The sequence below is a fragment of the Dactylosporangium sp. NPDC000244 genome (assembly GCF_040300725.1).
In the GTDB taxonomy this organism is placed as follows: domain Bacteria; phylum Actinomycetota; class Actinomycetes; order Mycobacteriales; family Micromonosporaceae; genus Dactylosporangium.
In genome coordinates, this window is record NZ_JBEPEH010000002.1 from 457,301 (window position 1) to 512,715 (window position 55,415).

At 71.2% G+C, this 55,415-nt stretch carries 55 protein-coding genes, 1 tRNA gene and 3 pseudogenes (1 of these 59 cut by a window edge); 26 read left to right on the forward strand and 33 right to left on the reverse strand.

Translation table 11 applies throughout. From position 1 onward, the window contains the following. A protein-coding gene (resB, locus tag ABT369_RS04505) for a cytochrome c biogenesis protein ResB (RefSeq protein WP_502891701.1) crosses the window boundary here: on the forward strand, nt 1–357 show its 3' portion. The gene continues 1,278 nt to the left of window position 1, outside the view; only the last 357 of its 1,635 coding nucleotides appear in the window; its start codon lies beyond the left edge, outside the window; it ends in the stop codon at nt 355–357. Continuing rightward, nucleotides 357–1,310, forward strand: coding sequence for a c-type cytochrome biogenesis protein CcsB (gene ccsB / locus ABT369_RS04510; protein WP_350610268.1), 954 nt, complete (start codon nt 357–359; stop codon nt 1,308–1,310). The genes resB and ccsB overlap by 1 nt, the downstream gene beginning before the upstream one ends. A gap of 99 nt (nt 1,311–1,409) precedes the next feature. Here ccsB and ABT369_RS04515 read toward each other — a convergent pair. The 8 genes and pseudogenes from ABT369_RS04515 to ABT369_RS04550 all read right to left on the reverse strand — a co-directional run. Continuing rightward, nucleotides 1,410–2,033, reverse strand: a pseudogene (locus ABT369_RS04515) (oxygenase MpaB family protein); the annotation flags it as partial. A 15-nt stretch (nt 2,034–2,048) separates the two neighbouring features. Beyond that, nucleotides 2,049–2,690 carry a hypothetical protein gene (locus tag ABT369_RS04520; protein WP_350610269.1) on the reverse strand — a complete coding sequence of 214 codons (642 nt, stop codon included), beginning with the start codon at nt 2,688–2,690 and terminating at the stop codon, nt 2,049–2,051. A 109-nt stretch (nt 2,691–2,799) separates the two neighbouring features. After that, entirely contained in the window at nt 2,800–4,017 is a 1,218-nt protein-coding gene (locus ABT369_RS04525) for an ABC transporter permease (protein WP_350610270.1), read from the reverse strand. Continuing rightward, nucleotides 4,014–4,736, reverse strand: coding sequence for an ABC transporter ATP-binding protein (locus ABT369_RS04530; protein WP_350610271.1), 723 nt, complete (start codon nt 4,734–4,736; stop codon nt 4,014–4,016). The genes ABT369_RS04525 and ABT369_RS04530 overlap by 4 nt, the downstream gene beginning before the upstream one ends. A 1-nt stretch (nt 4,737) precedes the next feature. Then, complete coding sequence (locus tag ABT369_RS04535) at nt 4,738–5,973, reverse strand: efflux RND transporter periplasmic adaptor subunit (protein ID WP_350610272.1); 1,236 nt, start codon at nt 5,971–5,973, stop codon at nt 4,738–4,740. Nucleotides 5,974–6,009: 36 nt separating this feature from the next. Continuing rightward, nucleotides 6,010–7,629 (reverse strand): sensor histidine kinase, encoded by a 1,620-nt coding sequence (locus ABT369_RS04540; protein ID WP_350610273.1) that lies wholly within the window; start codon nt 7,627–7,629, stop codon nt 6,010–6,012. Beyond that, nucleotides 7,626–8,354, reverse strand: coding sequence for a response regulator transcription factor (locus tag ABT369_RS04545; RefSeq protein WP_350610274.1), 729 nt, complete (start codon nt 8,352–8,354; stop codon nt 7,626–7,628). The genes ABT369_RS04540 and ABT369_RS04545 overlap by 4 nt, the downstream gene beginning before the upstream one ends. Nucleotides 8,355–8,365: 11 nt before the next feature. After that, nucleotides 8,366–9,520 carry an efflux RND transporter periplasmic adaptor subunit gene (locus ABT369_RS04550; protein ID WP_350610275.1) on the reverse strand — a complete coding sequence of 385 codons (1,155 nt, stop codon included), beginning with the start codon at nt 9,518–9,520 and terminating at the stop codon, nt 8,366–8,368. Between the two features lie 170 nt (nt 9,521–9,690). On the opposite strand from ABT369_RS04550, the gene ABT369_RS04555 reads away from it, so the two are divergent. From ABT369_RS04555 to ABT369_RS04580, 6 genes are all read left to right on the forward strand, one after another. Further along, entirely contained in the window at nt 9,691–10,278 is a 588-nt protein-coding gene (locus ABT369_RS04555) for a hypothetical protein (protein ID WP_350610276.1), read from the forward strand. A 358-nt stretch (nt 10,279–10,636) separates the two neighbouring features. Further along, the gene (locus ABT369_RS04560) at nt 10,637–11,164 is read left to right on the forward strand and encodes a hypothetical protein (RefSeq protein ID WP_350610277.1); all 528 of its coding nucleotides are present in this window, start codon (nt 10,637–10,639) and stop codon (nt 11,162–11,164) included. A 757-nt stretch (nt 11,165–11,921) separates the two neighbouring features. Continuing rightward, on the forward strand, nt 11,922–12,605 hold the full coding sequence (locus ABT369_RS04565) for a response regulator transcription factor (RefSeq protein ID WP_350610278.1): 684 nt from the start codon (nt 11,922–11,924) through the stop codon (nt 12,603–12,605). After that, a complete protein-coding gene (locus ABT369_RS04570; RefSeq protein ID WP_350610279.1) occupies nt 12,598–13,959 on the forward strand; it encodes a sensor histidine kinase in 1,362 nt (453 codons plus the stop codon). Before ABT369_RS04565 ends, ABT369_RS04570 begins: the two co-directional genes overlap by 8 nt. Before the next feature lie 9 nt (nt 13,960–13,968). Then, the gene (locus ABT369_RS04575; RefSeq protein WP_350610280.1) at nt 13,969–14,598 is read left to right on the forward strand and encodes a hypothetical protein; all 630 of its coding nucleotides are present in this window, start codon (nt 13,969–13,971) and stop codon (nt 14,596–14,598) included. A gap of 36 nt (nt 14,599–14,634) precedes the next feature. After that, a complete protein-coding gene (locus ABT369_RS04580) occupies nt 14,635–15,081 on the forward strand; it encodes a subtilase-type protease inhibitor (protein ID WP_350610281.1) in 447 nt (148 codons plus the stop codon). A 38-nt stretch (nt 15,082–15,119) separates the two neighbouring features. On the opposite strand, the gene ddaH is transcribed toward ABT369_RS04580, so the two are convergent. Continuing rightward, nucleotides 15,120–15,923: a dimethylargininase gene (gene ddaH, locus ABT369_RS04585; RefSeq protein WP_350610282.1), complete on the reverse strand. Its 804-nt coding sequence runs from the start codon at nt 15,921–15,923 to the stop codon at nt 15,120–15,122. Nucleotides 15,924–15,997: 74 nt separating this feature from the next. Between ddaH and ABT369_RS04590 the strand changes: the two genes are divergently transcribed. Beyond that, the gene (locus tag ABT369_RS04590; protein ID WP_502891702.1) at nt 15,998–16,480 is read left to right on the forward strand and encodes an Lrp/AsnC family transcriptional regulator; all 483 of its coding nucleotides are present in this window, start codon (nt 15,998–16,000) and stop codon (nt 16,478–16,480) included. Between the two features lie 4 nt (nt 16,481–16,484). Further along, nucleotides 16,485–18,317: a beta-propeller domain-containing protein gene (locus ABT369_RS04595; protein WP_350610284.1), complete on the forward strand. Its 1,833-nt coding sequence runs from the start codon at nt 16,485–16,487 to the stop codon at nt 18,315–18,317. On the opposite strand, the gene ABT369_RS04600 is transcribed toward ABT369_RS04595, so the two are convergent. The 3 genes from ABT369_RS04600 to mobA all read right to left on the reverse strand — a co-directional run bounded on the left by ABT369_RS04600 (nt 18,314) and on the right by mobA (nt 20,479). After that, complete coding sequence (locus ABT369_RS04600; protein WP_350610285.1) at nt 18,314–19,396, reverse strand: T3SS (YopN, CesT) and YbjN peptide-binding chaperone 1; 1,083 nt, start codon at nt 19,394–19,396, stop codon at nt 18,314–18,316. The genes ABT369_RS04595 and ABT369_RS04600 overlap by 4 nt on opposite strands. 262 nt (nt 19,397–19,658) lie before the next feature. Next, complete coding sequence (locus ABT369_RS04605) at nt 19,659–19,895, reverse strand: DUF6457 domain-containing protein (RefSeq protein ID WP_350610286.1); 237 nt, start codon at nt 19,893–19,895, stop codon at nt 19,659–19,661. Then, nucleotides 19,892–20,479, reverse strand: a complete 588-nt coding sequence (gene mobA / locus ABT369_RS04610) for a molybdenum cofactor guanylyltransferase (protein WP_350610287.1) — start codon at nt 20,477–20,479, stop codon at nt 19,892–19,894. The genes ABT369_RS04605 and mobA overlap by 4 nt, the downstream gene beginning before the upstream one ends. A 68-nt stretch (nt 20,480–20,547) precedes the next feature. Here mobA and fdhD point away from each other — a divergent pair, with 68 nt between their 5' ends. Next, the gene (gene fdhD, locus ABT369_RS04615; RefSeq protein ID WP_502891697.1) at nt 20,548–21,684 is read left to right on the forward strand and encodes a formate dehydrogenase accessory sulfurtransferase FdhD; all 1,137 of its coding nucleotides are present in this window, start codon (nt 20,548–20,550) and stop codon (nt 21,682–21,684) included. Here fdhD and ABT369_RS04620 read toward each other — a convergent pair. The 4 genes from ABT369_RS04620 to ABT369_RS04635 form a co-directional block, all read right to left on the reverse strand. Continuing rightward, on the reverse strand, nt 21,623–22,798 hold the full coding sequence (locus ABT369_RS04620; protein ID WP_350610288.1) for a DUF4192 domain-containing protein: 1,176 nt from the start codon (nt 22,796–22,798) through the stop codon (nt 21,623–21,625). The two genes, fdhD and ABT369_RS04620, sit on opposite strands and share 62 nt — an antisense overlap. A gap of 179 nt (nt 22,799–22,977) precedes the next feature. Then, entirely contained in the window at nt 22,978–23,511 is a 534-nt protein-coding gene (locus tag ABT369_RS04625) for a GNAT family N-acetyltransferase (protein ID WP_350610289.1), read from the reverse strand. A gap of 243 nt (nt 23,512–23,754) precedes the next feature. Further along, a complete protein-coding gene (locus tag ABT369_RS04630) occupies nt 23,755–23,955 on the reverse strand; it encodes a DUF397 domain-containing protein (RefSeq protein ID WP_350610290.1) in 201 nt (66 codons plus the stop codon). Between the two features lie 28 nt (nt 23,956–23,983). Then, a complete protein-coding gene (locus ABT369_RS04635) occupies nt 23,984–24,784 on the reverse strand; it encodes a helix-turn-helix domain-containing protein (RefSeq protein ID WP_350610291.1) in 801 nt (266 codons plus the stop codon). Between the two features lie 224 nt (nt 24,785–25,008). Here ABT369_RS04635 and ABT369_RS04640 point away from each other — a divergent pair, with 224 nt between their 5' ends. From ABT369_RS04640 to ABT369_RS04675, 8 genes are all read left to right on the forward strand, one after another. Beyond that, nucleotides 25,009–25,266 (forward strand): hypothetical protein, encoded by a 258-nt coding sequence (locus ABT369_RS04640; RefSeq protein WP_350610292.1) that lies wholly within the window; start codon nt 25,009–25,011, stop codon nt 25,264–25,266. Between the two features lie 8 nt (nt 25,267–25,274). Further along, entirely contained in the window at nt 25,275–25,454 is a 180-nt protein-coding gene (locus ABT369_RS04645; protein ID WP_350610293.1) for a hypothetical protein, read from the forward strand. 864 nt (nt 25,455–26,318) lie between these two features. Next, on the forward strand, nt 26,319–27,452 hold the full coding sequence (gene pdhA, locus ABT369_RS04650) for a pyruvate dehydrogenase (acetyl-transferring) E1 component subunit alpha (protein ID WP_350610294.1): 1,134 nt from the start codon (nt 26,319–26,321) through the stop codon (nt 27,450–27,452). Further along, entirely contained in the window at nt 27,452–28,435 is a 984-nt protein-coding gene (locus ABT369_RS04655) for an alpha-ketoacid dehydrogenase subunit beta (protein WP_350610295.1), read from the forward strand. Before pdhA ends, ABT369_RS04655 begins: the two co-directional genes overlap by 1 nt. A 14-nt stretch (nt 28,436–28,449) precedes the next feature. Then, nucleotides 28,450–29,868, forward strand: a complete 1,419-nt coding sequence (locus tag ABT369_RS04660) for a dihydrolipoamide acetyltransferase family protein (protein WP_350610296.1) — start codon at nt 28,450–28,452, stop codon at nt 29,866–29,868. A 388-nt stretch (nt 29,869–30,256) separates the two neighbouring features. Beyond that, nucleotides 30,257–30,391, forward strand: a complete 135-nt coding sequence (locus ABT369_RS04665; RefSeq protein ID WP_350610297.1) for a hypothetical protein — start codon at nt 30,257–30,259, stop codon at nt 30,389–30,391. Nucleotides 30,392–30,569: 178 nt separating this feature from the next. Further along, nucleotides 30,570–32,294, forward strand: a complete 1,725-nt coding sequence (locus tag ABT369_RS04670; RefSeq protein WP_350610298.1) for an LppU/SCO3897 family protein — start codon at nt 30,570–30,572, stop codon at nt 32,292–32,294. A 5-nt stretch (nt 32,295–32,299) separates the two neighbouring features. After that, nucleotides 32,300–34,120 carry an NHL domain-containing thioredoxin family protein gene (locus ABT369_RS04675; RefSeq protein ID WP_350610299.1) on the forward strand — a complete coding sequence of 607 codons (1,821 nt, stop codon included), beginning with the start codon at nt 32,300–32,302 and terminating at the stop codon, nt 34,118–34,120. Here ABT369_RS04675 and ABT369_RS04680 read toward each other — a convergent pair. Genes ABT369_RS04680 through ABT369_RS04690 form a run of 3 tightly spaced genes read right to left on the reverse strand, consistent with a single transcriptional unit; the run spans nt 34,117 to nt 36,294 of the window. Further along, entirely contained in the window at nt 34,117–34,848 is a 732-nt protein-coding gene (locus ABT369_RS04680; protein ID WP_350610300.1) for a LamB/YcsF family protein, read from the reverse strand. The genes ABT369_RS04675 and ABT369_RS04680 overlap by 4 nt on opposite strands. Beyond that, nucleotides 34,832–35,689 (reverse strand): 5-oxoprolinase subunit C family protein, encoded by an 858-nt coding sequence (locus tag ABT369_RS04685; protein WP_350610301.1) that lies wholly within the window; start codon nt 35,687–35,689, stop codon nt 34,832–34,834. Before ABT369_RS04685 ends, ABT369_RS04680 begins: the two co-directional genes overlap by 17 nt. Next, nucleotides 35,686–36,294 carry a 5-oxoprolinase subunit B family protein gene (locus ABT369_RS04690; RefSeq protein ID WP_350610302.1) on the reverse strand — a complete coding sequence of 203 codons (609 nt, stop codon included), beginning with the start codon at nt 36,292–36,294 and terminating at the stop codon, nt 35,686–35,688. The genes ABT369_RS04685 and ABT369_RS04690 overlap by 4 nt, the downstream gene beginning before the upstream one ends. Nucleotides 36,295–36,415: 121 nt before the next feature. On the opposite strand from ABT369_RS04690, the gene trhA reads away from it, so the two are divergent. Beyond that, nucleotides 36,416–37,045, forward strand: coding sequence for a PAQR family membrane homeostasis protein TrhA (gene trhA, locus ABT369_RS04695; protein ID WP_502891703.1), 630 nt, complete (start codon nt 36,416–36,418; stop codon nt 37,043–37,045). 43 nt (nt 37,046–37,088) lie between these two features. Here the strand turns inward: trhA and ABT369_RS04700 are convergent, their stop codons facing one another. Then, on the reverse strand, nt 37,089–37,361 hold the full coding sequence (locus ABT369_RS04700; RefSeq protein ID WP_350610304.1) for a DUF6458 family protein: 273 nt from the start codon (nt 37,359–37,361) through the stop codon (nt 37,089–37,091). Nucleotides 37,362–37,447: 86 nt separating this feature from the next. On the opposite strand from ABT369_RS04700, the gene ABT369_RS04705 reads away from it, so the two are divergent. Then, nucleotides 37,448–37,924, forward strand: a complete 477-nt coding sequence (locus ABT369_RS04705) for a SixA phosphatase family protein (RefSeq protein ID WP_350610305.1) — start codon at nt 37,448–37,450, stop codon at nt 37,922–37,924. 33 nt (nt 37,925–37,957) lie between these two features. On the opposite strand, the gene ABT369_RS04710 is transcribed toward ABT369_RS04705, so the two are convergent. From ABT369_RS04710 to ABT369_RS04730, 6 genes and pseudogenes are all read right to left on the reverse strand, one after another. Continuing rightward, nucleotides 37,958–39,811 (reverse strand): acyl-CoA dehydrogenase, encoded by a 1,854-nt coding sequence (locus ABT369_RS04710; RefSeq protein ID WP_350610306.1) that lies wholly within the window; start codon nt 39,809–39,811, stop codon nt 37,958–37,960. A gap of 445 nt (nt 39,812–40,256) precedes the next feature. Continuing rightward, on the reverse strand, nt 40,257–40,982 hold the full coding sequence (locus ABT369_RS04715; RefSeq protein WP_350610307.1) for a DUF899 family protein: 726 nt from the start codon (nt 40,980–40,982) through the stop codon (nt 40,257–40,259). A gap of 2 nt (nt 40,983–40,984) precedes the next feature. Further along, nucleotides 40,985–41,782: pseudogene (locus ABT369_RS04720) on the reverse strand (PP2C family protein-serine/threonine phosphatase); the annotation flags it as partial. A gap of 119 nt (nt 41,783–41,901) precedes the next feature. Beyond that, nucleotides 41,902–42,109 (reverse strand): annotated as a pseudogene (locus ABT369_RS57915) (serine/threonine-protein phosphatase); the annotation flags it as partial. 47 nt (nt 42,110–42,156) lie between these two features. Next, complete coding sequence (locus ABT369_RS04725) at nt 42,157–42,774, reverse strand: septal ring lytic transglycosylase RlpA family protein (RefSeq protein ID WP_350610309.1); 618 nt, start codon at nt 42,772–42,774, stop codon at nt 42,157–42,159. Between the two features lie 170 nt (nt 42,775–42,944). Beyond that, nucleotides 42,945–44,714 (reverse strand): proline--tRNA ligase, encoded by a 1,770-nt coding sequence (locus tag ABT369_RS04730; RefSeq protein WP_350610310.1) that lies wholly within the window; start codon nt 44,712–44,714, stop codon nt 42,945–42,947. Nucleotides 44,715–44,862: 148 nt separating this feature from the next. On the opposite strand from ABT369_RS04730, the gene ABT369_RS04735 reads away from it, so the two are divergent. Together ABT369_RS04735 and ABT369_RS04740 are read left to right on the forward strand one after the other, a co-directional pair. Further along, the gene (locus tag ABT369_RS04735) at nt 44,863–45,636 is read left to right on the forward strand and encodes an endo alpha-1,4 polygalactosaminidase (protein ID WP_350610311.1); all 774 of its coding nucleotides are present in this window, start codon (nt 44,863–44,865) and stop codon (nt 45,634–45,636) included. A 49-nt stretch (nt 45,637–45,685) separates the two neighbouring features. Then, nucleotides 45,686–47,608, forward strand: a complete 1,923-nt coding sequence (locus ABT369_RS04740) for a DUF6311 domain-containing protein (RefSeq protein ID WP_350610312.1) — start codon at nt 45,686–45,688, stop codon at nt 47,606–47,608. Here the strand turns inward: ABT369_RS04740 and ABT369_RS04745 are convergent. Then, the gene (locus ABT369_RS04745) at nt 47,595–48,380 is read right to left on the reverse strand and encodes an alpha/beta fold hydrolase (protein ID WP_350610313.1); all 786 of its coding nucleotides are present in this window, start codon (nt 48,378–48,380) and stop codon (nt 47,595–47,597) included. The two genes, ABT369_RS04740 and ABT369_RS04745, sit on opposite strands and share 14 nt — an antisense overlap. A 196-nt stretch (nt 48,381–48,576) precedes the next feature. On the opposite strand from ABT369_RS04745, the gene ABT369_RS04750 reads away from it, so the two are divergent. Next, complete coding sequence (locus tag ABT369_RS04750; protein ID WP_350610314.1) at nt 48,577–50,112, forward strand: hypothetical protein; 1,536 nt, start codon at nt 48,577–48,579, stop codon at nt 50,110–50,112. Between the two features lie 92 nt (nt 50,113–50,204). Here ABT369_RS04750 and ABT369_RS04755 read toward each other — a convergent pair whose 3' ends face one another. The 6 genes from ABT369_RS04755 to ABT369_RS04780 form a co-directional block, all read right to left on the reverse strand. Further along, complete coding sequence (locus ABT369_RS04755) at nt 50,205–52,517, reverse strand: PKD domain-containing protein (protein ID WP_350610315.1); 2,313 nt, start codon at nt 52,515–52,517, stop codon at nt 50,205–50,207. A gap of 242 nt (nt 52,518–52,759) precedes the next feature. Continuing rightward, a complete protein-coding gene (gene yidD / locus ABT369_RS04760; RefSeq protein WP_350610340.1) occupies nt 52,760–53,125 on the reverse strand; it encodes a membrane protein insertion efficiency factor YidD in 366 nt (121 codons plus the stop codon). A gap of 432 nt (nt 53,126–53,557) precedes the next feature. Then, nucleotides 53,558–53,902: a type II toxin-antitoxin system PemK/MazF family toxin gene (locus ABT369_RS04765; RefSeq protein WP_350610316.1), complete on the reverse strand. Its 345-nt coding sequence runs from the start codon at nt 53,900–53,902 to the stop codon at nt 53,558–53,560. After that, on the reverse strand, nt 53,899–54,030 hold the full coding sequence (locus ABT369_RS04770; protein ID WP_350610317.1) for a hypothetical protein: 132 nt from the start codon (nt 54,028–54,030) through the stop codon (nt 53,899–53,901). Before ABT369_RS04770 ends, ABT369_RS04765 begins: the two co-directional genes overlap by 4 nt. 96 nt (nt 54,031–54,126) lie before the next feature. Further along, nucleotides 54,127–54,200: transfer RNA gene (locus tag ABT369_RS04775), tRNA-Gly, on the reverse strand. 9 nt (nt 54,201–54,209) lie between these two features. Then, the gene (locus tag ABT369_RS04780) at nt 54,210–54,716 is read right to left on the reverse strand and encodes a pyridoxamine 5'-phosphate oxidase family protein (RefSeq protein WP_350610318.1); all 507 of its coding nucleotides are present in this window, start codon (nt 54,714–54,716) and stop codon (nt 54,210–54,212) included. Between the two features lie 66 nt (nt 54,717–54,782). Between ABT369_RS04780 and ABT369_RS04785 the strand changes: the two genes are divergently transcribed. Both ABT369_RS04785 and ABT369_RS04790 read left to right on the forward strand, forming a co-directional pair. Then, nucleotides 54,783–55,268, forward strand: a complete 486-nt coding sequence (locus ABT369_RS04785) for a MarR family winged helix-turn-helix transcriptional regulator (RefSeq protein WP_350610319.1) — start codon at nt 54,783–54,785, stop codon at nt 55,266–55,268. Continuing rightward, nucleotides 55,249–55,415 (forward strand): dCTP deaminase (locus ABT369_RS04790; protein ID WP_502891704.1); only part of this gene is annotated, 167 nt, incomplete at its 3' end. The genes ABT369_RS04785 and ABT369_RS04790, both read left to right, overlap by 20 nt.

Below are 55,415 nucleotides of genomic sequence, written 5' to 3' on the forward strand. Positions count from 1 at the left end.
TTCGGCGACCCGCTGATGCTCAAGCCCGGCCAGAGCGCGACCCTGCCCGACGGCACCACCGTGCAGTTCGTCGGCACCCGCCAGTGGATCAGCATCTCGGTGCGCCACGACCCCGGCCAGCCGATCGTGCTGGGCGGCGCCATCGCGCTGCTCGCCGGCCTGCTCGGCTCGCTGTCGGGCAAGCGCCGCCGGGTCTTCTTCCGCATCGCACCCACCGGCATCACGGCCGGCGGCCTGCCGCGCAGCGACCACCCCGGCTTCGCCGAGGAGTTCGCCGAGATCGTGCGCGCGGCCGCCCCCGCCGCTTCGGTGCCGGAGCAGGTGGCGCAGACTGAGTCCGTCGAGGAGGTTGTGTGATGGGCGGGTTGTCGAACCAGCTGTTGGTGGTCACGATTTTCAGCTACGTGCTGGCGATGATGGCCTACGCGGTTGAGTATGCCTTCGGCGGCCGCGGCGTGGTCGCCCGCTTGGCCGTGCGGGAGCTGGCAACCGTGGGCGGCGGTGGCGTCTCGTCGGAGGTCGCGGCCGAAGAGGTCGTCTCGGCTCCCTCCCCCGGCGCTCGCCGGGCCGGCATCACCGCGGTCGTCCTCATGGTGCTGGGCTACCTGGCCCACGTGGGCGCCCTGGTCACGCGGGGCATCGCCGCGGACCGCGCCCCCTGGGGCAACATGTACGAGTTCGTCATGATGGCCACCGCGGTGGGCATGACGGCCTGGCTGTTCACGATGGTCCGCCTGCCCAACCTGCGCCACCTGGGCCTGTTCGTCACCCTGGTCGCCGCGGTCCTGCTGTCGGTCGCCGGCATGAGCCTCTACGTGCCGGTCGGCCCCCTGGTGCCGGCCCTGCACTCCTACTGGCTGGTCATCCACGTGGGCGCCGCGTCGACGTCGTCGGGCATCTTCCTGGTCGGCTTCGTGGCCGCCGCGATGCACCTGATCCGCATGGGCTACGACGCCGGCAAGACCCGCTTCCCGTACTCCCTGGGCGAGCGCCTCCCGGCCGCCGCGACCCTGGAGCGCGTGACCTTCCGGGTCCACGCGTTCGGCTTCCCGATCTGGACCTTCGGCGTGATCTCGGGCGCGATCTGGGCCGAGGCGGCCTGGGGCCGGTACTGGAACTGGGACCCGAAGGAGATCTGGTCCTTCATCGCCTGGGTCGTGTACGCCGGCTACCTGCACGCGCGGTCAACCCCGAGCGTGAGCCGCCGGGTGACGTCCTGGATCGCCGTGATCGGCTGGGGCACCATGCTGGTCAACCTGTTCGGCGTCAACCTGGTGGCGAACGGCCTGCACTCCTACGCCGGCGTCTGACCCCCGCGTCCGGCGTTTCTGGCGCCGCGTGCGGGGCGTCGTCGGCTTCGTCCGCCGGGGGAGCCACCGCACCACCGTGCGGCGGATACGCAGCGCCGTGACCACCGCGGCCCGCACCGGTCGCGGAGGGTCCGGCAGGCCCACGGCGGCCCGCACCTGCGGCAGGAGCAGCGCGGCCACCACCGGGCGGACCAGGAAGCGCAGCCAGGGGCGGACCCGAGTCCGGGCCATCGCCAGCGTCTGCTCGCTGCACACGCGCCCGGCCTCGGAGAAGGCGAACTCCGCCTCGCGAGCGGCGAGGTAGGCGAACGGGTCGCTCGGGAAGTCGCGCACGCCCATGCGGTGCGCCAGCGCGGCGTAGAAGCCGATCAGCGCGTCCCGCTCCGGCGGCGTCAACGGGCGCCAGCCGTAGGCGTCCAGCCACCGGATCAGCGTCACGGCGAGGGCGGCCAGGGCGAAGCGGTTGTGCGCGGCCGTCACCGGGGTGCCCCGGTGGCTGCGGTTCACGAAGCGCAGGATCTCCCGGCCGCGCGGGGAGTCCAGGCCGTGCTCGACCAGGTCGCCGAAGGTCAGCGACGTGATCTCGGCCCGCGTGAGCAGGTCGGAGGTCGAGCCCACCGCGGCCGCCGTCGGTGGCCAGGCGTACAGGTGCCAGATCATCAGGCGGCCGGCCATGCGCACGTCCCACGGGAAGTCATAGAACATGATCCGCTGAACCGGCATGCCGCCCGAGGGTAGCTACTTCGTCTTCGTAATCGAGGTTGCTGTCACGGAACCGTCAGCCTGCTGGCCCTGGATCGTCACCGTCGAGCCCGCGGTCAGGTCCTTCAGGGCGCCGGGGGCCGAGACCGTGGTCTTGTCGCTGGTCTTCACGATCACCGTCTGGCCGTCCGCGGTCTCCACGTACACCGTGGTGCCGTCGACCAGCTTGACCGTGCCGGTCACGCCGCTGCGGGTGCCCGTGTTGCCCTGGCCGCCACCCTGCGCGCCGCCGCCCGGGAACTGGCCTCCGTTGCGGCCCGCGAAGGCGCTCGCGAGCGCGGCCGGGTTGGCGCCGCCCGGGCCCGACGCGGCGGGGGCGGTGCCGTAGGACTTCTGCACCTGGGCGCCGCCGACGAAGCCGACCACCAGCAGGGCCAGGCCGGCCAGGACGTAGGTGGCGCGGTTGGCCAGGCGCCGGGGTGCGGCCTTCGCGATCCGCTCGTTCAGGTCGTCGTCCAGCGGAGGCTCGGCCAGGAGGTCGGGCTCGGGCTCGTCCAGGAGGTCGGGCTCGGGCCCGTCCAGGACGGCGGGGAGAAACTCCGTGTCGTCGTCGGAGGCGTCCGGGCGCTCGTACGGCGACGCGTCCGGACGGCGGAAAGGCGAAGCGGCGTGGGTCACGGGAACTCCTTTTGGAACACCGGTCGTGCGGGTGGGACCAGGTTGCGATGCCCGCGGGGGGTTTTGGCACCGCAACCGGGACCTACCCGCGCGGAGAACGACAGGGCATTTACTCGTACCGAAGGGCCTCGATCGGGCGCAGGCCGGCCGCCCGGGAGGCGGGGTAGCTGCCGAAGAACAGGCCGATCGCGACCGAGAAGCCCAGCGCCAGGGCGACCGAGCTGGGCACGATGACCGGCTTGATGCTCACGATCGTGAACTGGCTGCCGATGATGGCCGCGGCCACGCCGAGCAGGCCGCCGATCAGCGACAACACCGTCGCCTCGACCAGGAACTGGGTGAGGATGGTGCGCTTCGGGGCGCCGAGCGCCTTGCGGATGCCGATCTCGCGGGTCCGCTCGGTGACGGTCACCATCATGATGTTCGTGATACCGATGCCGCCGACCAGGAGGCTGATGCCGGCCACGGCGCCGAGCAGCAGCGTGAACGTCTCGGCGGTGTTGGCCCGGGTCTCCAGCAGCTGCGACTGGTTGAGGATGCGGTACGCCGACGTCGTCGAGGACCCGCTGATGTTCAGCTTCTCGTTGAGGATCGCGGTGATCTCGGACTGCGCCTCGCTGACCGCGTCCGGCGAGGTCGCCTGCACGAGGAGCTGGTTGAGCGAGCCGTACCCGGTCAGCGACTCCTGCACCGCGGAGACCGGCGCCATGGCCACGTCGTTCGGGTCGTTGAAGCCGCTGCCGCCCTTCTCCGCGAGCACCCCGATGACCGTGAAGAGCTTGCCGGAGACGGTGACCTGCTTGGACAGCGGGTCGACGTTGCCGAAGAGCTCCTCGGCGACGGTCGAGCCGATCACCACGACCTTGCGCGAGTCCTTCACGTCGTCGTCGGTGAACAGCGTGCCCTTCGAGATCTTGAAGTTGGACGCCGCGACATAGCCCGGATACGTACCGACGAACTGCGCGATGGTGTGATCCGTACCCTCATAGGTCGCCGCCTGCGAGCCGGTCACCACCGGCGAGACGCTCTTGACGTGCGGGGCCTCGTCCTTGTTCTCCAAGGCCGGCACGAGATCCATGTTCAGCGCGGTGTTCTGGGTCGAGGCCGCCCCACGCGCCCCGCCGCCGGCCCCCGCCGTGACAGTCAGGGTGTTGGTGCCCAGCGACTCGATCTGGTTCTGCACCGCCTGAGCCGAGCCGTTGCCGACCGCGACGAGCAGGATGACCGCGGCGACGCCGATCAGGATGCCCAGCACCGTGAGGCTGGAGCGCAGCTTGTTCGCCGTGATCGCGCGCAGCGCGAAGCGGATGGTCTCGAAGATGTTCACTTCAGCCGCTCATCCTGGACGATGCGTCCGTCGACCAGCCGGATCAGCCGCTTGGCGTGCTCGGCGACGTCCGGCTCGTGAGTGATCAGCACGATGGTTCGGCCCGACCGGTTGAGCTGGTCGAACACCGCGAGCACATCGTTGGTGGACTGGGTGTCGAGGTTGCCCGTGGGCTCGTCGGCCAGCAGCAGGGCCGGCGCGGTGACCAGCGCCCGGGCGACCGCGACGCGCTGCTGCTGGCCGCCGGAGAGCTGGTTGGGCTCGTGGTCCTCGCGCTGGGCCAGGCCGACCATGTTCAGGGCGGCCCGGGCGCGGCGGCGGCGCTCTGCGGCCTTGACCCCGGCGTAGGCGAGCGGCAGCTCCACGTTGGCCAGCGCGGTGGTGCGGGCGATGAGGTTGAACGACTGGAACACGAAGCCGATCCGGCGGTTGCGCACGAGCGCGAGCTGGCGGTCGTTGAGCCGGCTGACGTCGACGCCGTCCAGGAGGTACTGCCCGGACGTCGGAATGTCGAGGCAGCCCAGGATGTTCATGAGCGTCGACTTGCCCGAGCCCGACGAGCCCATGATCGCGACGTAGTCGCCGCGCTCGACGGTGAGCGTCACGCCCCGCAGCGCGTGCACCTCGGTCTCGCCCTGGCCGTAGATCTTCGCCACGTTCTGGATGTCGAGCACCGGCTTGGTGGTCGACTCGACCACGGTCATCGTCTGCGTGGTCATGTCAGTTGCCCCCACGACCGCCGCCGCCGAAGTTGCCGCCGCCCCCGCCGAAGTTGCCGGCACCACCGCCGGGGAAGTTGCCCCCGCCGGGGAACTGGTTGGTCGTGCCGGTGGTCGAGTTCGTCGTCGTCGTGGTGATCACGACCTGCTCGCCGGCCTGCAGCCCGGACTTGACCTCCACGAAGCCGCCACCGGTGATGCCGACCTCGACCTGGCGCTCCTCGGTCTGCCCGTTGACCGTCACCTGCACTGTGCGCTGGCCGCCGGCGGTGCGCAGGGCGGTGCTCGGGATGCGCAGCACGTTCTGCGCCTCGGCGACCGTCACGACCGCGGTGGTGCTCTGACCCAGCCGTACCCCCTCCGGAAGCGAGTCCAGCGAGATCGTCACGGCGTAGGAGTTCACGTTGTTGCTGGTCGTGGCCGTCGGAGAAATGGTGGCCACCTTGCCCGTCGCCCGCGTGCCGGACAGCGCGCTCCAGGTGATGTTGGCGGCCTGGCCCGCCTTGAGCTTGGTCGCGTCCGACTCGGCGAAGCTCGCGTTGATCTGCAGCTTCGACAGGTCCGCGATCTGCACGAAGCCGCTGCCGGAGCTCGAGGAGCTCGACGTCGTCGAGCCGGTGGTGCCGTTTCCGCCGCCCCCGCCGCTGGACGCGCTCGAGCCGCCCGACGAGGAGCCGACCGCGCCGCTGACCGCGGTGACCGTGCCGGCGATCGGGGCCGTCAGCACCGTGCCGTTGACGTTGGCCTGCGCCGAGGTCACGTTCGCCTGCGCGGTCGCGACCTGGGCCTGGGCCGAGGCGATCGTGGCGTCGTCGGCGGAGTTGTTCTGGTCGCGGGTCAGCGCCGCCTTGGCCGCGGTCAGGTTCGCCTTCGCGGTGTCCAGCGCGGCCTGGGCCGAGGTCGGGTCCACCTTGGCGAGCGTCTGGCCCTTCGTGACCACGTCGCCGACCTTCACGTCGACCTCGGTGACCGTGCCCGAGGTGGCGAAGTTGGCGTTCGCGGTCGAGGCGCTGGCCACCGAGCCGGTCGCCGAGACCGTCTGGGAGACCGTGCCCTCGGTGACCGCCACGTTCCGGGTGCGCGTGGTGCTCGTCCCGGTGTCGGCGTTCGCGGCCGGTCCGCTGACGATCTGGTACGCCCAGAACGCCCCGCCGACCGCGGCGAGCACGAGCACGGTGTTCACGAGGGTCACGGAGTTGAGCCGTGGCTTGCCCGAAGAAGGCAGCGACAAACGCATGAGGGGAATGGTGGTGGAAATCGCTCGGAGCAAACCTCAGCGAACCTCGGAGTTGCCTCGGAATCCCGTTGCCCGCATTTCCACCGATTCGTCGGGGCGTTCGGGCCCCGGTTCGACGCCCTCATCGAGGTCGATGTCGACGAACTCGTCGACAAGGTCGTCGGCTAGGTCGTCGGCAAGGTCGTCGGGAAGATCCAGAGCCGGCAGCAGTACCCGGAACGTCGTGCCCTGCCCCGGAGCCGTCCACAGCTCCACGCGCCCGCCGTGCGCCTGCACGATCGAGGCGACGATCGACAGCCCCAGGCCGGCGCCGCCGTAGCGGCGGGAGCGGGAGCCCTCGGCGCGGTACAGCCGCTCGAAGACCCGCACGGCGTCCTCCGGCTTCATGCCCGGGCCGGTGTCGCTGACCTCGACGCAGCCCAGCGGCGCGCCCTCGGGCAGCGTGGCCCCGACGGCCGCGATCGGCAGCATCTTCGGCGGCCCGGCGCGCCCGACCTTGACCACGATCCGGGTGTCCTCCGGCGTGTGCTGCAGCGCGTTGCTGACCAGGTTGGCCACTACCTGCCGCAGCCGCGCCTCGTCGCCCTCGACCGTGATCGGCTCGAAGGTCACCGAGCGCTCCTCCAGCGCCGCGAGCTGTACGAACCGCGTCGGCACCCGCACGTGCGCGTCCCGCACGGTGTCGGCGGCGACAGCGAGCAGGTCGACGGGGTGCTGCTGCAGCGGGCGCTCCTCGTCCAGGCGGGCCAGCGTCAGCAGGTCGTTGACGAGCAGGCGCATCCGGCTGACCTCGGCCTCGATGCACTCCATCGCCTCGTCCAGGGCCGGGCCGGGCGGGGCGCCGCCGCGCCGGTACAGCTCGGCGAAGCCCTGCACGCTGGTGAGCGGGGTGCGCAGCTCGTGCGCGGCGTCGGCGAGGAACTGCCGGAGCCGCCGCTCCGAGGCCGCGCTGTCGTCGACCGCGCCCTCGATGCGGGTCATCATCGTGTTGAGCGCGATGCCGAGGCGGCCCGACTCGGTGTGCGAGTCGGCGTCGTCGATGCGGCGGGAGAGGTTGCCGCCGGCGATGTCGGCCGCGGCCTCCTCCATGCGCGTGAGCGGCGCCAGCCCGACCCGCACCAGCGCGGCGGTGGCGATGCCGACCAGCGCGAGGAGGAAGAGGCTGATGCCGGAGGTGTACTGCACCATCTGGTCCCGCGTCGCCGCGACGTCCTTCAGGGAGATCGCGAATGCCCCGTAGCCCGGGGTGCCGGCCCAGGTCGCCGGGAACACGCGCACCCGCCACTGCGCGCCGGGCCCGTCGACGGTGAACGGCTGCCCGTCCTCGGCCCGCGCCTTGAGGTCGCCGAAGAGCTTCGGGTCGACCAGCGGCGTCTCGGTCGTGTTGTCGAGCCGGCCGTCGGCGTCGAAGTGGTAGATCTGGAACTCGGGGCCGGGCGAGAACTGGCCCTCGGGGCGCTTGTTCTGCGTGGCGCTGCTCGGCGGACGACCCCGGAACGGTCCGGCGAGCTGCTGGTCGACGCGCTGCATGAGGTACCAGTTGAGGAACAGCACCCCGATCACGTTCGCGGTGATCAAGGCGACCGCGGCGATCGACACGACCGAGACGACGATCCGGGTCCGGACCGTCCAGTGTCGCCAGAGCCGCAGGTTCACCCCTCGGTTCTCGGCAGTCTCAGCGCGTAGCCGACGCCGCGGACCGTGTGGATCAGCGGCGGGTCCCACTTGTCGATCTTGCGGCGCAGGTAGTAGACGTAGCTCTCCACGATCCGCCCGTCGCCGCCGAAGTCGTAGTTCCAGACCCGGTCGAGGATCTGCGCCTTGCTCACCACGCGGCCGGCGTTTGTCAGGAGGTACCGCAGCAGATTGAACTCGGTCGGGGACAGGTCGACGCGAATGCCGCCGCGACGCACCTCGTGCGCGTCCTCGTCCATCTCCAGGTCGGCGTAGCGCAGCACCCCGCCGTCGACGAGTTGCTGCTGCTCGCCCAGGCTGCGGCGCAGGATCGCGCGGATCCGCAGCACGACCTCCTCGAGGCTGAACGGCTTGGCCACGTAGTCGTCGGCGCCGACGGTCAGCCCGGAGATGCGGTCCTCGACGGAGTCGCGCGCGGTCAGGAACAGCACCGGCACCGGCCGGCCGCTCGTGCGCAGCCGCTGGGCGACCTCGAAGCCGTCCAGGTCGGGCATCATGACGTCGAGCACGACGAGATCGGGGCAGTACTCGGCGGCCGCGGCCAGTGCCTCGTTGCCCCCGGTGGCGACCCGGACCTCGAAGCCGGTCAGCCGCAGCGTGGCCGAGAGCAGGGCGCGGATGCTCGCCTCGTCGTCGACGACGAGCACCTTCGGCTGGCGTTCGGTCGCCTGAGTCGCGATCGGCATCGGCTCCATCGTCACTGACCCGCCGCCAGGATCTCGTCGCCCTGGGCAAGTCCGCTCTTGATCTCGGTGTTGACGTCGCCGCGCAGCCCGGTCTCGACGGCCCGCCGCTCGTCCTTGCCGTTGACGCGCACGGTGACGAAACCGTCGTGCACGGCGGTCGAGGGGACGAACAGCACGTCGTCCGCGGACGCGGTGACTACTGCGACAGTAGCGCTCTGACCGTAGAGCAGCGTGTCGGGCACCTTGTCGAAGGAGATCAGGGCCGCGTAGCGCACCAGGCGATTCGACACCGTGCCGGCCGGATCGATCTGCAGGACCTTTCCGGCGTACTTCTCCGAAGCGTTGTCCGGCAGGCTGACCTGCGCCGTCTGGCCGACCTTGAGCGCGGCCACCTCGGCCTCGGTGAACTGGGCCTTGACGACCGCGTCGCCGGTGCCGGCGAGCGTGATCACGTTGGAACCGGCCTGGCTGCCGACCGAGCCGGTGACCGAGAGGATCTTGCCGCCGACGGGGGCCGTGATGACGGTGCCGGCGAGCTTGGCGTTGGCCTGCGTGAGGCTCAGCTTGGCGTTGTTGAGCCGCTGCTGGGCGTTCATGAGGTTGTCGCTGGTCTGCTGCACCTGGTTGGCGCGGGTCTGTGCGGCATTTTGACCGGTTTGAGTATTTTGTCCGCCCTGGCCGGTCTGGCCGCCGGTCTGACCACCCGTCTGCCCGCCGGTCTGGCCGCCGGTCTGGCCGCCGGCCGATCTCGACGGGTTCGCCGCGGCCGTCGTCGGGTTGCTCGTGGGCAGGGCCAGCGCGGTGTCGTGCGCGGTCACCGCCTTGGTCAGCGCGTCCTGCGCGTTGGAGACGCTCTCGGAGGCCTGCTCGACCGCGTCCTGGGCCGACGCGTCGTCGATCTTCGCCAGCACCGCGCCCTCGGCGACGACGTCGCCGGCCTTGACGCTGAGCTCGGTGAGCGTGCCGCTGGTGGTGAACCCGAGGTTGCGGGTGGCCTGGGCCTGCACCGTGCCGGACGCGGACACCGTGCTGCTGACCTGCCCCCGGCCCACCTTCGCGGTGCTGACCTGCACCGGAGCCTTCGCGTCGGAATTCGTCAGCACAACCGCCGTCACAGCTGCGGCCGCGAGCACGGCGACCCCTCCGGCAAGCCACCAGACCTTCATGGGAACGTAGTTCAGCGGGTTCTCCTCCCGGCCAGCTAGGCCCGACCTCAAAGTTCCCTGGGAGCCGCCCTCCGGCCGAATCGCGGCATTTACGCGCCTTGCGGTTATGAGGAAACTTTGAGCTTCGGCCGACTCGCCATCGAGCTTGGCGACGTTCCATCACACGGGTGATGAACAAGCGGATCGGCGGCGCCGCCCTGGCGCTCGCCGCGGTGGCGCTCTTCGCCGCCGCCTGCGGCTCCTCCGACGACAACACCCCGACCGCCGCGGGTGCGTCGGGCGGCACGGACTACGTGTCCTGCCTGCGGAACAACGGCGTCGATCTCGGACAGTTCAACAATGCCTCCGGCCGGCCCACCGCCCGCCCGTCGGGCTTCCCGGACAGCCGCCCGTCCGGCCAGCCCCGGCCTTCCGGCGAGCCGCGCCCGTCCGGCAGCGGCGGCTTCCGCGGCGGCGGCCCTGGTGGCGGCCCTGGTGGCTTCTTCGGCAGCGAGGCCCCGAACGGCGTCGACCAGCAGGTGTGGGAGAAGGCCCAGAAGGCGTGCGCGTCGCTGCGCCCGAGCGGCTTCCCCGGCGGCGGCTTCGGCAACGGCGGCGGCAACCGCGGCAACGGCCAGGACGCCGCCTACCGCAACTGCCTCACCGAGCACGGCGTCACCATCACCGGCTCCACCGAGCAGCTCGACACCTCGGACGCGAAGGTCGCGGCCGCGGTGCAGGCGTGCGCCCCGCTGAAGCCCAGCCCGCGCGCGTCCTGACCCAGCGACCACCCGCCCGGCTGGTCGCTGGACTCGGCGGTGCACACCGCCGGGTCACTGCGCCCAGCGCCCAGCCGGGCGGGTCGACTCTTTCGGGTACCCCGGACTGGTGACCGGTTGCCCGGCGGGTCACCGGGCAACCGGTCACCGCGAACCATTCGGGCATGTCCGATACGCCGGACTCGCCCGAACGCGTGAAGTCTTCACTCCAGGGTGCGTCGGCGTCGCACCCACTGTGCGCCGATCTCGCGGCTGCGAATCGGCAAATCCGGACATCGTGGGAGTGTCCGGGTGCCGAGGCCGCGAGATCGGCGCTCCAAACGCGTGTCGGTGCGCGAGCCCCGTCGTTGCGCACGGTATGGAAGCGCTGGACACCTTCTCACGGACGTTCCTGCCGGCCACCGCGCTGGCGAAGCTGCCGGGCGGCACCGTCGCGCGCCATGTCCAGGTGCTGCGCCGCTGCGCCGGGGACCGCGACTCGGTCGCCGTGATCGCGCGGTGCACGACGAGCCACGGCCGGCGCAACGTGCTCATGCTGACGCGCAACCGCCTCGTGGTGACGAGCGAGTCCGCGGTACTGCGCCGAGTCAGCCTCCACCTCAACGCCGACCTCCACCAGCTGGCCGACGTGGCTTGGACGCCGGAGCCGGCACGCAACGGGATTCAGCTGGGCGTGACGGCCATCGACGGGGTGCGCGAGAACCTTTGGATCCGCCTCGGCTCGACGGCCGAGATGTGGCGGTTGGACGAGGCTCTGAAGCAGGCGTTCCGGACGCCTTGGGGCGTCATCGAGCCGGCTCGGGCCGCGACTTCCTCGGCTTCTTCGGCTTCCGCGGCCCGCGCCACGGCACCGGCCAAGTCCCGCCCCGAACTGCGCCTCGCCTGACCCTCACTGCCCCGCGGCTGGCCTCGCCTGACCCTCGCTGGGCCTCGCTCGACCCCCGCCGGCCTTGCCACCCCTCGCTCGACCCCCGCTGGCCTCGCCTGGCCTTGCTGACCCTTGCCGGCTGTCCGCTCGTCGCGCGATCGACCGCCGCGGGCTCGCTCGTCGCGCCACTGCCCGATGCACGGCCGCGCGCCGCACGCTCGCTTCGCCCCACCGCACGCCGCACGCTCGCTCCTCACCTCACCGCACGCCGCACGCTCGCTTCGCCCCACCGCACGCCGCACGCTCGCTTCGCCCCACCGCACGCCGCTCGCCCGCTCCTCACCTCACCGCACGCCGCTCGCCCGCTCCTCACCTCACCGCACGCCGCACGCTCGCTTCGCCCCACCGCACGCCGCTCGCCCGCTCCTCACCTCACCGCACGCCGCTCGCCCGCTCCTCACGCCAGCGCCCGCCCCACGCCCGTCTGACGTCGCTGCTTGCCGCGTTGTTGCCCACCGCGATCCGATTCCTCCGGAATCGGATTTAAGCCCCGTCAGGCGATAAATCCGATAAGTCGCGGCGCGAAGCGCCCGACTTATCGAGCAGCAGACCGCGCGGCCGAGAACCCCGAGCCAATACATGTGATCGGCCCGCCTCGACTGCGGGCGCTGGCTGCCGCTGCGAGGGGGCCGATCGCCATATTGGTTTCCGCGTGAGGGCGTTCCCAAACATCTCCCGAACATGCCCCACGCGCGAAAACCGTCAGAATGAGACGGTGGATCAGGGCAAAGGCCTCGTGGTCGTCGTCGAGGACGAGAAGCCGATCGCCGACCTCCTGCGGATGTACCTCGCCCGCGAAGGCTTCGGCGTGCACGTCGAGCACGACGGCCCCGGCGGACTCGCGGCCGCGCGCAAGCTCCGGCCCGTCGCATGCGTCCTCGACATCGCGCTACCCGGCCTGGACGGCACCGAGATCTGCCGGCGGCTGCGGGAAGCGGGCGACTGGACGCCGGTGCTGTTCCTGACCGCCCGCGACGACGAGGTCGACCGCATCCTCGGGCTCGAGCTCGGCGGGGACGACTACATCACCAAGCCCTTCAGCCCGCGCGAGCTGGTGTCGCGCGTGAAGGCGGTGCTGCGCCGCACCCAGGGACCGCCGGACGTGGGGCAGGTGCGCACGGTCGGGCCGATCACGATCGACCCCGCGCGCCGGGAGTGCCGGGTCGGCGACGCCCCGGTGAGCCTCACGTCCACCGAGTTCTCCCTGCTGGCGCACCTCATGGGCCGGCCCGGGCGGGTCTTCACGCGGGAGGAGCTGCTGGGGTCGGTCTGGGGGTACGCGGCGCACAGCGGCACCCGCACCGTCGACGTCCACGTGGCCCAGGTGCGCGGCAAGCTGGGCGAGGCCGCTTCGGTGATCCGTACCGTGCGCGGCGTCGGATACACCGCCGATGCTTAAGTCCCTGGCCGCCCGCACGGCGCTCGTCACCTGCGTCGTCGCCGTGATGTCGGTGCTCGTCACGGCGGCGGTCGGCATCCCGCTCACCGCGACCCAGGCCAACAAGGCCGCCCGCCAGCGGCTCGCCGACGACACCAAGCTCACCGCCGAGCTGCTGCGCCCGCGCTTCGTGAACACGCCCCGCAACCCCACCGACGAGGAGAACGTCGCCAAGCGCCTGGCGGAGCAGAACATCGAGGTGTACCTCATCCGCTCCGGCAAGGCCGATCGCGAGGGACTGCCCGCGAACGTGGTCAAGGCGATCGCCGCCGGCCAGAACGTCGAGGTGCGCCTGGCCAAGGTGGGCGGGCGGATCCGGCTGGTGGCCGGGCGCCCGATCGGCAAGGACGGCAACGGCGTCGTGCTGGCCGAGGCGCCGCCGGGCGGGGCGCTCGAGCGCTTCTCCAGCCAGCTGTGGATCGCGCTGCTGGCCGGGCTCGCCGCCGGGCTCATCGCCGGGCCGCTGCTCGCCCGGCGCATCGCGCGGCCGATCCGCAACGTGGCGACGGCGGCGAAGCGGCTCAGCGCGGGCGACCGCACGGTGACGCTCTCCCCCGACGGGCCGACCGAGGTCGCCGAGCTCGCGCACGCGGTCAACGCGCTCACCGCCGCCCTCGCCACGAGCGAGGGGCGGGAGCGGGAGTTCCTGCTGTCGGTCTCGCACGAGCTGCGCACGCCGCTGACGACGATCCGCGGCTACGCCGAGGCGCTCGCGGACGGGGTGGTCGGCGAGGAGGGCGCGCAGCGGGCCGGGCAGACGGTGCTCGACGAGGCCGAGCGCCTCGACCGGCTCATCGCCGACCTGCTCGTGCTGGCCCGGCTCGAGGCCGCGGACCTGCCGATCGAGGTCGTGGACGTCGACCTCACGCAGCTGCTCGCCACGACCGCCGAGGCGTGGGGCGGGCGGGTCGCGAGCGCCGGGCTGGTCCTGCGCACGGAGCTGCCGCCGTTCCCCGTTCCGGTGTCGACCGACCCGGGGCGCATCCGGCAGATCCTGGACGGGTTGCTGGAGAACGCCCTGCGTGTGGTACCTGCACAGGCCCCCCTGGTGCTGGCGCTCTACACGAGCCCGTCGGCGGCCTGGATCGAGGTGCGCGACGGCGGGCCCGGGTTCACGGACGAGGACCTGGCGGTGGCGTTCGAGCGGGGGGCACTGTCGCGGCGGTACCAGGGCGTGCGGAAGGTCGGCAGCGGGCTCGGGCTGGCGCTGGCGGCGCGGTTGTCGCGGCGGCTCGGGGCCCGCATCGACGCCGGGCACGCGCCCGAGGGCGGGGCCAGATTCACGGTCACCTTCCCGTTGCGCACCGTGTCATGATGACTGTCTATGCATACCTGGTGGGTCGTCCTGGGGCTCGGCGGCGCCGGCGCGTCGCTGGGGATCCTGCTCGTCCAGGTGCTGTTCTGGCAGCGGCTACGCCGCGTGGGCGCCGACCCGGTCGGGATCTTCACGCAGGGCGTCGCGCTGGGCTGGGTCGGCGTGCCGCTCACGGTGCTGCACGTGATCCTGTTTCTGCTGCTGACCCGGCTCGACCAGCCCGGCTGGTGGATCGGCGGCGTGGTCACGGTCCTGTCGATGCCGGTGCGCCGGCTGCTGAACCTGCGCGCGATCGCCGTGATCGTGCGCGGGATCGGATACGAGCACGGTCCCGTCGTCGACCGTGACGGCGTCCGCGTCGACGGGCAGCCCTACTGGCGGCTCGTCCTCAGTTGGTACCGCCACGAGTACACCGGCCGCGCGGTCGGCGACGTGGTCGCCATCAAGATCCTGGGCCTGCTCGTCCACCTGCTCTTCTGGCCGCTGGCCGCGCTCGGCGCGCAGGCCTCGCACGTGCTCATGTGCCAGGACCCGGCCGACGCGCTCGGCCACTCCACCGACGGTCACGAGCGCCCGGGCGACGCGTTCCGCGCGCTGGGCACCCCCTACGTCAAGTTTGCGGCGCGGGATCCGAGGTAGGGCACACCCTCGCCCTCTTTGCGAGGAGGTACCCCGATGAAACGACTTGGCCTGCTCTGCGGCGCGGCGGTCCTCACCCTCGCCGGCGCGCTGCCGCCCGTCGCCGCGGCCGCGCAGCCGACGCCGGAGCCCAGCGCGCCCTCGACCGCCGGACACGGTGACATGCTCAAGGACGTGCTGCACGGCGAGGGGCTCGTGCAGACGAAGCACGGCCCCGTGCGCGTCGCCATCCAGAACGGCGACGCGACGAAGGTGACCGACACCGCGCTGACCGTCCGCTCGTCCGACGGCTTCACGCGCACCTGGCAGCTGCCGAAGGACCTGAAGGTGTACGCCAAGCGGCACACCATCCAGCCCAGCGGCATCATGCCCGGCACCGAACTGACGGTCGCCGGCACCGCACCGGCCGGGACGTCGGCCACGTGGACCGCGAAGCGGGTGGTCGTGCGGAGTGCCTCCGAGCCGGCCGAGCCCAACAGCTAGCCGGCCGACCCCAGCAGTCAGCCGGCCGACCCCAGCGGTTAGCCGCGCAGTTCGGCGACGCAGCACTTCACGCTGCCGCCGCCCTTCTTGAGTTCGCTCAGCTCGACCGGGACCGGCACGTAGCCGGCCTCGCGCAGCCGCGCCGCCAGCCCGGTCGCCTCGCTGCTGAGCACCACGTTGCGCCCGTCGGAGACGAGGTTGAGACCGAACGCGAGCGCGTCGGACTCCGTCGCGATCACGGCGTCCGGGAAGAGCTGGGCGAGCACCCGCCGCGAAGACTCGGAGAACGCCTCCGGGTAGTACGCGATGTTCGCGTCGTCCAGCGGGGCCAGCGCCACGTCGAGGTGGTAGAAGCGCGGGTCGACGAGCCGGAGCGAGACCACCGGCCGGCCCAGCGTCTCCTGCGCCTCGGCGTGCGCGGCGACCTCGGTGCGGAAGCCGTGCCCGGCCAGCACCAGGCCCCCGAGCGCCGCGGGCAGGTAGGTGAAGTCGCCCTCGCCCTCGTTGGTCTCCGACGCCAGGTGGTAGCGCCAGCCGAGCGTGTCGTAGAACCGCCGGTGCGCGGCCGCCTCGGCGGTGCGCTGCGGGTATTTGAACTTCGCGCCGTAGACGACCCCGTCGACCGAGAAGGCGCCGTTGGCCGCGTAGACCATGTCCGGCAGGCCGATCTCCGGCAGCAGCACGTGGACCTCGTGGCCCAGGCGGACCAGCGTCTCGCGCAGGCCCTCCCACTGCTTCACGGCCAGCTCGGTGTCCACCGGGGCGGTGGTGTCCATCCAGGGATTGATCGCATATTCCACCACGAAGTGCTCGGGTGGCGACATCAGGTACGACCGCGTCACGAGATCAAACGGTAGATTTCCCGTGTTTCATAAAACAGCGAGAAAAGTTGCTTTCGAGGAGGGATTCGTTGCGGCTGGACCCGATTGACCAGCGAATCATTGCGCTGCTGCAGGAAGACGCCCGCTCATCGTATGCGGACATCGGCGAGCGGGTGGCGCTGTCCGCCCCGGCCGTGAAGCGACGCGTCGACCGGCTCCGATCCAGCGGTGTGATCCGCGGCTATACGGCCCTGATCGACCCCGGCGCGGTGGGCTGGACCACGGAGGCGTTCGTCGAACTCTTCTGCACCGGGCGCACCTCCCCGGCCCAGCTGAAGGCGGCGGCCAAGCGGCATCCGGCGGTCGTGGGGGCGTACACCATCTCCGGCGAGGCCGACGCGCTCGTCCATCTGCGGGCGATGGACATGGCCGGGCTCGAGGAGGCCCTCGAGCGGCTGCGCGCCGAGCCGTTCGTGACCTCGACCCGCAGCATGATCGTGCTGTCGCGGCTGGTGGAGACGCTGGCCCCGCGAATCGCGGCCGACACGGGAACCGCGGGAGGCCCGGCGCCGTCCTAGAGCCATGAAACGCGCCGCCGCCACGCTGAGTGCCCTGTGCCTGGTGCTTTCCGGGTGTACCGCGACAGCATCGGACCTGTCCGAAGTAGCCCAGAGCGGCCCGGCCCCCGCGCTCCGCCTCGTCGCCTTCGACGACTGCGAGGAGCTGGCCAAGGGGCTGCGCAAGGCCACCATGGACGCGGTCGGCCCGTGGGGCTTCAACACCCTGCCCGGGGGCATGCGGACCACCCTGAACAGCGGTGCCATGCCCGAGGCGCAGGCGAAGGCCGCCGGCGGCGATCAGAGCTTCTCCGGTACCAACACCCATGAAGCGGGCGTCGACGAGCCCGACGTGGTGAAGACCGACGGCAAGCGGATTGTGACCCTCGCGCGCGGCCGCCTCGTGGTGGTCGACGCCGCCTCGCGGAAGGTCACCGGCACGCTGTCGCTGGACGGCGCGAGCGACACCGGCAAGCCCGCCGCCGGCGCCGACCGGCTGCTGCTGGCCGGCGACCGGGCGCTGGTGCTCGGCTTCGACTACTCCGACCCGGAGCGGGGCGGCCCGCTGCTCACACTCGTCGACCTGGCCGGCGCGCCGAAGATCGTGAGCACGTACCGCACCGACGGCGCCCTGCTCGACGCGCGCCAGGTCGGCAGCGTCGCCCGGGTCGTGATCCGTTCGGCGCCGCGGCTGGCGTTCCCGGACTACTCGAAGCTCCAGGACGACGATGCCCGGCTGGCCGCCAACCGCTCGGCCGTCGCCGCCGCGCCGGTCGAGGACTGGCTGCCCCGGTGGACCTCGACGGACGCCGCGGGGAAGAAGACCGACGGGCAGGTCGGGTGTGGGGCGGTACAGCTGCCGGAAACGTATTCGGGGACGTCGCTGCTCACCGTGGCCACGTTCGACCTCGGCGCGGCCGGCCTCGGCTCCGGCGAGCCCGTCTCGGTCGCGGCCGACGGCGGCATCGTCTACGCCAACGGACCGAGCCTCTACGTCGCCAACGACCAGCGCTGGCGCGCGAGCGGGCCGATGGTCAAGCGGGCCGGCCCGGCGCCGGACCCGAAGACGCAGCTGTTCAAGTTCACGATCGCGGGGGCGGCCAGGCCGAAGTACGTGGCGGCGGGCGAGGTGCCCGGGTGGCTGCTCAACCAGTACTCGATGTCGGAGTGGGACGGCCGGCTGCGGGTGGCGACGACCGCGAACGACGCCTCGACCGTCTACGTGCTCGAGCAGCGCGCCGGCACGCTCGCCGAGACCGGCAAGGTCGGCGGCCTCGGCCGGGGCGAGAAGATCTACTCGGTGCGGTTCATCGGCACGACGGCCTATGTGGTCACGTTCCGCCAGACCGACCCGCTCTACACCCTGGACCTGAGCGACCCGTCCGCGCCCCGCACGCTGGGCGAACTCAAGATCACCGGGTACTCCGCGTACCTGCACCCGGCCGGCGACGGGCTCCTGCTCGGCGTCGGGCAGGAGGCCAACGAGAAGGGCCGCGTCCAGGGCCTGCAGGTGTCGCTGTTCGACGTGCACGACCTGACCAAGCCGGCGCGGCTGGCCCAGTTCCAGGTGCCGGGGTCCGGCTCCGAGGCCGAGTTCGACCCGCACGCGTTCCTGTTCTGGCCCGCGACGGGTGCGGTGGTACTGCCGGTGCGCGGCCAGCAGCCCAGCGCCCTGGTCCTGTCGGTGCACGACAACCAGGTCACGAAGGCGGGGTCGATCACGCACCCGGCGGCGCGCTACGCCCAGATGCAGCGCTCGCTCGTGATCGGCGGAACGCTGTGGACGCTGTCCGACCAGGGCCTGCAGGCGAACGATCTCGTGACGCTCGCCCAGCAGGCCTGGCTGCCGCTCGTCTAGAGGTACATGCCCGTTCGCTCGCTGTCGCTGGTGATCGCCTGCTTCGGCTTGTCGCCCTCGCCGAAGAAGCGCTTCCCGCCGAACTCGCCATGCAGGCGGTCGTCGAGCTCGTCCGCGAGCCCGGTCATCACCTGCACGGCGAGCATGAGGTGCGTGGCCTGGAAGTCGCGGCCGAACACGGGGACGCTGGCCCAGACCGTGTCGTTGGTGCAGTACAGCCGGCCGATCGGCATCCGGTTGGTGAGCTCCGAAAGCTTGACGTACAGCTTCTCGGTCGGCTCGATCTCGGTCAGGATCGGCGAGAAGACGTCGACCAGGGGCGGGTTGTCCCGCACCCGCACGAACACCATCGCCGAGCCGGAGCGGATGCCGATGTCCCCGTCGGGGTCGATCGGCAGCTCCTCGGGCGTGGTCTTCATGAGCTTCGCGACGACCGTGGTCACCTTGTCGTACAGCGGCAGGTCCTCGGTCTGCTCGTTGAGCTCCGCGAGGCTGCCCGCGCCGGTGCGGACCACTTCCGCGGCGTCCACGAGCGACGCCAGCGACCGCGCCACCCCGAGCGCCGGCACCGGGGCGATGTGCCCCTCGGCGTCGTGCGCCAGATAGGTCAGGAACGCCGGGTGTGGGGTGCCGTAGATGTCGCGCAGCGTGCGCGTGATCAACCGGCTCAGCTGCTGCGCCTCGCCCTTGCCGACCCGCAGCCCGAACGACTCGCCGGAGCCGGCCACGACTCCCGGCGGCGACCAGCCCAGCGCCACGATCTCCGCGATGACGGTGCGGTCCAGCCGGTACGCGGTGGGCAGATCGGCATTGCTCACGGCCGTCGCCGCGAGCTGGTCGCCCTCCTCGCCGGTGACCTGGACCGAGTAGATCGCATCCCCGGTCCCGGAGGCCGTGGGGTCGAGCGTCAGGTCGAGCGTGGTCCCGGGCGCGAGGTCACGCAGCCCGTCCACGAGGTGCCGCGCAAAGTCCCGCCAGGCCTCGGCCACCTTCTCCTTGAGGTTGCCGCCCGCGGGATCCTCGTCGTCGAACAGCGCACTCTCGAACACCGCGCCGCCGTCGCCGGGCTCACCAGCCATGATCGCCTCCCTATCCCCGCGCCCTCACCCTATCCAGAGTCGATCGCTCACTCGGCGCGGGTGGCCAGGCGGGTGAACTCAACGCCCGCGGCCTGCACATCCGCCTCATGGATCACCGCCAGCCGCACGGGAACCGGACCAGCCGGTCGCTCACCCGCCACCTTCAGCGCTCACGGCTCGCACACGATCGTCGGCCCCGCGGATCACTCACTCGCCGCCTTCTGCGCTCACGGCTCGGGCACCAACGTCGGCAGCCGGTCGCTCACTCCCCGCCGACGGCCAACCGGCTCAACTCAGCGCTCGCCGCGTGCACATCCGCCCCACGTCCGACCGCGAGCCCCAGCAGAAACGCCGTGAGCGGCGCCCCCGGCCGGGCCACGTTGTGCGCCACGTCCCGAGCGAGGTCGAGCACCGCCTTGCGCGTCTCACCGTCGGGGGCGTCGACGCCGAGCGCCGCCGCCGCGGTGTCCAGCCACTCCCCGAGCACGTTCTCGCTCACAGCCCCACCCTTCGGAGATCTTCCTCGGTATCGCAGTCAACGTACGGCGCCTTCTCCCCGTCCCACCGCACCTCGACAACATCCAGGTCCCGGACGAGCCGCCGAAGCGACCCACCGCCGGTGTCCCCGAACGCGTCGATCGCCCCCCGCAGCGCCGTGCGGTTCCAGACCCCGCAGAGCAGCTGCCGCCGCCCGTGCTCGTCCACAAACAGCGCCCCGTCGGCGTTTCCAAGAGCATCCATCAGCACGAGGAGCGCGGGGGCGGACATATAGGGCAAATCGGAGGCAAGCAGCGCAACGACACCGACTGGTTCGATCGCGGCCATCCCGGCAGCGGCCGCGGCGACCGGCCCTCCCCCGGCGGGCTCCTCCCGGACGACGCGAACCCCGGCCGGCGTCTCGTCCCGGTCGGGTCCGACCACGACGACGGGCGCGGCCCCGGCCTCCACCGCGGCCCCGACGACCCGCGTCAGCATGGGCACCCCACCGACGGCGATCATCGGCTTGTCCCGTCCGTGGAGCCGCGAGGCTCTGCCGCCGGCGAGAATGACCGCCGCGAGCGTTCCCAGTTGGCCGTCGAGCACAACGAGAACTTACCGTCGGACGAGAACAGGGAAACGCCGACGAACGCCGCCGTCAGGAGGGCCGCACCATGGGCCGCGTCACGCAACGCCGCACCATCGTCCGGATACACCTGACCGCCACCGACCAACCCGACCTTCTGCCCCAAACCTCCCCACACCCACCGGCGACCACACTCGAGCCGACACCGGCCGCCCCGTCGGCATCAGCAGCGCCCGCCAACTCCGCACCACCCGCACCCGCTCCCGGCGCCCCTCAACTCACCGCCGCCGGATCGATCAACGCCACCGCCACGATCGCGCGGCCGACGAACGGGCAGCCCGCAGCCACGGAGCCCAGCACCGCCGCGGCGACATCGACGAGCGCGGGCGATCCGACCAGCGCGCACCCGACCAGCGCGGCGCGGGTCGAGGCGCGGGTCGGGCCGGACACGCTCGCCGCCGAAGAGCCGCTCGAGATCCGCGTCGGCGGCCAGGCCCTCGCCGTCACCATGCGCACGCCCGGCGACGACCTCGACCTCGCGATCGGCTTTCTGCTGACCGAGGGCGTCATCGGGCGCGCCGCGGACGTGGTCACCGCGAAGTTGTGCGCCGGCGACGAGGAGCCGAACTCCTACAACGTCGTGGACATCCGGCTGAGCGCCGACGTCCCCGCGCCGGTCGCTCAGCAGGCCGCCCGCAACTTCTACACCACCTCCTCGTGCGGCGTGTGCGGCAAGGCGAGCATCGACGCCGTGCGCACCCGGTCGGCGTTCGACGTGAGCCGCGACCCCCTCACCGTCGCGCCCGCGGTCCTGGCCGGGCTCCCCGCCGCGCTCCGGCGCCGCCAGCGCGCGTTCGACGCGACCGGCGGCCTGCACGCGGCGGGGCTGTTCACGGCCGGCGGCGAGCTCGTCTGCCTCCGCGAGGACATCGGGCGGCACAACGCGGTCGACAAGGTCGTCGGATGGGCCGTACGCCAGGAACGCCTCCCCCTCGCCGAGCACATCCTCATGGTCAGCGGGCGGGCCGGCTTCGAGCTGTGCCAGAAGGCGTGGATGGCCGGCATCCCGATGCTCGCCGCCGTGTCCGCGCCGAGCACCCTCGCCGTCGACATCGCGGCCGAGGCGGGGCTCACGCTCGTCGGCTTCCTGCGAGGGTCGACGTTCAACGTGTACGCCTCCCCTCATCGAGTCCAGGGCGCTCCGGCCCTCCCTCGCCCCCGCTGACCCCCGGCCCGCCGTCCCCGAAGACCCGAACAGCGCCCGGGCAGAGCTTCGAACGCGGCCCGGACCGCGCGAAGGAAGGCGCCCGCACGGCCACCCGGCGAGTGGTCCGGCGGCGCGAGCGCCCGATCGGCGGCACCTGCCGCGGCGACAGCCCGCGCGCGAGGATCTCGGCCATGAGGGCGGCCGCGGAGTACCCGGGATCGGCGTCCAACGCCCGATCCAGCGCCAGCGAGGCGTGCAGGCCGTTGCCGGTGCGCCAGGACAGGTACGACAGCAGGGTCGCCGACGGCGCGACCGAGGACGGTTCGCAGCGGCGCACCAGGTCGGTCCACAGCTCGCGGTGCGCCTCGGCCAGGCCGTTCGCCCGGCGCACGTCGCGGTCGAGGCGCTCCCAGGCCCGGTCGCGGAAGTCGACCACGAGCAGGAGCACCTGCAGCCACGCGACCTCGTCGTCGGTGAGCCGGTGCCCGGTCGCGTAGCAGGCCAGGGCCGCGTCGAGGGCGGCCCGGCCCGCGACCACGGCGGCGGTGCGCACGCCGATCGGGTCGCGGCCGGCCACGAGGCGCAGTACGCGCAGATTGGCCCGGTTCCCCGCCTCCTCGATCGCCTCGAGGGCCGGTCCGCTCGGCCCGGCGAACGTAGCGGCGACGGCGGCCCGATCGGGCAGCGCGACCAGCCCGGCGAGGGTGGCCTCGGCCGCCGCGATCGACGTCGCCGGGTCGAAGGCGCGGCCCTCGGGCGGGCAGCAGCCGGGTACCTCGCACAGGAGCGACCAGTACCGGCCCTCGTGGGTGCGCAGGAGGTCCAGCACCGCGATGCCCCGCTCCGTCATCGCCGCGCCCACCGCGCGCAGGAACGGCTCGGTCCGCTCGGGCGGGCCGTAGCCGATGAGCATGGCGCCGTCCATCGCGTTGCGCCGGAACAGGCGTCCGTAGTGCTCGGCCAGCACCGCGGCGGCGTCGTGGTCGTCGGGCAGGTCGCCGCGCAGTTGCAGGTGCAGGCCGGAGCCGCGCAGACCGAGCGCGACGAGGCTGTCGGTGGGGTGGAACCCCATGAGGTAGGGCATGGCCGAGAGGAGCTCGGCGGGTCCGCGCAGACGCAGTCGGGAAGCCATGCCGACGAGCCTGGACCGCCCCGGGCCGGCCCGGAAGCCCGAACCGTGGCCTGTGGATAACCGTCCACAGGGGCCTACGCCGCCGCGCGACATGTGCTAACGCGCGTCCCGAAACGGACTAAAGCCAGATTATTACGAAATAAGCGATAAGTCGTGGCACGGAGTGCCCGACTTATCACTCAATACCGAAACCGAAGGTCATACAGGTCGATGCCATCGTCGAACGACGCGCTAGAAGGCCGCAGATCGATCGCCAGCGTCACCCGAGCCAGCGCGTCGTACCCGGCCGCGTGCAGGCACCGAATGGCGTCCAGGTTCCGCGCCGACGGCGAGATGCTCAGCTGTCCCAGACCGCGCCGCCGGGCCTGGTCGGCCACGTGGGCCAGCAGGGTGCGGCCGATGCCCTCGCCGCGCCGGGAAGCGGAGACGACCAGCGGCTCGACCTCGCCGCCCCGGCCGTCCAGCAGCAACCCGACCATGCCGAGGACCCCGCCGCTCACGTCGGCGGCGACCCACATGCCGGAGAGGTCGAGCCGGGTGAGGTACTCCTCGAAGGCCGCCCCGGAGTCGTCGTCGGACGGGCCTCCGTAGAGCCCGGCATCCGCCGCGGTCATCTCGGCCCACAGTTGCCGGCACTCGCGATGGTCGGTCGGACGGTACGACCGGATCGTGAGCGCGGACACCTGCGTCGCCGGCGATACCTGAGTGCTCATAACTCATAGTTACCCCGCCGGGCCGGATCGCGACACCCACATCGCAGGATTGCTACCAGGCCCGATTCGCCGCTTTTTGCTGCATCCCGCGACTGAAGACCAGGCGGTATCCGGGCCCGGAGGTGAGGGATAGCATCGAAAACGGCTCGCAGCTACGACGAAGGGACGACCCGGTCGGGGGTCGTCCCTTCGCTGTTCACCGATCCATTCGCACCGCCCCGACAGATGGGGCGGGAGTTCACGTTACGGAAGGCGGAATTCGCCGTCCAGGTCGACCGCGGCGATGAAGGTGTCCCATTCCGCGCGGGTGAAGCGAACCAGGCCCGCGTCGGGGGAGTTGGAGTTGCGGACCTCGACGACGCCGTCGACGAACCGCGCTTCGACGCACTGTCCGTTGTTACCGCTTCGCGTGGGCTTGTGCCACTGCTCGTTCAGCGCAGCCATCTGCGCACTCCTTCGGGTTGGGCCGGACTCAGTTCGCAGAATCCTCGATCAGCTTGATCGACTCCAACGGGCTGAGCGCGGCAGCTCGCAGATTCTCGAACACGTCGGCGTACCGCAGGACATCATCGGCGTCCGGGTAGATATCGCCGGTCATGGCCTCGGCGTACACGACGCTTGGTGCATCTTGGAACTTGAGAATCGCGAACGATCCGGCCATGCCGGCATATGCCCCTCCGGAGAAGGGCAGGACCTGGATCGTCACGTTTCTCGCCCGGCCCATGTCGGCCAGGTGCTTGAGCTGCGACCGCATGACGTCCGGTCCCCCGATGCTGCGCCGGATGACGCTCTCATCGAGGACCGCGATGAGCTGCAGTGGCTGTTCGGCGCGGCTGAGGAGGTTCTGCCGCTCACGACGCGCCTTGACGTGCGCCTCGACGGCATCCTCGGACTCGCTGGGAGAGGCCGCGAGCAGCGCCCGCGTGTACTCCTCCGTCTGGAGCATCCCGGGCACCACGAGCGCCTCGTAGTCACGCATCTCGATTGCGTTGGACTCCAACCCGATGTATCGGGAGTAGCTCGCGGGCAGGTCGCCGTAGCGGGCGAACCAGCCTCGCGTCTTGCCCTGCCGGGCGAGGACGACCAGCGTGTCGATCTGCGCCTGGTCGGTGACCTCGTAGATCTCCAGCAGGCGTTCCAGCGTGCTGCGCCGGATGCCGACCTTGCCGCCTTCCATCCGGCTGATCGTGCTCGGTGAGCAGTCCAGTTGCAGGCCGACGTCCTCCGTGGTGAGCCGAGCCCTCTCGCGCAACTCGCGCAGCTGCTTGCCCAACTGGAAACGGGGGAACGTGGGGCTGTGGGCGCTGGACACCGCTCACCTCCATTACTCAGGACGAGTGTGTCCGTTACCGGGGTGGCGCGCAAGCGCGGGTTGGGTAAGCGATTGCCTTGCTCTACTCAAGTTCGAAAGCCCGTATTGCCGTGCGTAACTTGCACGTGCATTCTGGATGCGTCAGATCGCACCTCGGCCGGGAGGGAGATCAGTGGTGTCCAGTGGTGTTTGAAGACGACACGCTCCTGCTCGAAGGCGCACCACGGCTCTTCGGCATTGTCGCTGATCCACTCGACGACGACCACCCGCAAGTCGTCGCCTGGGGGCATGAGCTGCCCGACCAGGCGGTGCTCAGCTGGCGCCTGGGCAACGGCAAGACGGAGGTCGCCGTGTTCCGGTCCGCCGAGGCCGCGCTGGCCACGGCGCAGCAGCTCTACAACGCGCGCCTGCTGTGGACCGCGCCCGCGGTCCAGGGGGTCTGAGGAGCATCATGCCCGTCATCTACGACCACGCGGTCACGGACGCGCGGCGCCGGGTCGAACGCCACCAGCCCATCACCGGCCGGCCCGGCGGCGGCTGCACGGCGGGGTGCGCGCAATGGCCGTGCAAGCCCTTCACCACGGCATGGGCGGTCGTGACGCGCAACTCGAACACGCGCGCCGGACGGTGACGCCCCAAAAGCCGAATCGGCCGACCGGAAGTGTCCGATCGACCGACCCTGCTGGATACCGAATGACGACTCTTTGATGCTGCTGTCCCAGCCGGGCCACGCCCGATCCTGTATGGGTGTCTCGTCCGTCTTCGGGGGCGACGCCTCCATCGAGGGGTTGAGGCGATGGGGCGTTCGGCCCGATGTACCGCCGCCACCTCCCGATCCCCCGGAGCCCTGCGTGGACCGTGGAGTCGTGCGCGGGCGCAGCGGCGGCTGAGGCGCGGTCGGCACGGCGGCGATCGAGTGGCCACCCGCCGGCCCCGAGGCGTGCGGGCCGGACGTCGGGCCCGAGCCCACCACGACCGGGCCCGGCTGCGGGTCGGCCACGACGGGCGTGCGGGTCGGCGGGGCACTGTCCAGCGTCGCGCTGCCGGCCACCACGACGATCATCGTCGGCACCGAGGTGAGCAGAACCAGCAGCGCGGAGATCAGCAGCGGCCGCCGGTTGGGCGAGAACAGCCGATGATGGCGCACGTCCGAGGACAACGGGGCTCCAAACCTAGCGGGGTCATTCGGACTAACGCGACGTAACGCGGAGAAGATCTGCCCGACGTGGGGGGATTTTTCGGTATTAGCCTGTCGGTGAGGGCCGACTCCAGGGTGTCGATCCACACGCCTTCTGCGATGCTGGACACACACCGGCAACGGGGCCGTAGCCTCCGCATACCCTGCGAGGCAGAGCCCGGGGTCGGCTCCCGGGCACGAACCCTCGTGCCCACCCGCGACGCGCCGATCCCACCGGGTCGCCGCGTGGCAGACACCCCCCGCCGCGTGGCAGGGTCAACCCCCGCTGCCGACGCGAGAGACGACAGGGAGATACGGATGGCGAAGGGCGAAGTCAAGGCCCGGGCGTCAGGAACACGGGCCGCGCCGGAACCCGCGTTCGTGCAGCTGCTCACCCCCGAGGGCGACCGGGTCGAACACCCCGACTACACGGTCGACTTCACCGACGATGAGTACCGCGCGCTCTACCACGACCTCGTCGTGGTCCGGAAGCTCGACGCGGAGGCCACCGCGCTGCAGCGCCAGGGCGAGCTCGGCATCTGGGCGAGCCTGCTGGGCCAGGAGGCGGCCCAGGTCGGATCCGGCCGGGCCCTGCGCGCGCAGGACATGGCGTTCCCGACCTACCGCGAGCACGGCGTGCTCTACACCCGCGGCATCGACCCGATCATGCCGTTGAGCCTGTTCCGCGGGGTCGACCAGGGCGCCTGGGACCCCAACGAGTTCAAGTTCAACATGTACACGATCGTCATCGGCGCGCAGACGCTGCACGCGACCGGCTACGCCATGGGCATCACCAAGGACGGCAAGGTCGGCTCGGACGACGGCGAGGCGGTCATCGCCTACTTCGGCGACGGCGCCACGAGCCAGGGCGACGTGAACGAGGCCTTCATCTGGGCGTCGGTCTTCAACGCGCCGCTGGTGTTCTTCTGCCAGAACAACCAGTACGCGATCTCCGAGCCGCTCGAGCGCCAGACGCGCGTCCCGCTGTACCACCGCGCCAGTGGCTTCGGCTTCCCCGGCCTGCGCGTGGACGGCAACGACGTGCTCGCCTGCTACGCGGTCACCCGCAAGGCGCTGGACGACGCGCGGCACGGCCAGGGCCCGTCGCTCATCGAGGCGTACACCTACCGCATGGGCGCCCACACCACCTCCGACGACCCGACCCGCTACCGCATCGCGAGCGAGGTCGAGGCCTGGCAGGCGAAGGATCCCATCAAGCGGCTCCGCGCGTTCCTGACCAAGCAGGGCATGGCGAAGGACGACTACTTCGACGCCATCGACGAGGAGGCCCGGGTGGCCGCCGTCAACCTGCGCGAGCGCGTGCTCTCGATGCCGGACCCCGACCCGATGACGCTGTTCGACCACGTGTACCCGCACGGCTCCCCCGAGCTCGCACAGCAGAAGGAACAGTTCGCCAAGTACCTCGCGTCCTTCGAGGGGAGTGGGCACTGATGGCCGCCGCGGAGAACCTCACGATCGGCAAGGCGCTCAACACCGGCCTGCGCCGCGCCATGGAGCGCGACGACAAGGTGCTCATCATGGGCGAGGACGTCGGCAAGCTCGGCGGCGTCTTCCGCATCACCGACGGGCTGCAGAAGGACTTCGGCGACGAGCGGGTCATCGACACCCCGCTGGCCGAGTCGGGCATCGTCGGCACCGCGGTCGGCCTCGCGATCCGCGGCTACCGCCCGGTGTGCGAGATCCAGTTCGACGGGTTCGTCTACCCGGCGTACGACCAGATCGTCTCCCAGGTAGCCAAGATCCACTACCGCTCCGGGGGCAAGCTCAGCCTGCCGATCGTCATCCGCATCCCGTTCGGCGGCGGTATCGGCGCGGTCGAGCACCACTCGGAGTCCCCGGAGGCGTACTTCGCCCACACCGCCGGCCTCAAGGTCGTCTCGCCCGCCACTCCCGACGACGCGTACTGGATGATCCAGCAGTCGATCGAGTCCGACGACCCGATCGTCTTCATGGAGCCCAAGCGCCGCTACTGGGAGAAGGGCGAGGTCAACGTCGACTCGGCCAGCCTGCCGCTGCACGCCTCGCGCGTCGCCCGGGCCGGCACCGACGCCACCGTGATCGCCTACGGCCCGATGGTCCGCACCGCGCTGGACGCCGCCACCGCCGCGGCCGAGGACGGGCGCTCCATCGAGGTCATCGACCTGCGCACGCTCTCGCCGCTGGACATGGCGCCGGTGTACGAGTCGGTGCGCCGCACGGGCCGGGCGGTCGTCGTGCACGAGGCGCCCGGGAACCTGGGCCTCGGTTCGGAGGTCGCGGCCCGGGTCACCGAGGAGTGCTTCTACTCCCTCGAGGCCCCGGTCCTGCGCGTCACCGGCTTCGACACTCCGTACCCGGCCGCGCGCCTGGAGGAGGAGTACCTGCCGGACCTCGACCGGGTGCTCGACGCCGTCGACCGCTCGTTCGGGTTCTAGGGGGCCGCGCGCACATGACCAGGGTCAAGGAGTTCAACCTGCCCGACCTGGGCGAGGGCCTCACCGAGGGCGAGATCCTCAAGTGGCTGGTGGCCGAGGGCGACACGATCATCCTCAACCAGCCGATCGTCGAGGTCGAGACCGCCAAGGCCGCGGTCGAGATCCCGGCGAAGTGGGCCGGCAAGGTGATCCGGATCTTCCACCCCGAGGGCACCATGGTCGAGGTCGGCCACCCGATCATCTCGATCGACACCGACCCGGCCGCGGGCGACCTGCCCGCCGGCGCGCCGACCCCGTCGGCCGCCTCGCTCGCCGCCGTCGAGGTGGCCGGCGACGGCCCGGTGGAGCCCGGCCTGATCGGCGGCCCCGCGCCCGGCGGCCGCACCGCGGTGCTGGTGGGCTACGGCCCCCGCACGACCGCCGCGAAGCGCCGGCCTCGGGTGTCCAGTTCGGAGCCCGCGCCCGCCGCCACGGCCCCGCCTGCCCCCGCCCCGGCTCCACCGGCTCCGGCTCCGGCTCCGGCGGCTCCCGCTGCTCCGGCTCCGGCCGCCCGGAACGGCGCGGTGCTCGCCAAGCCCCCGGTGCGCAAGCTGGCCCGGGATCTCGGCGTCGACCTGAGCACGATCGCCGGCACGGGCCCGTCGGGCTCGATCACGCGCGACGACGTGCTCGGCGCCCAGTCCGCTCCCGCTCCCGCTCTCGCCGAGGCAGCGGCCCCGGCGCGGGCACCCGGGCGGCGTGAGGAGCGCATCCCGGTCAAGGGCGTGCGCAAGCTGACCGCCGAGAACATGGTGGCCAGCGCGTTCACGGCCCCGCACGTGACCGAGTTCCTCACGGTCGACGTGACCCGGTCGATGAAGGCGCTCGAGCGGCTCAAGGCGCACCGCGACTGGCGGGACGCGCGGGTCTCGCCGCTGCTCATCGTGGCCAAGGCGTGCCTGCTGGCCCTGCGCCGCTACCCGATGGTCAACTCGACCTGGGCCGGCGACGAGATCGTGGTCAAGCACTACGTCAACCTGGGCATCGCCGCCGCCACCCAGCGGGGGCTCATCGTGCCGAACATCAAGGACGCCCAGGACCTGACCACCCGCGAGCTCGCCGACGCGATGACCGCCCTGGTCGGCATCGCGCGCGACGGCAAGACCCCGCCGGCCGACATGACGGGCGGCACCTTCACGATCACGAGCGTCGGTGTCTTCGGCGTCGACTCCGGCACGCCGATCCTGCCCCCGGGCGAGTCGGCGATCCTCGTGTTCGGCGCCGTACGCGAGCAGCCCTGGGTCCACAAGGGCAAAATCAAGATCCGCCAGGTGACCACGCTCGGCCTGTCGTTCGACCATCGGATCATCGACGGCGAACTGGGCTCGAAGTTCCTCCGCGACGTGGGCGCGTTCCTGGAAGACCCCGAGGGCGCCCTGCTCGCCTGGAGCTGACCCGGCACCCGCAACGCCAACGGTGGCCTCGCGCACTCGCGCGGGGCCACCGTTCTCTTTCGGTTCGATAAGTCGGGCGCTCCGCGCCACGACTTATCGCCTTTATCGCCCGACAGGTTATAAGTCCGACTTCCGCGCTTGATGCTCCAAGATCGCCACCGGGAGTGGATCGCGCCGAAAAAGGGGCCGTGAGCAGGCCAATTCGCGTGCGGTGGACTGCCCCCCGGCTGTCACATGGCCGACGAACAGGGCGTTTGCGCAGGACAACCGCCTACGAATCGTCGGCGGGTGGGCCGCGTCACCTCGTAATCGCTGGCTCTGGATCATCGTTTCGGCGTGTAATGGATGTGAAGCAAGTACATCCCTTACACCTCCCCGAGGAGCCGTCGTGAGCACCCTGTTCGAGCGCATCAAGGCCCGCCGCAGCGCCGCCCGTCGCATGGACGCCATCGAGCGCGCCATCGCCAAGAACCCGTCCAGCGCCCTGCGCGACGAGCTCTACGCCATGATCAACCGCAGCTAGGCCGAAGACCTTGCGCACCCCCGAACCGCCCCGGTCCGACCTCCCCGGACCGGGGCGGTTGTGCGTCTGTTGTCCGGTCCTGGTTTGCTGAGCATCCGAACCGACGAACGTCGGTACCGGCTCTGGGATGTCACACTCCGGTCGACTACGGTCGGGGTCTGACCTACAGGAGGCACGCATGACGTCCGACCAGCAGCACCCGTCCGAGCAGCCGGACGAGGCTGCGTCGAGCACGCCCCCGCCCGGCCGCCCCCCGGCCGTGCGCGCGAAGGCGTCGGTCCCCGTCCCGTCCTCGCCCGCCCCGGGTCAGCAGCAGCCCGGCCAAGACCCCGCCGACGCGGACGCCGCCGCCCGCCCCGGCCCGTTCCCGCCGGCCGGCCCGACCGCACCACCGGCCGCCATCCCGCCACAGGCCCCGCCATACCCGCCGGCCGCCGCCGCGCCATACCCGCCGGCCGCCGCGCCCCCTCCGCCGCCGTATCCCCCGGCCGCCGCGCCCCCGCCGTCTTACCCGCCGGCCGCCGCTCCGCCGCCATACCCGCCGGCCACGGGCGCCGCCGCACCGGTGCCGCCGCCGTACGCGCCGGCCGCCGGCTCCGCCCAGCCCTACCCCCCGGCCGCCCCGGTTCCGCCGTCGTCGGCCCCGCCGTACTCCGCGGCCGCCTCGGTGCCGCCCACGAGCGCACCCCCCGCGGCCCAGTTCCCGATGCCGGCCCAGGCGCTGCCGAACATGCCGCCGAACGCCGACGCAGGCCCGCCCGCCTCCGGCTCCGCCCGAGTCCCGGGCGCCAGCGGCTCCGCCAGCGTCCAGGGCGCCTCCGGTTCCGCGAGCGTCCCGACCTCGGGCGCCGGCACCACCTACGGCTCGGCGAGCGTCCCGACCACCTACGGCCAGCCCACGACGTACGGCCAGAGCCCCGCCCCGGCCGCCGTCCCGGGCCCGCCCGGAAGCTTCCCGGGATTCACGCCCGCAAATCAGAACCCGCCGAAGGACGAGCCGAGCCCCGCCCCCGCAGACCCGAGCCCGAACCCCTGGGCCCCGACCTCCGGCGCGGGCGCATCGGGATCGGCGAAGGTCCCGACGGGCAGCGCCAAGGTCCCGCCCCCGCCCGCCAACGCCGAGGTCCCCGCCCCGGTCAACCTGGGCCAGATCCCACCGGAGCCGGGCCCGCGCACCTACGGCGCAAGAGCCCAGGTCACCCCGACGTCGGCCCCACCGGCCGACTACCAGGCAGCCACCCCGGCGAGCGCCCCGCCGTTCCCGGCGCAGCCGTTCGGCACCCAGCCGTCGAGCGCCCCACCGTTCCAGGCGCAGCCATTCGCAGGCGCCCCGTCGAGCGCACCGCCGTTCCAGGCGCAGCCGTTCAGCGGCGCCCCCGCCGGAGCCGCCCCGGTCAGCGGCGCGGGCACCGGCATCTACCAGGCCTCCGCTCCCCCGGCGGCCGGCGGCACCTACCAGACCTCGGCCCCGCCCGCGACCGGCCAGTTCCCGGCGTCCGGCGCCCCCCGGTACGGCGACCTCGTCACCATGCCCGGCGAGAACCCGTACGACGCCGGGCCCATCGACGGCGAGCCGACCCCCGAGCCCCCGGTCAAGAGCCGCCGCGGCCTGCTCGTCGGCCTGCTCATCGTGGCCGCGGTGTTCCTGGTCGCGGTCGCCGGCACGGCCATCATCGTGAAGATCAGCGGCGCGGGCGGCACGAGCTTCGCGGTCAACTCCTGCGTGAAGCAGGACGGCGACTCGGCGACCGGCGTCGACTGCTCGAGCAAGGACGCCTTCAAGATCGTGTCGAAGGTCGACAAGCCCGAGAGCTGCTCCGACGCCAGTCAGCCGTACATCGTGCTCCAGCACAAGGGCGAGAAGGACCAGGTGCTCTGCCTCCGCCCGGCCAGCGAGAAATAAGGGAAATGCCGGAAAAGTACGCCCGAGTCCGCGCGCCCGAGCTCAAGGGGCGCGGCTGGCTCAACGTCGAGCAGCTGAGCCTCCAGGACCTGCGCGGCAAGATCGTGCTGCTCGACTTCTGGACCTTCTGCTGCATCAACTGCCTGCACGTGCTCGACGAGCTCCGCCCGCTCGAGGAGCGCTTCGGCGACGTCCTCGTCACGATCGGCGTGCACAGCCCCAAGTTCGAGCACGAGAAGGACCCGGACGCGCTGGCCGCCGCGGTCGAGCGCTACGGCGTCGACCACCCGGTGCTGGACGACCCCGAGCTGAACATGTGGCAGCAGTACGCCGCGAAGGCGTGGCCCACGCTGACGGTGATCGACCCCGAGGGCTACGTCGTGGCCAACATGGCCGGCGAGGGCCACGCGCAGGGGCTCACCAAGCTCATCGAGGACCTGATCAACGTCCACGAGGGCAAGGGGACGCTCCGGCGGGGGAACGCGTCTCATGCCGTACAGAACAGTGATCTGACGCTTCTGCGGTTTCCCGGCAAGGCGCTCGCGCTGCCCGACGGGCATTTCCTCGTGGCCGACGCCACGCACCAGTCGCTCGCCGAGCTCGACGCCGACAACGAGACGCTCGTGCGGCGCATCGGCACCGGCAAGCGCGGCCGCAAGGACGGCACCGAGCCGGAGTTCTCCGAGCCTGGCGGGCTGTGCCTGCTGCCGCCGCACGTGGCCGAGGTCGCGGGCTACGACGTCGTCGTCGCCGACACCGTCAACCACCTGCTGCGCGGGCTCAAGCTCAAGACCGGCGAGGTGAGCACGGTCGCCGGCAGCGGGCGGCAGTGGCGCGGGACGGTGGACTTCGACGCGCACGACTCGCTCGTGGTGGATCTCTCCTCGCCGTGGGACGTGGCCTGGTACGACGACCGCGTGGTCATCGCGATGGCCGGCATCCACCAGCTGTGGTGGTTCGACCCGGTGCGACGCACGGCCGGCATGTACGCCGGGACGACCGTCGAGGCGCTCAAGGACGGCCCGCTGCACGAGGTGTGGATGGCCCAGCCGTCCGGCCTGTCGGCTTCGCCCGACGGCTCCCGGCTGTGGATCGCCGACAGCGAGTCCTCGGCCGTGCGCTGGATCGAGGACGGCGAGATGCACACCGCGGCCGGCCAGGGGCTGTTCGACTTCGGCCACGTCGACGGGCCCGCGGACGAGGCGCTGCTGCAGCACCCGCTCGGCGTGCTCGCGCTGGCCGACGGCAGCGTGCTCGTCGCCGACACCTACAACGGCGCCGTCCGCCGCATCGCCGGCGGGCGCGTCTCGACGGTGCTCGACGGGCTGTCGGAGCCGAGCGACCTGGTGCTGACCGCGGACGGGGACATCGTCGTGGTCGAGTCGGGCGCGCACCGGCTGGTGCGGCTGGGCGCGGGCACGCTCGCGGCGGCCGGCATCGACGTGGCCGGGGTGCGGCACCGCACCGAGCGCCCGCCGACCATGCTGGCGCCCGGCGAGGTCGAGCTCGACCTGATCTTCGAGCCCGCGCCGGGGCAGAAGCTGGACGAGTCGTTCGGCCCGTCGACCCGGCTCGAGGTCTCCGCCTCGCCGCCGGAGCTGCTCCTGGAGGGCGCGGGCGTGACCACGGACCTGCGCCGCCGCCTGGTCCTCTCGGCGGATGTCGCCTCGGGTGTACTGCAGGTCGTCGCCCAGGCCGCGACCTGCGACGTCGACGCCGAGTTCCCGGCCTGCCACCTCACTCGCCAGGACTGGGGCGTGCCGATCCGCGTGGTGCACGACGGCGGGGCCCGCCTGCCCCTGATCCTGCGCGGGATGGACGCCTAAGCGAAGGCGGCCACGGGGACGCCCGCCTCGGCGAGCGCGTCCCGCACGGCCCGGGCCATGTCCACCGCGCCCGGGGTGTCGCCGTGCACGCACAGCGACTCGATCGGCATCGGGATCACCGAGCCGTCGACCGCCTCGACCACGCCGTCGACCGCCATGCGCACGGCCCGGGCGGTCACCGCGGCCAAGTCGGTGACGAGCGCGCCGGGCTGGGAGCGCGGGACGAGCCGGCCGTCGGGGAGGTACCCGCGGTCGGCGAACCCCTCCGCGACCACCCGCAGCCCGCGCTCGGCCGCGAACCCGGCGAGCACCGAGCCCGGCTGGCACAGCACCGGCAGCTCCCCGGCGGCCGCGGCCGCGGTCACGACGGCCGCGGCGTGGCCCGCGTCGACCGCCGCGGTGTTGTAGAGCGCGCCGTGCGGCTTGACGTACGCGACCGGCCCGAACGCGGCCAGGGCGCCGATCTGGTAGCGCAGCTCGTCGGCGAGCTCGTCCGGCGGCACGTCGATCCGGCGCCGGCCGAAGCCGGCCAGGTCGCGGTAGCTCACCTGCGCGCCGACCCGCACCCCGAGCGTCCCCGAGCGGTCGCTGATCCGCCGCATGGTCGCCGGGTCGCCCGCGTGGAAGCCGCAGGCGACGTTGGCGCTGGTCACGATCGTCAGGAGGGCGTCGTCGTCGCCGAGGCGCCAGACGCCGAAGCCCTCGCCGAGGTCACTGTTGAGGTCCACGAAACCGAACGCTATCTCCCGGCCGGGCCTGGGCGAGCAGCGGCAGATCGGCGGCGCGGACGACCGCGACCACCGGGTATCCGCCGGTCGTCGGGTGGTCGGCGAGGAAGACCAGCGGCCGGCCGTCGGCCGGGACCTGCACCGCGCCGAGCACGATCCCCTCGCTGGGCAGCTCCCCGGCGTCCGCGCGGGTCAGGGCCGGACCGTCCAGCCGGGTGCCGACCCGGTTGCTCTCGCTGCGGATCGTGTACTCCCCGGTGCCGAGCCGCCCCGCATCCGTGAACAGATCGGCTCGCGGCCCCCACGCGATCCGCAGCACGATCGGCCCGCCGAGCACGGCCCGGGGCGCCAGGTCCACGGGCGCCGGTTCGCACCCGGGCGCGCCGAGCGGGAGCCGGTCCCCGGCGCGCAGCACGGGCGGACCGAGCAGCGACAGCGTGTCCGTCGAGCGGCTGCCCAGCACCGGGTCGGGGCCGAGGCCGCCGCCGACGGTGAGGTACGCCCGCAGCCCCGAAATCGCCCGTCCGACCTCGACGTGATCGCCCGCCCGCACCGCCACGGGCGCGTTGAGCGGGGCCGGGCGGCCGCCGACCCGCAGCGGCGCGGCGGCCCCGGTGAGCGCGACGGTGCCGGCCCGGGTCGCGACCGCCGCGAACGGCCCGAGCGTGATCTCCAGCCCAGCCGCGCCCGGCGGGTTGCCCACGAGCCGGTTGCCGAGCTCGAGCGCCGGCCGGTCCAGCGCGCCCGAGCGCGCCACGCCGAGGTGCGCGAAGCCGGGCCGGCCGAGGTCCTGCACGGTGGTGAGCGGGCCGGCGACCTCGACCCGCAGCTCGGCCCTCATGCGGCCCGGAATCGCACGGTGCGGCCCGGCGTCATGAGCGCGGGGGGCGTGCGGGCCACGTCGAAGAGCTCGGCCCCGGTCCGCCCGACGATCCGCCAGCCCCCTGGGGAGGCGGTCGGGTAGACGCCGGCGAACTCGGCGGCGAGCGCGACCGAGCCGGCCGGGACCCGGGTACGCGGGGTAGGGAGGCGGGGGATATTCCAGGGCAGGCCGCGCAGGTACGCGAAGCCGGGCGCGAAGCCGCAGAACGCGACCGTAAGGTCGGTGCTCGTGAGCGTGCCGACCACGCCGGCGACGCTCAGCCCGGCGAGCTCGGCGACGAACGGCAGGTCCTCCCCGTCGAAGCGGACGTCGACGGTCAGGGGTGGCTCGGGACGTACCGATGCCGGATCGAAGGCCCAGTCGGACAGCCGGGCGGCCAGTCCCGCCGGGTCGGCCACCCCGTCGAGCAGGACCGTGCGGGCGCCGGGCACGATGTCCACCACCGAAAGCCGGCCGGCGGCCCGCTCGGCGTCCAGCGCCGCGAACCAGTCCAGCGGAGTCCGGTCCGAGGCGCTGTCGACCTCGAGCAGCAGCGCGTCGGCGCCGACCGGGCGAAAGTGCATTCGGTCCACGATAGACGTCACATCGCTGCTACTTGCGAGTAACCTACGGTACCGTAACCTGGAAGGCGTGACCGTGAAGTCCGAAACCCGCCTGCGCCCGGTCGACCTCGGCAAGCCGCGGATGCGCGGCTGGCTGCACGCCTACGCGGCGGGCGTGGCCGTGATCTGCGGCATCGTCCTGTGCTCGCTCGCCGCCACCCGGCCCGGCTGGGCCCCGTTCGTGAGCTGTGTCATCTACAGCCTGACGGTCGTCGCGCTCTTCGGCACCAGCGCGCTGTACCACCGCCGGGTCTGGTCCGAGCGCGGCTACAAGATCATGCGCCGGCTCGACCACTCCATGATCTTCATCTTCATCGCCGGCACCTACACGCCGTTCAGCGTGCTGCTGCTCAGCGGCAACACCCGGGTGGCGATCCTGGCCACGGTGTGGACGGGCGCCGTGCTGGGGGTCGCGATGAAGATGGGCACGGCGCTGAGCAAGCGGCGGTGGCTCTCGGCGCCGCTGTACGTCGCGCTCGGCTGGGTGGCCGTCGCCGTACTGCCGGACATCCTGCACGTGGGCGGCGTGACCGCGCTGGTCCTGACCCTGGCGGGCGGGGCCTTCTACACGGTCGGCGCGGTGTTCTACGCCCTGCGCCGCCCCAACCCGTGGCCGACCGTCTTCGGCCACCACGAGTTCTTCCATGCGTGCACGCTCGTGGCCGCGATCTGCCACCACATCGCGATCTACTTCGCCCTTTACGCGCGCTGAAAGGGGGGCCGGTCCAGGACCAGCCCCCCTTTTTGTCCAACGCTCAGTAGCGCCGCGTGCGCCGCTCGATGACCTCGTCGGCCGAGGGCGGGATCACGGTGCCGGCCGCGGGCGGGGGCGGCGGCGGGGCCGCCGAGACCACCGTGCGGCGGCGCGAGTTCCAGAAGTACAGGGTCAGGACCAGGCCGATGAGCCCGGCGATCTGGAGGATCCAGCCGATCGTGTCGAGGTTGAACGGACCGACGTCCGTGTCCTTGAGCCCGAACGTCAGGATCGCACCGACAACAATCAGTAGGATGCTTCCGCCGATACCCATCGAAGGCCTCCCGAGGCGTCTGTTGGGTAACTGTCTGTCGCAGGAATACCCACGCGGGACATTCTTCAATCGGGGAGGCTTGTGCCATGACCGTCCGCACGCTCATCCTTCTGCGGCACGCCAAGGCGGCGGACCCGGACGACTACGCCACCGACATCGAGCGACCGCTCGCCCCGCGCGGGCACCGCGACGCCGCCGCGGCCGGCGCGTGGCTCAAGGAGCAGGACCTCCGGCCCGACGCCGTGCTGTGCTCGACGGCGGTCCGCACCCGGGAGACGCTCGCGGAGCTGGGCGTCGAGGTGCCGGCCGTCTTCGAGCACCGGATCTACACCGGCCCGGCCTCCGACACCCTGGAGCTGCTCCAGCAGGTCGGCGCGACGGTCGAGACCCTGCTGCTGGTGGGGCACAACCCGACGCTGTCCGATCTGTCGCACGAGCTGGCCCCGTACGCCCTCAAGGACCGCGGCCTGGCCACCTCCGGCATCGCGGTGCACCGCTTCGAGGGCGCCTGGTCGGGCTTGTCCACGGCGGAACTCACCGCGGAGCACACGGGGCGAGGTTAAGTGGGAGGGCTCCGTTGCCCTCCCACCTAAGCATCAGAACGAGTCTTCGCCGACCTGCATCGCGTCCAGCGTCGTCGACTCGATGATCCGCCGGTCGGCGCCCACGCGCGGCAGCACCTCGTGCGCGAAGAACTTCGCCGCGGCCACCTTGCCCTCGTAGAAGGCCTTGTCCGCGGGCGACACCGCGCCGGCGAGGGCCTTCAGCGCCACCTCGGCCTGCCGCTGCAGCAGCCAGCCGACCACGATGTCGCCGAGGTCGAGCAGGAACCGCCGGGTGTTGAGGCCGACCTTGTAGAGCGCCTGCGGGTCGCCGGCCTGGGCCTCGCCCAGCCAGCCGGTGAAGATGCCCAGGATCTGCTGCACCTCGGCGAGCGCCTTGCCCAGCGCCGCGCGCTCGACCTTGAGCTGCCCGTTGCCGCCCTCGGACTCGAGGAACTGCTGGATCTCGCCGGCCACGGTGAGCAACGCCTTGCCCTGGTCCTTCACGATCTTGCGGAACACCAGGTCGAGGCTCTGGATCGCGGTCGTGCCCTCGTAGAGCGTGTCGATCTTCGAATCGCGCACGTACTGCTCGAGCGGGTAGTCCTGCAGGAACCCGGAGCCGCCGAAGGTCTGCAGCGCCTCGTGGCTCAGCATCTCGTAGGCGCGCTCCGAGCCGACGCCCTTGACCAGCGGCAGGAGCAGGTCGTTGACCCGCTTGGCGATCTTCGCGGCCTTCTCGTCGCCCGCGGCCTCGGCCAGGGCCACCTTGTCCTGCCAGGTCGCCGTGTAGCAGACCAGGGCGCGCAGGCCCTCGGCGTAGGACTTCTGCATGAACAGCGAGCGGCGCACGTCCGGGTGGTTGATGATCGTGACCCGCGGCGCGGCCTTGTCGGTGGAGACCAGGTCGGCACCCTGCACGCGGCTCTTGGCGTACTCGAGCGCGTTGAGGTAGCCCGTCGACAACGTGGCGATCGCCTTGGTGCCGACCATCATCCGGGCGTACTCGATGATGAGGAACATCTGCCGGATGCCCTCGTGCACGTCGCCGAGCAGCCAGCCCTGAGCCGGCACCCCGTGCCCGCCGAAGGTGACCTCGCACGTGGTGGACACCTTGAGGCCCATCTTGTGCTCGACGTTGGTCACGAAGACGCCGTTGCGGTCCTTGAGCTCGCCGGTGTCGGTGTCGAAGTGGAACTTCGGCACGACGAAGAGCGAGAGCCCCTTGGTGCCGGGCCCGCCCGCGCCGGGCGTGTCCACCGGCCGCGCCAGCACGTAGTGCACGATGTTCTCGGCCAGGTCGTGCTCGCCGCTGGTGATGAAGCGCTTGACGCCCTCGATGTGCCAGGACCCGTCGGCCTGCGGGATCGCCTTGGTGCGGCCCGCGCCGACGTCGGAGCCGGCGTCCGGCTCGGTCAGCACCATCGTGGAGCCCCACTGCTTGTCGACGAAGAGCTTGGCCCACTTCTTCTGCTCTTCGGTGCCCTCGATCCGCAGCGTGTTGGCGAACGAGGGGCCGGAGGCGTACATCCAGATCGGCGCGTTGGACCCGAGCACGAGCTCGGCCAGCGACCACCACAGCGCGCGCGGCGCCGCGGTCCCGTCGAGCTCGGCGGGCAGGTCGAGGCGCCAGAACTCGGCGGCCATGAACGCCTCGTAGGACTGGCGGAACTTCTCGGGCATGCGCACCGAGAACGTCGCCGGGTCGTAGACGGGCGGGTTGCGGTCGCCGTCGACGTAGCTCGCCGCGAGGTCCTCGCGCGCCAGCCGGTCCACCTCGCCGAGGATGCTGCGGGCGGTGTCGACGTCGATGTCGCCGTACGGTCCCTGACCGAGGACCTTCTCGACGCCGAAGACCTCGAACAGGTTGAACTCGAGGTCCCGCAGGTTGCTCTTGTAATGGGTCATCGCGGAGTGGCCCCCCGTCTCTGGGTCGCAGCATCTCGTGCCAAGGAGCATGGCCGACATAGGTTACCAGTCGGTAACAGCCATCTTATTACTCGCTAGTAACGAGGAACAAGGCGCACCTGCGAGTGAACCGGACCACAGCAGAGCCTGCCGAGTACCGCCCGGGAGCAGTTGAGTAGCGGACACGCCGTCACCCCCGGGTGACGTGGTCGTTGATCGGTTACTCCCAGTCAGAAGGAGGGCCGCCGCCATGATCGTCCGTCTCATGGGCTCGCTCTTCGCCCCCAAGTACCCGCGCTTCTACACGGGCCGCCACCGCGCCCCGATGCGCCGACTCATTCCCCGCCAGAGAGCCATCGAAGCCGCTTAGGGTTTTTGCTCGGGCCGCGTCAGTATCTGACCGTCGCCCGCCAGGAATCCCGACGTCCGTGGTGGCAAGAGCCACTCAGCCGAGGTCATCCGATCGCCCAGCCTCGAGCCGCGACCAATGGGCGATCGGCCGCCCGTCGAGCCGGTGGAACGAGCCGTCGACGGGCCACGGCTGCGGCCACCCCACCGGCGACTCCTCCTGCTCCTCCTGGCGCCCCCAGACCGTGAGATCCATCAGCGAGTAGCTGTTGTCCATGATCTCGACGCCGCGCCGGGTGGTCCAGTACGTCTCGAAGACCCGGTCCCCGTCGCGCACGTAGCAGACCAGGTGCATCATCCCGACCACGCGGCCGACCAGCAGCCGGTCGAGCGAGGGCAGCGCCGAGTACCACGGCATCGTCCAGCCCATGAAGTCGCGGTAGCGCCGGCTCGGCTCGTACGGCCCCTGCGCGAAGACCGCGTAGGTGATGTCCCGCGAGTGCAGGTACGCCAGCTCCGCCACGTGCGTGTTGCACCACGTGCAGCCCTCGCACTGCTCCGCGGCCGGCTTCCCGTCGTGCCACATGAAGTAGTAGGCGATCAGCTGGCGACGCCCCTCGAACACGTCCAGCAGCGTCACCGGCCCGTCCGGCCCGGTCACGGTCAGGCCCGCGTCGACCTCGACCATGGGCAGCCGCCGGCGGGCCGCGGCGATCGCGTCGCCCTCGCGTGTGTGGGCCTTCTCCCGCTGCCGCAGCCGCGCCACCTCGGCCTCGAACTCGGCCCGGTCGACGGCGGGCGGCAGTCCCTGCGCAGCACTCACAGCTACGAGGATGCCACTCCGGCACCGCCGATTTCCCAGCTTGGCACCGCGGCCTGCGGCTTCACACCCTGGTACTCCACCAGCACGAGCGCGATGTCGTCGTCGAGCCGCCCCCGCACCCACTCCACGAGCGCGCTCTCGAGCGACTTCAGCCCGTCGGCGACCGTACCGTGCCCGAGCAGCCGCTGAGCCCGCTCGGCGGTCGGGAAGAACTGCCCGTCGCGGCGCGCCTCGGCCAGCCCGTCGGTGAAGAACAGCAGCCGGTCGCCCGGCTCCAGCCGCTCCACGCGCGGCTTGACCACCGGCATGAAGCCCAGCGGGGGCGCGTTGGCGGGCGGGTCGAGCGGGATCACGCGACCCCGGCGCAGCAGCAGCGGGGCCGGGTGGCCGCAGTTGACGATGGTCAGGGTGCCACCGCGCTCCTCGATCAGCGCGGCCGTCACGAAGTCCTCGTCGCCCAGCGAGCGGGCCACCGCGCGGTCGAGGTCGGCGACGATCGCGCGCAGGTCGGCGCGCTCGAAGGCGACATGGCGGTACGACCCCAGCACGATGCTCGCCAGGCGCACCGCGTCGAGGCCCTTGCCGCGGACGTCGCCGATGATCATGCGCACGCCGTACGGGGTGTCGAGGGCCTCGTACAGGTCGCCGCCGATGTCCGCGGCGGCGCTGGCCGAGATGTAGCGGGCCGCGACCGTCAGCGGGCCGACCTGGGGGCCCAGCGGGCGCAGCACGGCGCCCTGGGCGACCTGGGCGAGGTGGGAGAGCTCGGCGTACCGCGCGATCTGCCGCTGCCGGATCGCCCCCACGGCGGATCCGATCCCGCTGGCCACGAGCACGCCGCCGAGGTTCAGCATCAGCACGAGCAGGCGATCGCGGCTGTGCATCAGCTCGATCGAACAGAAGACGAAGGCCAGCAGTGTGGCGGTGCTGCCGACGGCGAGCACCTCCGGCCACGACGCGAACGCCGCGGCGAGGAAGGGCGCGGCCGCGAGCAGGCCGACGTAGTCGGCCCGGAAGCCGTCCGCCACCTCCGCGGTGAAGACGAGCGCGAGCAGCACGAAGGCCGCGCCGACTCCGGCACGGGCTTCGGGAAGCAGCTGACGTTTCATAGGTCCGGCCAACAGCATGCCACCAACCGACCGCCAGACCGTTCCATCAAACGGCCGGGTCTGCCTTACTTCAGTACTTCATACTTCGCGTTGATTACTCCAGCGCTCACCGAAGCGACCTTCACGAAGGCGCCCTTGGCGAGATCGAGACAGCGTCCCGCTACGAAGGGTCCCCGATCGTTGATCCGTACGTCGACGGACTTGCCGTTGGCCAGGTTCGTGACCCGGACGATCGTGCCGAACTTCAGCGTCTTGTGAGCCGCGGTCAGCCCGTTGGGGTCGAAGTTCTCGCCGTTGGCGGTCTTCTGCCCATCAGCGTAATACGACACCTGGCAGGTGCCGCTGTCCGCCACCTCGGTCGGCGCCTTGGTGGTCGGGCTCTTGCTCGGCGTCTTGGTCTTGCTCGGCGTCTTCGAGGGCGTCGGCGAGGCCGTGACCGGCACAGACTCCAGTCCCTGGCCGAGGCTCGGCTCGGCCGAGGGCGACGGGCGCTCGCCGCGGTCCGCGCGCTCCTGCGGGCTGCGCGGGGCGTCGACCGCCGCGACCGGCTTGGGATCGCCCCCGCCGAGATTGATGGTCGCCACCGCGACTCCGACGAGCACGGCGACGGCACCGACCCCCGCGATTATCGGGATGAGGTGACGGCGACCCACAAAGGAATGTCGGCCGGACAACGTCTGCACCCTTCGTCGACAGCAAGGCCGTGACTGAACGTATCCGCCCCTCCCGCTCGCCCGTCAAACCGAAGAGTGCTTCATGTGGTGATTTGCCCGCATACTTCCGTCCGTTCGGCCGATCCGCCAAGGAGCCGATCGGCCGAACCCGGAAATGCCGAAACTGTACGGATAGCGAACTAGGAGCGAACGGCCGCCACGACCGCGTCGACCGCGGCGCCGGACTCGATCTCCGTCTTCTCGCCCGACTTGCGGTCGCGGATCTCGACCACGCCGTCGGCGAGCCGCTTGCCGACCACCACGATCGTCGGCACGCCGATGAGCTCGGAGTCGTTGAACTTCACGCCCGGCGAGACGTCCTTGCGGTCGTCGAGCAGCACGGTCAGCCCGGCCGCCTCGAGGTCCGCGGCCAGCTGCGCGGCGCCGTCGCGGATCTCCTCGGACTTGCCCGCGGCGACCACGTGCACGTCGGCCGGGGCCAGCTCGCGGGGCCAGCACAGGCCGCGCTCGTCGGCGGTCTGCTCGGCGACCACGGCGACCGCGCGGGTCACGCCGACGCCGTAGGAGCCCATCGTGACGACCTGCGCCTTGCCGTTCTGGTCGAGCACCGACAGGCCCAGGGCCTTCGCGTATTTGCGCCCGAGCTGGAAGATGTGCCCGATCTCGATGCCGCGCGCCTGCTCCAGCCGGCCGCCGTCGACCGGGCAGATGTCGCCGTCGACGATCCGGACCGCCTCGATGGTGCCGTCGGGGGTGAAGTCCCGGCCGGCGACGAGGTGCACGACGTGCTTGCCCGGCTCGTCGGCGCCGGTGATCCAGCTCGTGCCGTCGACGACCCGGGGGTCCACCAGGTACTTGATGCCGGAGGAGTTCTTCTCGCCCAGCACGCCGGGGCCGATGTACCCCTTCACGAGCGCCGGGTGCTGCGCGAACTCGGCCTCGGTCATGGGCGCCACCTCGGCCGGCGCGACAACCGCCGCGACCCGGCCCAGGTCGACCTCGCGGTCGCCGGGCACGCCGACGGCCAGCGGCTCGCGCTTGCCGTCGGGCATGGTCAGCATGAGCATGACGTTCTTGAGCGTGTCGCCGCCGGTCCAGGCGCGATCCTCGCGCTTGAGGTCCGCGCGGGCGTTGAACAGGTCGACCAGCGTCTCGATCGTCGGCGTGTCGGGCGTGTCGGCGACCCGGGCCGCGGGCTGGCCCTCGATCGGCAGCGCGGCGGGGGGCGGGGTCACGACCGCCTCGACGTTGGCCGCGTAGTCGCCGTTGGCGCAGCGCACGAACGTGTCCTCGCCGATGTCGCAGAGGGCCAGGAACTCCTCGGAGGCGCTGCCGCCCATCGCGCCGCTCGTCGCCGAGCAGATCACGTAGTCGAGGCCGAGCCGGTCGAAGATCTTGACGTAGGCCTCGCGGTGGCGGCCGTACGCCGCGCGCAGGCCGTCGTCGTCGACGTCGAAGGAGTACGAATCCTTCATGACGAACTCACGGCCGCGCAGGATGCCGGCCCGGGGGCGCGCCTCGTCGCGGTACTTCGACTGGATCTGGTACAGCGTCAGCGGCAGGTCCTTGTACGAGGAGTAGAACTCCTTCACGGCGAGCGTGAACATCTCCTCGTGCGTGGGACCGAGCAGGTAGTCGCCCTGGCGGCGGTCCTTGAGGCGGAAGATGTTGGGGCCGTATTCCGTCCAGCGCCCGGTCGCCTCGTAGGGCTCGCGCGGCAGCAGGGCCGGGAACGTGAGCTCCTGGCCGCTGATCGCGTCCATCTCCTCGCGGATCACCCGCTCGACGTTGCGCAGCACCCGCAGGCCCATCGGCAGCATGGTGAAGATGCCCGGCGCGACGCGGCGCACGTAGCCCGCGCGGACCAGCAGCTTGTGGCTGGTGACCTCGGCGTCGGCAGGATCCTCGCGCAGTGTCCGCAGGAACAGCGAGGACATCTTCAGGACCATCTGTGTCCACCTTCTTATGGCCGTTTCCGTCACATTGGACGATACCGAACGCGTCTTGCGGGTTTTCGGGCTGACGGGGACTCGTCGTGCACTCGTAGCGCTCCCGGCTTTCACCCGGTCCCGGGCACAGCGGGCCGATGTCGCAGCCATGCGTCGACTCCTCATGATCGCCCTGGCCGCGACGGCCGCCGTCCTCGCCGTGGCTGCCCCCGCCCAGGCCGCCACCCCGAGCCGCTGGAAGCCCGCCGTCGGCCTGACCTGGCAGATGCAGTTCAGCGGGAAGCTTGACACGACCGTCAAGGCACAGGTGTACGACATCGACGGCGCCGACGCCACGAAGGCCCAGGTCGCCGCGCTGCACCAGGCGGGGCGGAAGGTCGTCTGCTATGTGGACGCCGGCTCCTACGAGAACTGGCGCGCGGACGCCGGGAAGTACCCGGCCTCGGTGCGCGGCAAGGCGCTGGACGGCTGGCCCGGCGAGCAGTGGCTCGACGTGCGCAACTGGACCGTGCTCCGGCCGATCCTGGCCGCGCGCTTCGCCGACTGCAAGGCCAAGGGCTTCGACGCGGTCGACCCGGACAACATGGACGGCTACAGCAACGACTCCGGCTTCCCGCTCACCGCCGCCGACCAGCTCACGTTCAACCGCCGGGTGGCCGACCTCGCGCACGGCCTGGGCCTGACGGTCGGGCTCAAGAACGACCTCGACCAGGTCAAGGCGCTGCAGCCGGCGTTCGACTTCGCGGTCAACGAGTCCTGCCGCGAATACGGCGAGTGCGGTCAGCTCAAGCCGTTCATCGCCGCCGGTAAGCCGGTGTTCCACGTGGAGTACAGCGCGGCCCAGTGCCCGACCCCGGCTTCGTTGCGGTTCAGCAACATCCGCAAGAACCTGAACCTGGATGCCTTCCGCGCCGCCTGCTAGAACCGGCGCGGCGTGTCGGCGGTAATCACCCTCGCCTACACTCCACCGGGTGAGAATTCGGGGCCGGGTGACGGGGAAGACCGTCGACGCGCTGGTCATGGTCGGTTTTGTCCTTGGTGCCGTCTACGTGCTGGGACGCCTCTGGGTGGACCCGAACGGGCGCTATCTGACGCTGAACTTCCAGGACAGCTTCACGTTCGAGTGGTTCCTGACCCACGCGACCGAGCTGTTCACGAAGGGTGAGTCACCCTTCTTCTCCGACGACATCAACGCGCCCCTGGGCGTCAACCTGATGGCGAACACGTCGGTCCTGACGCTCGCGCTGCCGCTGACCCCGGTGACGCTGTGGCTCGGCGCCGGCGTGACCTTCGCGTTCATCTCCACGCTGGCCCTGGCCGCGACCGCGATCGCCTGGTACTGGGTGCTGACCCGCGAGTTCGGCCGCTCCCGCCTCGCCGCCGCGGTCGGCGCCGCGTTCCTGGGCTTCGCGCCGGCCATGATGTCGCAGATCGCCGGGCACCCGAACATCGCCGGGCAGTACTTCATCCCGCTGATCATCGCCGCGGTCTTCCGGATGCGGCACCCCGGCAACGTGTGGCGGCAGGGCCTCTGGCTCGCCCTGCTCGTGGTGCTGCAGGCCGGCATCAACGAGGAGATGCTGTTCTTCACGGCGATGGCCCTGTTCGTGTTCATCCTGGCCTACGTGCCGTGGAAGCAGCTGCCCGGCTTCGCGAAGGTCCTGCTGCCCAAGTGCGGCGTGACGCTGCTCGTCGCCGGAGCCGTGCTCGCCTACCCGCTGTACTTCCAGTTCACCGGTCCCCAGCACTACAGCGGCCTGGACGCGGGCGTGCGCGCGATCAACCTCGACGCGTACTCCTACGTCACCTTCGGCCGCTACTCGATCGCCGGCGACGTCGCCGAGGCGGCCCGGCTGAACAAGAACAACGCCAGCGAGGAGAACAGCTTCTTCGGCTGGCCGCTCGCCATCGTGCTGGTCGCCGGCGCGGTCGCCCTGTGGCGCAACCGGCTGTCCCGGGCCCTGTTCCTCACCGCCGGCGTCTTCGCCGTCTTCTCCCTCGGCGACGTGATCCGCTTCAACGGCGTCGAGCACACCCACGTGCACGGCCCGTGGAAGTGGATCAGCAAGCTGCCGCTGTTCGACTCGGTGGTGCCGACGCGGCTGGGGCTGATCGTGACCGTGTGCGTGGGTGTTGGCCTGGCCCTGCTGGTCGACAAGCTCGTGGTCGAGCGCCTGCGTCCCGCCGATGTTTCTGCTGCCGTTCCCGCGGCGGTTCCGGCCCTCGAGCCCGAGCCCGCGCTGGTCGGCTCCGGCGCCTCCGGCGACTCCACTGACGACGTTCCTGCCGAGACGCCGCCGCCCCCGCCGGTTCGCGGTGGCGAGCCGGCCCCGCGCCGGAGCCCGAAGCTCGCCCTGATCTGGGGCATCGCGCTGCTCGCCGCGCTCGTCCCGCTGTTCCCGACCCCCCAGCCCGCCACCGGCCGCCCGCCGCTGCCGGCGCTGTTCACCAACGGCAACTGGCGCACCAAGCTGCCCCCGAACCCGGTCGTGGCCCCGCTGCCGGGCGGCTGGGACGACAACATCAAGATGATGCGCTGGTCGACCGAGACCAACTTCGAGGTGAAGCTGACGGCCGGATACTTCCTCGGCCCCAACGACACCGAGCCGGACGACAAGTTCGCGCACTTCGGCCCCGGGTACCGCGACACGGTCATCTACCTGAGCTGGGTCGCACGCCAGCGCACCTCGCCGGCCGTGACCGAGGCGCAGAAGGCCGCGATCCGGGCCGACATCAAGCACTGGAAGGCCACCAACCTGGTGATGCCGGTGGGCTACTGGAACGAGAAGGTCCTGCGCGAGACGATCGACAAGCTGGTCGCCCCGGACGTGGCTCCGTCCCAGGTCGTCGACGGGGTCTACCTCTGGGACGTGCGCTCGATCAGCGGCGCCTGAGCACCAGCTCCGCGGCTCGGCGGGGGTGCATCTCCGGAATCCAGTGGCGCACGCCACGCAGGATTTCGAAGGTGTACTCCCCGTCGACCCACCGTTCACACCGGCGCGCGAGCCGCTCGGTGACGAACTCGTCCCCGTCGCCCCACGCGAAGACGGTCGGCGCCTCGACCCGCGGGAAGCCGGCTTGTAGCGGCATCGCCCGGTACCAGTTCAATGCCCGCCGGTTCTTCGCTTTCGCATAGCGGCGCGCGTGTTCGACCCCGAGCCCGCTGCGGACGAGCCGGCGTTCGAGTCGCGCGGGCGTCAGAACCAGTTCGGGCAGCCACGGAAGCTGAAAGAACCCGACGTAGGCCGACCGCCACAGCTGCCGCACCCCGGCCCCGGCCCACGCCCCGCGATGCGGCACCGAGAAGGCGGTGAGAGTCCGCACGAGCTCGCGATGCCGCCCGGCCACATGAAACGCCAGCGCAGCACCCCAGTCGTGCCCGGCGAGATCAAACCGTTCGACGCCGGCCGTTCTCGCCAGCGCCACGACATCGGTCGCCAGGACATCGAGGGTGTACTTTCCGCGCTCCTTCGGACTCGCCTGCTCGCCATATCCCCGCAGCTCGGGCACGAGCACGCGCCGACCGGCCCGGGTCAGCAGTTCCGCGACCTCGGCCCAGGCCCGCCGATCCTGCGGAAACCCGTGCAGCAGCACGACCGCGGGCGCGTTCTCATCGCCCAGGTCGTCGACCTCGAACTCAAGCCCGTCGTTGCGAAACCGCTCCATCGCATCATCTTGCGCCGCTTTTCGGCCGTTTCAAGCCGGATGTCGATAACGCGCGGCGGGGCGGCACGGGATAGGCGGCGAGATTTACGCTCGTCATGATCCGCGGGGGGATCCGCCACCCGCGGTAACGGGAGGGCGTGGTCCTGTGTCACGACGTCCGCGCCGCGGTGCGCTGTTGTCCGCCGTGGTGCTGTCCGTGGCTGCCGGTCTGTTCGGCACCGCCACACCGGCTCAAGCCGGCCAAACCAACATCGATGCGCTCCGGATCTCGTGGGCCTACACGGACTCCGCGCATCCCGACACCACGTACCTCAACCCCGCCGGCGACGCGCCGCTCGGCGCCTGGCGGGACGGCAGCAACCGGCAGCACGTGTCGCGCGTCTACGCGACCTTCGACGTCGCGGCGGTGCTGAGCAAGCACATCCTGTCGGCGAAGCTCGCCGTGCCGGAGACCCAGGCCACGGACTGCGCGCACCGCCAGATCGAGGTCTGGGCGACCGCCGAGAGCGCGCGGCCGACGTGGCGCAACCCGCCGCGCGAGCTGCTCAAGCTGGGCACCCTCGGCGCGGTCGACCAGTGCCCGACCACCTACCCGCTGCTCGACCTCATCGGCCTCGTCAACCAGGCGACCGCGGCGGGCGTCCACCTGCCGTCGCACGTCACGATCGAGGTGCGGCTGCCCGGGGCGCTCGAGCACCGCGTGCCGCTCGGCCGACGCGTTGCCGCGCCGACGCTGTACCTCGGCTACAACACGTCGCCCGCCGCGCCGGCCCCGATGTTCAACGCCCTCCGGCCGTGCGCGACCGGCGCCCCGTACCCGTACCTGAGCGGCCTGACGCCGGAGCTCATGGCCCAGGCGCACGACGCCGACCAGGACGATGTGCAGCTCACCGGCGAGTTCGCGATCTGGCCGGTAGACCACCCCGACCAGCGCACGACGGTAACGCAGCAGTACATGCCCAACGGCCACATCGGAGGAGTCACCCCGCCGGCCGGCGCACTCGCCGACAACACGACCTACGCGTGGCAGGTGCGGACCAACGACGGCGCCGACAACTCGCCGTGGTCGCAGACGTGCTACTTCACCACCGACGCCACGGCGCCGGGCAACGCGCCCGAGGTGACGTCGCCCAACTACCCGAGCCACTTCACGGTCTACCCGGGCGGCGACCCGATCGTCTACAACCTGTCCCCGAACGGCGCCGACGACGTCTACGGCTACCAGTACAGCTGGAACGGCGTGTTCTCCGGCTTCGGCGCCAACACCGGCCCGAACGGCGTGCCCGAGTGGATCGACCCGTTCTCAATCCCGGGCGTCGTGCACGCCGACCAGACCGGCGGCGCGACCCTCACCCTGTCGCCACCGACCAACGGCTTCGTGACGCTGAGCGTGCGCAGCTTCGACCGGGCGTTCAACCTCTCGCCGACCACGTCGTACCGAGTGCTCATCGCGAGCACCGCCCCGACGGTGACCGCCGCGGCCGCTCCGGTCGTCGGCGTACCGTTCCGGGTCGACTTCACGCCCGGCCCGAACACGGGCACCGTCACGGACTACGTGTACACGGTGAACGGCGGGGCCGAGCAGACGATCGCCGCGGCTCCCGACGGCACCGCGTTCATCGAGTTCACGGCCGACCGGCCCGGCGCGTTCTCTGTTGACGTCTCGAGCCGCAGCGCGAACGGCTGGGTGTCGCCCGCGGGCCACGGACTCTGGTCCCCGACCGCCTCCTAGGCCTCGAGATGCGCTGACCGCGTGACAACGGTGAGGGCCCGCGCTGCTTGAGCGCGGGCCCTCACTCGCGTTGCTCTAGGCGTTCGACCAGATCAGCGGTCGAACTTCTCCCATGGACCGATCGCCGTGCGGTTCGCGATCAGCGACGAGTTGCCGCCGTTCTCCGCCGTGACGTACCGGTTGTTGACCCCGGCCTGCAGGCTGATGCTGCCGTCGGCGTTGGCGATCACCTTGAACTTCTCCCACGGCCCGACGACCGCCCGGTTGGCGATGAGCGGCTGGTTGCCGCCCGCCTCCGCGGTGACGAAGAGGCCGTTGGCCCGCGAATACAGCGCCACCCAGCCGCCGCCCACGTCGACCAGGTCGAACTGCTCCCAGAAGCCGACCGCGGTGCGGTTCGCGATCAGCGACGAGTTGCCGCCGTTCTCCGCCGTGACGTACCGGTTGTTGACCCGGGCCCGCAGCGTGACGGCGACGTTGGCCGCGTCGACCGGGCTGAACTCCTCCCACGGGCCGATCGCGGCCCGGTCGGCGGTCATCATGCTGCCGCCGTGGTTGCTGCTCAGGTATTTCCCGTTGACCACCGAACGCAGGCTGATCGTGCCGTCGGCGTTGTTCGTGACCGTGAACAGCGTCTCGTCACTGCTCGTGGACTCGTTCCAGGCCCCCACGACGTTCGAGCCGGCGGGAACGTCCGGGCCGACGAGCACCCTGAAGTACAGGCCGTTGACGCGGGACCGCAACGCGACCAGGTCGCCGCCGACCTTCACGAGGTCGAACAGTTCCGCGTCGCCGATCGTGGGCTGGTACGCCCGCATCTGCATGTTGCCACCCTCGGTGGCGCTGACGTAGCGGTTGTTGTCGTGCGCCAGCAGGGCGAACGTCCGGGCCGCCGGCCACAGCGACTTGGACTGTTGCTGGGTCCCGCTGAAGCCGTTGACGTCGACGGCCGTGACCGAGATGGAGTACGTCCCCGGCGTCGAGTAGTGGTGGGTGGCGACCGGCGACGGCTGCGACACCAGGCCGGTGGAGTCGCCGAAGTCGAAGCGGTACGTGGTGATGGGCACGTAGCCGGGGACGCTGCGCGACGCGTCCACCGTGACCGAGTTGCCGACCTGATCCGCCGTGATGGTCACGATCGGGTACGGGCCGGGGATCATCTCGGAGTTTCCGCGGTCGGCGTACGTGACCGGGCCGGCGCCCGTGTTGGGCTGCGCCGGGTTGTCCTCGCGCGGCTTGCCGAAGGAGTCGGTGCTCTGGTAGCCGGGCGCGGCCGAGTTCGCCGAGTCCTCCAGGTGCGCCTGGTCGACGACGTCGGTGTCGTGCGCGGCCTGACCGGAGGCGGCCCGGAAGCCGGCCAGTCCGAGCGGACCGTTCCACCAGTACAGCGAGTTCGGCGCCGCCGACCGGGAGACGGCGTTGTAGTCGACCACGGTGGTGCCCGCCGCGCCGTCGTACAGGCCGATCTCGGGGCCGCTCGGGACTCCCGCGTCGCAGCCGGTCGTGGAGGACACGTTGCTGGTCGCGACGTTGTTCTGCACGGACACGCCGCTGGACGCGCCCGCCACGCGGATGCCCCCGAGGCAGTTGAAGTCCAACGAGTTGTTCGTGATCGCGGTACCGGTGGCACCGTTGTTGAGGATGCCGACGCCGTGGCCGCTCATCACCGTGCTGTTGACGATCGTGTTGCCTGCCGCCCCGGGCCGCAGCGCGATGACCGCGACCGCTCCGCCGTAGGCGCTGCTGTTGACGATCGTGTTGTTCGAGCCGGCGACATCGACGGCCACGCTACCGGCCGGGCTGCCGACGCTGACGTTCAGCGCCTTGAGCACGGTCCGGGACGTAGCCGCGTCCAAGACCACGCCGGCCGACACCGCGCCGCCACTGACTTTCACGCCGTTGAGCGCCGAATCCGTCACGGCGGAGAGCTGGATCGCCGGCCCGGTCGCGTTATTCGCCATGGTCACGCTCGTGTCGGCGACCGAGATCCGCGCGCCGTTGCTCACCGCGAACGCGGGCGCACTCACCACGTTCAGCACGTTGATGCCGAGGATGGCGACGTCGTGCTGCCCGTCGATGGTGAACCCGGCGTTCGGCCCGGCCACCCGCGCCGCCCCCGCCTCGGAGGCCTGCAGCACGACGTCGGACTTGTTGACGTTCACGCGCTCGTTGAACACGCCGGTGATCTGGGCCGTCTGCCCGGGCGCCAACGCCGCGACCGCGGCCGTGATCGTGCAGAACGGCTTGCTCTGGCTGCCACCGCCGGTGTCGGAGCAGCCGGAGCCGAAGGTGTTGTTGACGTACAACGGGGTCGTTGCGGCGAATGCGGAGCCGGCCCCCGCGACCAGCCCCACACCGGCGGCCACCACGACGGTCGTGAGGCCGGAAAGAATCGATTTACCCACGCTGCTCCTCTTTCGGGGGCACTCGGCGGGATTGCATTGCCGCTGATCATTCAGCGGCGCGCGCCGATTATGCGCGGCCCAATCACATCGGACAACCCCGAAAGCGATCATCGGGCTTTTTCACTGCTCGGACTGCGCCCCGCCGTCGTCACGACCGGGGTCGGCCGAGCCACGCCGCACCAGCGACAGGCCCCGGTGCGGCTCCTCGGCGTGGCGGTGGCGCCCAGCGCCGTGCTGGATGGTCAGCGCCCTACCGGCGGCTCGTCGACGGTACCCATCGGCACATCACACCGGCACCGCGCGATCCGGGCCGCAGCCAGTCTGCCGCCGGTCACCAGCCCGAAGCGGTCCACCACAGTCAGCCCGTACGCGCTGCACGACGGCGAATACCGGCACCGGACGGGCAGCCGGGGCGAGAGCCAGCGCTGATACCCACGGATCGCCCGAACGCCCAACCGACCCGCCGAAGAAGGCCGGGACGGCACACCGAGGCGGTGCGGCGCCACAACCAACAGCAGCGCGCTCAGCCGGCCCAGCCCGAGCACGCTGCTACAGGGCGCCAGCACGCTCTGACAGGGGGCGCAGGCGACATCGAAGCAGTTACACATCTCGTACACAGTGCTCGGCACCGGCTTTTCTTACTGCCCAGATCGCCCAAGGTCAACTACCGCCCGCGATCCTGCCGCTCGCCTCACGTAGCTCACGGAGTACGCCGAGGTCGAAGCGATGGACGACATTCTTGCCGAGCGCGCCGAGACGCTCGGCGAGCCCTACTCGCGCCACTTGCCTCCCGACCAGGGCCTTCGTGTCCGAGCGGGTGACGGGAATCGAACCCTCACTGTCGGCTTGGGAACCGTACAGGTGGCCCTCCCCAGGCGCATGAACCTCCAGATCGCGCCTGTGGCAAGCGGCCTGGCGCGGCCAGCTAACACCTGGGTCAATGGCCCGCTAATGGCCCGGATACGCCTCAGAACCCGACAATCGCCACCGCCGAGACAAGCTAACGGCCGGCAAGCGATCTCGATGGCTCTGCCGACCGGCTACACATCGATCATCTGTTTTAGCACCGTCTTCACGGCCGATATCTCTTCGTCGGTGAGCACCCACGCTGGCCGCTGTCCCTGCAGACGCGCCCGGGCGATAGTCCGTACCTGTTCAGTGATGACGAACCCGACTGGACGGCTCGTGGGGCGCACCGGAACGCGGTGTAGCCAGCCGGAGCGCTCCCGCGTCGTCACTGGGAGCACGGTGACCAGTGCCTCCCCGGTCAGCCGCAGGTGGAACGCGCTGGAGACCACGAGTACCGGACGGCGGCCTGCCTGCTCGCGGTCTTCGGTAGGGTCGAGGTCGGCCCACCAGACCTGCCACGGCTGGATGACCGTCACGCAGCCTCGTCCCACGCGTCGGCCGCCGGCGCGGAGGCCCGGTCTTCCTGGTCGGCCTCGGCTACGTACTCGGCCCAGCCCTCCGGATCGTTCGCCCGGTATGCGTCCAAGGCGGCGATGGCCTTCATCTGCCAGTGTTCGCCTGATTGCCCGAGGGCGTCCGAGCTCGGAAACGATTAAGGCCCAGGTCTGGGGATCATGTCCCCTGGCCTGGGCCTTTGTGGTGGAGCGGGTGAAGGGAATCGAACCCTCACTGTCAGCTTGGGAAGCTGATGTTCTGCCATTGAACTACACCCGCGAGCGACGCCTACTGTACCGAATCCACGGCGTTAGCGCACGGACCATTATGCCTCGCCCGCGGAACATGCCCCGGGCGGTCCTTCCACACGGTGCGCGTCGACGTCGTCGGCGTGTCGTACCGCACGTACATCGCCAGGTCGACGGTCAGTTCGTACAGCTTCCAATCGATGCCCGGCGCCGCATGCATGAGCAGGGCCAGGCGCGCGACCTGACCGGAGTCCGACACGACGCCGGCGTGGCCGGACAGGTACGCCTCGTCGGCGGTGTCCTCCGACGGGAAGCTGTGCAGGGAGTAGCGGCCGTCGCGGTCCAGGTCGTGGCGCTTCGGGGACGGTAGGACGAAGCAGAACAGGCCCTCGTCCGTGATCACCGGCGAGACGGGGTGGATGCGCGGGCCGCCGTCGGGGCGGACCGTTGCCAGGTAGCCCAGGCCTGGGCCGTACTGACACACGAGCGTGCGAATGGCCGACGCCAGCGCGGGGTCGGCGGCGGCGAACTCAGCCCACGATGCCATGCCTCAAAAGTACTCGAACACGTGTACGATCGTTGCCGAATTCCCCGAACGGGGCAAACTGAAGCGGTGACGCCTGCCGACGAGCTCATCGATCTTCTCCGCCGGTTCAACGTCGAGGCGGACCGGTTCGTCGACGTGTTCGCGCGTGCGCACGGGTTGCATCGCACCGACATGAACGCGATCGCGCACATCTGGCGCGCGGCCGAGGAGCGGACGCCGCTGACGCCCGGGGAGCTCGCGCGCCGGCTCTCGCTCAGCCCGGCGGCCACCACGGCGCTCCTCGTGCGGCTCGAGCGCGCCGGCCACGTCGAGCGGCGGCCCGATCCCGAGGACCGCAGGCGAACCCACCTGCATATCCAGCCGAAGGCACAGGCGCTGGCGGCGGAGTTTTTCGCGCCTCTGGGAGTACACATGCGGGAAGCTTTTTCGCACTTCTCTCAAGAGGCTCTCAGAACCGCAATCGGCGTGACAAAGCAGGCTTTGGAGGCCACCGGCAGGGCAGCCGACGAAGCCAACTCGGTAACCTCAGAAGGTGCTGCTCTCCGACCGTGACCTAGACAAAGAGCTCGAAGCCGGCCAACTGCGCCTCGAGCCCTTCGATCAAGCGCTGGTGCAGCCGTCCAGCATCGACGTGCGGCTCGACCGTTGGTTCCGGGTGTTCAACAACCACCTCTACACCCACATCGACCCCGCGATGCA

Excerpts from the sequence above, each read along its gene's own strand:
- ccsB (WP_350610268.1), top strand. The coding sequence starts at position 357 with ATGGGCGGGTTGTCGAACCAGCTGTTGGTGGTCACGATTTTCAGCTAC.
- ABT369_RS04530 (WP_350610271.1), bottom strand. The coding sequence starts at position 4,736 with ATGACCACGCAGACGATGACCGTGGTCGAGTCGACCACCAAGCCGGTG.
- ABT369_RS04535 (WP_350610272.1), bottom strand. The coding sequence starts at position 5,973 with ATGCGTTTGTCGCTGCCTTCTTCGGGCAAGCCACGGCTCAACTCCGTG.
- ABT369_RS04545 (WP_350610274.1), bottom strand. The coding sequence starts at position 8,354 with ATGCCGATCGCGACTCAGGCGACCGAACGCCAGCCGAAGGTGCTCGTC.
- ABT369_RS04550 (WP_350610275.1), bottom strand. The coding sequence starts at position 9,520 with ATGAAGGTCTGGTGGCTTGCCGGAGGGGTCGCCGTGCTCGCGGCCGCA.
- ABT369_RS04555 (WP_350610276.1), top strand. The coding sequence starts at position 9,691 with ATGAACAAGCGGATCGGCGGCGCCGCCCTGGCGCTCGCCGCGGTGGCG.
- ABT369_RS04560 (WP_350610277.1), top strand. The coding sequence starts at position 10,637 with ATGGAAGCGCTGGACACCTTCTCACGGACGTTCCTGCCGGCCACCGCG.
- ABT369_RS04570 (WP_350610279.1), top strand. The coding sequence starts at position 12,598 with ATGCTTAAGTCCCTGGCCGCCCGCACGGCGCTCGTCACCTGCGTCGTC.
- ABT369_RS04575 (WP_350610280.1), top strand. The coding sequence starts at position 13,969 with ATGCATACCTGGTGGGTCGTCCTGGGGCTCGGCGGCGCCGGCGCGTCG.
- ABT369_RS04580 (WP_350610281.1), top strand. The coding sequence starts at position 14,635 with ATGAAACGACTTGGCCTGCTCTGCGGCGCGGCGGTCCTCACCCTCGCC.
- ABT369_RS04595 (WP_350610284.1), top strand. The coding sequence starts at position 16,485 with ATGAAACGCGCCGCCGCCACGCTGAGTGCCCTGTGCCTGGTGCTTTCC.
- ABT369_RS04600 (WP_350610285.1), bottom strand. The coding sequence starts at position 19,396 with ATGGCTGGTGAGCCCGGCGACGGCGGCGCGGTGTTCGAGAGTGCGCTG.
- fdhD (WP_502891697.1), top strand. The coding sequence starts at position 20,548 with ATGGGCCGCGTCACGCAACGCCGCACCATCGTCCGGATACACCTGACC.
- ABT369_RS04620 (WP_350610288.1), bottom strand. The coding sequence starts at position 22,798 with ATGGCTTCCCGACTGCGTCTGCGCGGACCCGCCGAGCTCCTCTCGGCC.
- ABT369_RS04625 (WP_350610289.1), bottom strand. The coding sequence starts at position 23,511 with ATGAGCACTCAGGTATCGCCGGCGACGCAGGTGTCCGCGCTCACGATC.
- ABT369_RS04630 (WP_350610290.1), bottom strand. The coding sequence starts at position 23,955 with ATGGCTGCGCTGAACGAGCAGTGGCACAAGCCCACGCGAAGCGGTAAC.
- ABT369_RS04645 (WP_350610293.1), top strand. The coding sequence starts at position 25,275 with ATGCCCGTCATCTACGACCACGCGGTCACGGACGCGCGGCGCCGGGTC.
- pdhA (WP_350610294.1), top strand. The coding sequence starts at position 26,319 with ATGGCGAAGGGCGAAGTCAAGGCCCGGGCGTCAGGAACACGGGCCGCG.
- ABT369_RS04655 (WP_350610295.1), top strand. The coding sequence starts at position 27,452 with ATGGCCGCCGCGGAGAACCTCACGATCGGCAAGGCGCTCAACACCGGC.
- ABT369_RS04660 (WP_350610296.1), top strand. The coding sequence starts at position 28,450 with ATGACCAGGGTCAAGGAGTTCAACCTGCCCGACCTGGGCGAGGGCCTC.
- ABT369_RS04670 (WP_350610298.1), top strand. The coding sequence starts at position 30,570 with ATGACGTCCGACCAGCAGCACCCGTCCGAGCAGCCGGACGAGGCTGCG.
- ABT369_RS04675 (WP_350610299.1), top strand. The coding sequence starts at position 32,300 with ATGCCGGAAAAGTACGCCCGAGTCCGCGCGCCCGAGCTCAAGGGGCGC.
- ABT369_RS04685 (WP_350610301.1), bottom strand. The coding sequence starts at position 35,689 with ATGAGGGCCGAGCTGCGGGTCGAGGTCGCCGGCCCGCTCACCACCGTG.
- ABT369_RS04690 (WP_350610302.1), bottom strand. The coding sequence starts at position 36,294 with ATGCACTTTCGCCCGGTCGGCGCCGACGCGCTGCTGCTCGAGGTCGAC.
- trhA (WP_502891703.1), top strand. The coding sequence starts at position 36,416 with ATGCGCGGCTGGCTGCACGCCTACGCGGCGGGCGTGGCCGTGATCTGC.
- ABT369_RS04700 (WP_350610304.1), bottom strand. The coding sequence starts at position 37,361 with ATGGGTATCGGCGGAAGCATCCTACTGATTGTTGTCGGTGCGATCCTG.
- ABT369_RS04705 (WP_350610305.1), top strand. The coding sequence starts at position 37,448 with ATGACCGTCCGCACGCTCATCCTTCTGCGGCACGCCAAGGCGGCGGAC.
- ABT369_RS04710 (WP_350610306.1), bottom strand. The coding sequence starts at position 39,811 with ATGACCCATTACAAGAGCAACCTGCGGGACCTCGAGTTCAACCTGTTC.
- ABT369_RS04730 (WP_350610310.1), bottom strand. The coding sequence starts at position 44,714 with ATGGTCCTGAAGATGTCCTCGCTGTTCCTGCGGACACTGCGCGAGGAT.
- ABT369_RS04735 (WP_350610311.1), top strand. The coding sequence starts at position 44,863 with ATGCGTCGACTCCTCATGATCGCCCTGGCCGCGACGGCCGCCGTCCTC.
- ABT369_RS04745 (WP_350610313.1), bottom strand. The coding sequence starts at position 48,380 with ATGGAGCGGTTTCGCAACGACGGGCTTGAGTTCGAGGTCGACGACCTG.
- yidD (WP_350610340.1), bottom strand. The coding sequence starts at position 53,125 with ATGTGTAACTGCTTCGATGTCGCCTGCGCCCCCTGTCAGAGCGTGCTG.
- ABT369_RS04770 (WP_350610317.1), bottom strand. The coding sequence starts at position 54,030 with ATGAAGGCCATCGCCGCCTTGGACGCATACCGGGCGAACGATCCGGAG.
- ABT369_RS04780 (WP_350610318.1), bottom strand. The coding sequence starts at position 54,716 with ATGGCATCGTGGGCTGAGTTCGCCGCCGCCGACCCCGCGCTGGCGTCG.